The following is a 54,733-nucleotide window of genomic DNA, read 5'->3' as shown; positions in this document are numbered from 1 at the left end:
GAGCAGTTGCACCCACACCCCCGACACCCCGGCCGTCTTCCCGCCCCTGGCCTCCGACCGCCCTACTCGAGCCGCCGCGATCCGCTCCGCCCTCGATGACGCCGCCGCCCTCATCAACACCCAGCACGCACAAGTGCTCTCGGCAGTGATCGCAATGAAGGAGCAAGGCCTGCACCGCTCCGAGTTCGGCTTCTCCGCTCTGCGGGATCTGCTGTTGTCGCAGTTCGACTTCACGTTCAACACGGCAGGATCGATCGCGGCCATCGCACGCCTCTCAGGGAAGTTCCGTCTCCTGGCCAAGGCGGCAACGACAGGGACAGCCAGGATCGATCAGGTCGCCTATGCCGTCCGCCAGCTCGACCAGACCCCGGCCATGCGCCTGTTCGCCCGCACGCCCTTCAGGGCACCAGCACCCTCCCCCTTCGATCCTGCGGTGTTGTGCGCGACCCCGGAAGCCATGGTTGCCCAGTACTGCGCTCATGCTTCCTTCAGGGAACTGCGCCGCCACTTGGATGAGCTGTGGGCATCGATCGCCGAGGAGACCGAACTGTTCGATGAGTTGGGTGAGCAGTCCCTGCAGCGCCTGGAGTTGACCCCGCAGGGCAACGGCATGTGGGCCCTGGAAGGCACCCTCTCCGACACCACCGGGCGGCTGCTGGACAAGTACCTGAAGACCGCCTGCCCACCCCCACGCCAAGAAGACACCGAGGCCGATGGGGGCGGGGAAGGGCTCCTGCCCGCGCAGGCCAACCGGAACGCTGAAGCCCTCCACCAGCTCCTGGCGGGCTATGGTGCCTCTCCGCAGGCCGCGACCCGGCACGGGCACACCGCCACCCTCGACCTGACCGTCGACATCGAGACCTTGCAGGGCAAGGACACCGGCCGACTGCCGCTCCTTGAAGGCCAACCCATCAGTGTCGCCCGCGCCCGTCTCCTCGCCTGCGAAGGCGCAGTCATCCCCTCAGTGTTCAACTACGCCACCGGTGAAGCCGTCGAACTCGGTAGGGCCCTGCGGCTCCCGAATGCGGCGCTGCGCCGCAAGCTGGAGCTTGAGCAGCCCGACGGGTGTGCCTGGCACGGGTGTGACCGGCCGGTGGCTTGGGCCGAGGCACACCACATCCAGCACTGGGCCGACGGCGGGCCGACTGCCGCCGAGAACCTGATCCTGCTCTGCCGGTTCCACCACGGCCGCATCCACACCCCCGGCTGGACGATCGAGAAGACCGGCCCCGGCCAAGCCATCATCACCCACCACGACGGCCATGAAGGCCAGAGCGGCAACGACAGTGAAGGCTGCGGCTGCTCCGACTGGCGCACCGACACCGACATGGACACCGAGAACCAAGGCTCGGACTGGGATGTGTTCCCGACCGGGCTCTACCGATCGGAATGGTCCGAAGGTATGAAGGCCGATCTCGACGGCATGGCCGAGATCATCGACCGCGACCGAGCCTTCCAGGCAATGCGGGCCGCGAAGGCCAGATGCCGAGAGAAGTTCGCAACACCGCCACCATCACCAGTGCCAGTCTTAGGCTGCCCCAGTGGGCGACTGCTGGGGGAAGCGCCGCCACACCAAGCAGCGCAGCCCGATCCCCGAGGGACCGGGCCCCTCAGCATGCCCTAGGCAGGAAACGGACCCCTGCCAACACTCTCCCGTCGCTGCCCGATTGAACCGGGGGCTCGTCGGGCCCGAGGCCCGGAGTGCGACCTCGGCCCCTCCCCCACCTCGTCGTCGCTGCCTGGTTGAGCCCTGGATCGAACTGACCGAGGGCCCGAGTCAGGCCCGGCCAGTAGGTGGCCTCGTCGTCGCTGCCTGGTTGAGCCCTGGATCGAACTGACCGAGGGCCCGAGTCAGGCCCGGCCAGTAGGTGGCCCCGTCGTCGCTGCCTGGTTGAGCCCTGGATCGAACTGACCGAGGGCCCGAGTCAGGCCCGGCCAGCAGGCGGCCTTGTCGTCGCTGCCCGTCTGAACCTTGTCGCAACACCCGGCCGGGCAGTCGCAGAAGGCCCCGGGACCCCGTTCCCACCCCGGCATCGTGGTCCCTGTCTGGCGGCGATCAATCGTGGTGCTCGGTCGCCACCAGTTCGCCGTCGGCGGTGTGGAAGACCACGAATGCGCCCTTCTCCAAGGGGGCCAGCGAGGTCGGCGTGCCGAGGCGGTTGCTCACATGCGTGATCATCTCGTCGATGTGCTCGCCGTGGCCGCAGATGACCGTCGGCTTCCCCGCGGCGACGATCTCGTCCAGGCGCGCGGCGACCTCGGCCGGCTTGCTGGTGCCCAACGTGAACTCGGGCAGGCCGGTCACCGGCACCGCCTCGGCCGCGCAGTACGGCAGCAGCGTCTCCAGGCAGCGCGCGCTGGTGGAGCTGTAGGCGCTGCCGGTCGGGTAGGCGGCGAGCAGGACTTCGAGCTGTTGGGCGCGTTCGCGGCCGCGCTGGTTCAAAGGCCGCAGCTCGTCCTGGTCGAACCAGTCCGCTTTGGACATCGCAATGGCGTGGCGGATGAAGACGATCGGCACCGTCTCCCGGGCGATCTGCCGGGAGAAGTCCTCCAGGACGGGCTGGTCGCGTTCATAGGTGAGCCGCCCCGAGACATCGGCGAGCGGGACCCATTCGAGGTCGTCGACCTCGCGCGGGTCCACCGCCTCGTCGACGGCGTCGTCCGAAGTCGGTGTGGCGCACCAGTAGTCGACGCGCTTGAGCTTGCCTTCCTTGTCGTAGAAGGAGGGCGCGAGCGGGCGGCCGAGGACCGGGCGGATGCCGGTCTCCTCGAAGACCTCGCGCTGGGCGGCCGCGAGCAGGTGCTCGCCGCGCTTGAGCTTGCCCTTGGGGAAGGTCCAGTCGCCGTACTTGGGCCGGTGGATGAGGGCGAGCTCGGGGCCGTCGTCGCCTGCGCGCCAAAGGACGGCGCCGGCGGCGAAGATCTCTGGTTGGGTCAACGGTGCTCCTGCATGAGTTGTTCCTGGAGGTCGCCGCCGCTCCGCGAGCGGCTCCACAGCCCCAGCGGGCCGAGCCTCCAGGTCCGGATGTCGGCGTCCATGCCGCGGTCGAGCAGCGAGGTGAGCTGCGCGCGGTGGGCGTCCCCCTCGACCCGCACGAGCACTTCGACGCGGCGGTCGAGGTTGCGGTGCATGAGGTCCGCGCTGCCCAACCATACTTCCGGATCGCCGCCGTTCTCGAACACGTACACCCGGGAGTGTTCCAGGAAGCGCCCGAGCACGCTGCGCACGCGGATGGTCTCGGAGAGGCCGGGGACGCCGGGGCGGAGGGCGCAGATGCCGCGGATGAACAGGTCGACGGGGACGCCGGCCCGGGAGGCCCGGTACAGGGCGTCGATGATGCCCTCGTCGGTGAGCGAGTTGCACTTGAAGCGCAGCCGCGCGGGCAGCCCGTTGCGGTGGTTCTCGATCTCGCGGTCGATGCGCTCGATGAGGCCGGGGCGCAGGGAGTGCGGGGCGACGAGGAGCCGGTGGAAGTCCTCGTCGCGGGAGAAGCCGGTGAGGTGGTTGAAGACGGCGTTGACGTCCTCGCCGACCTCGGGGTCGGTGGTGAGGAGCCCGACGTCCTCGTAGAGCCGCGCGGTCGTGGGGTGGTAGTTGCCGGTGCCCACATGGCTGTAGCGCAGGAGGGTCCCGTCGGACTCCTGGCGCACGACGAGCGCGAGCTTGCAGTGGGTCTTGAGCCCCACTATCCCGTACATGACGTGGCAGCCGGCCTGCTCGAGCTTCTGGGCCCAGTCGATGTTGGCCTGCTCGTCGAAGCGGGCCTTGATCTCCACGACGACGACGACCTGCTTGCCGGCGTCGGCGGCGCTGATGAGGGCGTCGACGATGGGGGACTTGCCGCTGGTGCGGTAGAGGGTCTGCTTGATGGCGAGGACCTTCGGGTCCGCGGCGGCCTCCTCGATGAGCCGTTCGACCGAGGCGGTGAACGAGTCGTAGGGGTGGTGCACGAGGACGTCGCGGTCGCGCATGACGGCGAACAGGTCGGCGTCGGGCGGCAGGACCTTCTCGGAGGGGCGGAACCGCGGGTACTTCATCTCGGTGCGGTCGAGGTCGGCGATCGCGTCGAGCCCGGCGAGGTCGAGCGGGCCGGGCAGCTTGTACACGACCTGCTCGTCGACGCCGAGTTCGGCGATGAGCCGGTCGAGGACCTTCGTGTCGATGGTGTCCTCGACTTCGAGGCGCACGACGGGCCCGAAGCGGCGGCGCAGGAGCTCGCGCTCGAGGGTCTGGAGGAGGTTCTCGGTGATGTCCTCGTCGATCTCGAGGTCCTGGTTGCGGGTGACGCGGAACGTGTGGTGCCCGAGCACGTCCATGCCGGGGAACAGCTGCGCCAGGTGCGCCGCGATGACGTCCTCGAGCGGGGTGAACCGCCCGGGCGCGACGGCCATGAAGCGCGAGAGCAGCGGCGGGACCTTGACGCGCGCGAAGCGGGTCGTGCCGTTGCGGGGGTCGTGGACCTGGACGGCGAGGTTGAGGGACTTGCCGGAGATGTAGGGGAACGGGTGGGCGGGGTCGACGACGAGCGGGGTGAGCACGGGGTAGATGCGGGTGCGGAACAGCTCGTGCATGCGGGCCTGCTCGGCGTCCTCGAGGTCGGCCCAGCGGACGATCGCGATGTCCTCCTTGGCGAGGAGCGGCGCGATCTCGTCGCGGAAGTACTCTGCGTGCTCGATGCTGAGCTGGTGGGCGAGGCGGGCGATGCGGGTGAGGAGGGAGTGGGGCGAGCGGCCCGAGGAGGTGCGCACGGGGAGGCCGGTGGCGAGGCGGCGGATGAGCCCGGCGACGCGGACCATGAAGAACTCGTCGAGGTTGTTCGAGAAGATCGAGAGGAATCTGACCCGTTCCAGCAGCGGCAGTTCGGGGGACTGCGCCAGGCGCAGCACCCGGCCGTTGAACCGCAGCCAGCTCTCCTCCCGGTCGAGGAACCGGTCGGGCGGCAAACCGGTGTCAACGAGGGGAACAGGGTCACTAATCGTCATACATCACAAGGTTAACGAAGAAAGTGAACCCACGGTGAACGCGCTTTGAAATTCACTCGCGATCATCGGATCGCTGCCCGTGACCACTGTGGATGCGACCGTTCGGCCGCACGAGGACGCGCGCCGTCCCCGCCCCTGACCGGCCCTTTTCCATCGCGGGCGCGCGCAGCGCCGGATCGCCCGACCGGGAACCGGTGAAGGTGTCCTGCAGGTTGCCGGGCCGCCCGGCGCGAACGGCGATTACCCGGCGCCGTCTCGGGTAAACCGCGATCATGAGCGGGAAGGAGGCGGCGATGACCGACGAGAGCATGGAAGAACTGAGGGACCCCTTCGAGTTCGTCGACGACGACGAGGAGACCGACGAGGAGCTGGAGGAGGAGATCCTCGACGCGACCGACTACGCGGAGGCCGACCGCTTCGGCATGACCGCGGACGAGGAGCGCCGGGGCGCGCCGCTCTCCGCTGAACTCGCCGCGGAGGAGCCCGAGGTCTGGGAGGAGCAGTACGAGCCCGGACCGGGCGACCCGATCCCCGACGAGCCGGCCGAACCCGAGCCCGAACCCGAATCCCCGCCCCCGGACGAACCGGCCCCGCCGACGCGCCTGTGACACGCGGGGAGCGAAGGAAGCAGGCAACGAGAAAGCCCGCCGACGAATCGGCGGGCTTTTCCTCTGGCGGTCCCGACGGGATTTGAACCCGCGACCTCCACCTTGACAGGGTGGCGAGCACTCCTAGCTGCTCTACGGGACCTTGGTCGAACACTTTCGTGTCCTACAAGGCCGTAAGACCTCTTTATTTATACCAGGCGCTCACCGTGTGACCGGCGCCGCGTCTGGGCTGTACCCCCAACGGGATTCGAACCCGTGTTACCGCCTTGAAAGGGCGGCGTCCTAGGCCCCTAGACGATGGGGGCGCTCAGTGATCCTGGCACACGACCTCGAGAGTCGCATTCCGATTTCTCTGGGCTTACCACCGCGGAATTCCGCTTGGGCTCGACAAGCATACGGGACAGCGAGAAGTCCGTCCACGGCGGGGCGCCGATGAGATCGCCGTCTCATCGGCGCCGGGACGCGAACGGACCGCCGTACCCCTCAAGCTGCAGCTCGCGGCCCCTGCCCGCCCCTCTTGCTAGCGTTGGCGCATGGAGTTCGCCTATCTCGGACCGCGCGGGACCTTCACCGAGGCCGCGCTCCGGCGCCTGCCCGCCGCCAAGACCGCCACCGCCGCACCGATGTCCTCGATCTTCGAGGTCCTCGACGCCGTGCGCCGCGGCGAGGTCGACGCGGGCTTCGTGCCGATCGAGAACTCCCAGGAGGGCACCGTCACGATCACCGTGGACGAGCTCGTGGGCGGCGACCCGCTCGTCATCGTCGGCGAGGTCGTCCTCCCCGTGACCTTCGTGCTCGCCTCCGAGAAGCCCGTCGCGGAGATCACCACCGTCGCCTCGATGCCCGTCGCCCTCGCCCAGGTGCGCAAGTACCTGCGCCGCGAACTGCCGAACGCCGTCGTCCACCAGGCCCTCTCGACCGCCCAGGCCGCCCAGCGCGCCGCCGACGGCGAGTTCGACGCCGCCGTGTGCCCGCCGTTCGCCGCCGAAGCCGTCGGGCTTCCCGTGCAGGCCTTCGACATCGGCGACAACCCGAACGCCGCCACCCGTTTCGTCCACGTCGTGCGGCCCACCGCCCCGCCGGAGCCGACCGGGAACGACATCACCTCGCTCGTCGTCTACATCGACTACGACCGGGTCGGGGCGCTCCTCGGCGTGCTCACCGAGTTCGCCATCCGCGGCATCAACCTCACCCGCATCGAATCGCGCCCCACCGGCGAAGGCCTCGGCCGGTACGCGTTCTTCCTCGACTGCACCGGCCACCTCGCCGACGCGCGCATGGGCGAGGCGCTCATGGGCCTGCGCCGCATCTGCGACGACGTGCGCTACCTCGGCTCCTACCCGAGGGACCACTCCGACGCGCCCGTCCCGCCGCCCGCCGGCCTGAGTGACGCCGACTTCGCCGACGCCGCCGCCTGGCTCGACCGCCTCCGCGGCACGGGCGCGTGAACCGGGCGGAGGCCACCTAGGCTGGGGCGCATGACCACCCTCGTCGAAGAACTGCTCCTGCTCGCCTACGACGACGCCACCGGCCGCGACCGCAGCGGCGGCTACCTCGAGCTCGGGCTCGGCGGCGCGGTCGTCCTCGAACTCACGATCGCCGGGAGACTCGAGGTCGCCGACAAGAAGGTGCGCGTCCTCGACGGCGAGCCCCTGGGCGACCCGCTCCTCGACGACCGCCTCGCCGCGATCGCCGCCGACAGGCCCCGCGCGCCCAGGGCCGTGGTCGAGCGGACCGCCAAGAAGCTCAAACCGCTCGTCCTCGACGGCCTCGTCCAGGACGGCGTGCTCCGCCACGAGCACGGCAAGGCCCTCGGGATCTTCCCGCTCAACCGGTACCTGCCGAACGACCCGGCCGCCGAGGCCGACGCCAAGGCCCGGCTCGGCGCGGCCGTCGACGCGGCCCGGGCCGAGGACGCCCGCACGGCGGCCCTCGCCGCCCTCGTCTACGCCATGAAGCTCGAGCGCGTGGTCTTCCCCGACCGGAAGGCCGGACCGACCCGCAAGGCGCTCAAGGCGATCGCGGACGGCTCCTGGGCCGGGGACGCGACCCGCAAAGCCGTCGAGGCGGCCCAGGCCGCCGTCATGTCCGCCGTGACCGCCGCGGTGGCGGTCAACGCGTCGTCCTCCGGCTCGAGCTGACCGGGACGCCGTCCTCGCCGCGCCGCCCCGCACGGCGTGGTTAGCTTGGGGTATGTCTGAAACAACTGCTTCAGAGCCGGACCGGGACGGTGTCGGGGGTCCTGCGATCCCGCCTCGTCCGGTGCCACCGGTCCCACCGGCCCCTCCAGTCGTGCCGGTTCCGCCTGACCTGCCCGCCGTGCCGCCGCCTCCTGCGGCCCGCCCGCCGCTCTCCAAGATGGATCAGGAGAAGATCAGCGACCCGGAGCGGATGAAGGCGCTCGCCCACCCGGCGCGCATGGCGGTGTTCGACTTCCTCGGCACGCGCCGGATCGAGGGCGCCGACGGCGCGACCGCGACCGAGATCGCCGAGGTCGCGGGCATGACCCCGAGCGCGATGAGCTACCACCTGCGGACCCTCGCGAAGGCCGGGTTCATCGAGGAGGCCCCCAACCGCGGCGACGCGCGCGAGCGGGTGTGGCGCCTGCGGCTGCACAGCTTCGAGATCAGCGCCGAACCCGACGCGCCCGAGAGCGCCCAGATCGTCGAGCGCGAGATGGTGGAGGCCTTCGCGAACGAGCACCAGCGGGCGTTCGAACGCTGGCTCCAGGCCCGGCACCAGCTCGATCCGGGGCTCAAGGACCTTTCGACGATGGCGAGCGGGCGGTTCCGGTTGAAGCCCGACGAGCTGCTGGAGTTCCGGACCCGGTTCTTCGCCCTGATGGACGAGTACGTGGAGCGCAGCAACGAGTACACCGAGAAGGGCGACGAGGACGACGGGACGATGATCTTCCGCTACATGCTTCGCCTCTTCCCGAACGTGTGAGCGCGACCGGTCGGCGGCGGCCGGTCTCGTTGCACCGCTAGGGGAGGCCGCCCGCGCCGGGTTCTGAAAGAAAATCTTCGAAAAATCTGAAAAACCTCTTTCGCATCTCGATGTGAAAGAGTAGTTTCGAAGCATGTCTTTCACATCCTTCATCGACGGGACCCGCTGGTCCGACGTCTACACCGCCGCGACCTGCGCGTTCCTCGCCGGAACCGCCATGTTCACGGCCGACTTCGCCCTCACCCTCCAGCTCCAGAGCCAAGGCTTCGGCGGCTTCGCGATCGCCGCGCTCATCATCTGCGCCACCTTGCCGCTGGTCGTGCTCGCGCCGGTCACCGGCCGCATGGCGGACCGCTTCGACAGTCGCACCCTGATGGCCGTCTCCGGGCTCGTCCAGACCGCGGCGATCATCGCGATGGTGTTCACCGACAACCTGTACGCCCTGTACGGGCTCGTCATCGTCAACGCCGCCGGGACGGCGGTCCTGCAGCCGGTCGTGAGCGCGCTCGTCCCGGCCATGTCGCGACGCGAGGACCTGCCGCACGCGGTCGCGCTGGTCCAGACGGGGACCCTCGTCGGCCTCGCGGCCGGGCCCGCGGTGGCCGGGTTCCTCATTGGCGCCAACGGTGTCGGCGCGGCGCTGATGCTCGCGGCGGCCTGCGCGATGGCGCGGGTGCTGCTGTGCTGCGACATCCGCACCCGCCGCGGCGGCGTGCGTCGTGAACTCCCGGTGCACCAGGCGGCCAAGGGAACCGGATGGCGGCTCGGCGGCGACCGGCTGCTGACCGCGATGGTGTTCGGGCTCAGCGCGGTGATCGCGGCGATGTGCGCGGTGAACGTGCTCAGCGTGTTCCTGGTGCGCGAGGTTTACGGCGCGACCGAGAGCATGTACGGGCTCATCAAGGCCTGCTGGACGATCGGCATGGTCGGGGGTGCCTGGATCGCGGCCGCGGTGATCCGGCGGCTGGACCGCGACGTGCAGCTCGCGTGGATGCTCATGGCGTGCCTCGCCGGGGTCGGGCTGGTGTGCTTCGGGCAGGGGATGCCGCTGTTCACGGTGCTGCTTCTCGTGCCGCTCAACCTGATCGGCGGGATCTTCAACGCGGGGGAGAACTCCGCGCTCGGCATCGCAGTGGCCCGCCGGGTCCCCGAGGCCTTCCGGGGCCGCGCGAACGCGGCCGTCGGCGGGCGCGTCAACGCCGCGCAGCTGATCGGCTTCCTGCTCGGCGGCGGGCTTTCCGCGGTGATGGACGTGCAGACCGCTTTCGCCGCTGTCGGTCTGGTGTCGATCGCGATCGTGCTCGTCTGCCTGCCGGTGATCCGCCGCGCGGCTCGCGAGGACGACCCGACCTCGGCCGGCCCGGCGACGCCGGAACTCGGAAAGCCGGAGCTGGCGGGAGCGGCGGCGTTAGCGCCGTTCGGGATCTACCATCCCTAGCCCCCACCCACCCAGGGGAAAGGTAGGTCCGACGATCGCGCAAGGGTGTGACAGTTCCGGGGCTCGCGGCTTGCCGCAGGCCCCGGTTTCACTCTTTCCGGTGAGCGGGGTGAGCGGGGTGAGCGGGGTGAGCGGGGTGAGCGGGGTGAGCGGGGTGAGCGGGGTGAGCGGGGTGAGCGGGGTGAGCGGGGTGAGCGGGGTGAGCGGGGTGAGCGGGGTGAGCCCGAAGACGCGGATGCGGCGGCCGGGTCCTCCAGCGCCGGTGTGCATCGCTGCAAGCCGCGCTTCAAGGAAGCGGCCGACCGCGGCTTCGCAGCCGCCAGGAGTGCGCGAGTCGTGGGTCGATCGAAGCCACAGGTCCCGGCAGCGACCTCGGCGACGGTGCCGGGTCGGCGCGGCTGAAGGCGAAGCGGCCCTTGGGATTCAGGCGGGGTAGGTGCGGATTTCGGAGGCCTTCACGGTCGCCCAGACCTCGCGGCCGGGTTCGAGGCGGAGGTGGGCGGCGGCGGCCGGGGTCACGTCGGCGGCGGCTTTGAGGGGGCCGTCAAGTTGGACGCGGAGGTTGTCGCCGTGCCGGTGGACGCCCGAAACGGTTGCCCGCCAAGTGTTCCGCGGACTCCCGTCCGGCCGCTCCGGGTACAGCGCGACCGCGCTCGGCGGAAACGCCGCGAACGCAGGCCCTTCGAGCGGATCGGAGGCGACGAGCACGACCGGGCCTTCGGGCGAGGCTGCCGCTCCGCCTTCGCCGACCGGCTCGGCGCTTGCAGCGTCGGACCGAGATCCGCTTCCAGTAGCGCTTCCGCTTGCGGTGCGGGTACTGCTGCCGACGACGATCTGGTGGCCTTCCGCCTTGCCCCGGTAGAGGTTCAAGCCGACGAGGCGCGCGATGTAGTCCGTTCTCGGACGGGCCGTGACCGACTCGGCGTCGCCCTCCTGCACCGCCCTGCCGTTCTCGATCACCACGAGGCGGTCGGCGAGCATGAGCGCGTCCACCGGGTCGTGCGTGACCACGATCGCCGGGCCTGAGTGGCCCGCCAGATGCCGGTGAAGCTCCGCCCGGGTGTCGAGTCGGGTCCGGGCGTCAAGCGCCGCCAGCGGCTCGTCCAGGAGCAGCAGCGCCGGATCCGTCGCCAACGCCCGAGCCAGCGCCACCCGCTGCGCCTGCCCGCCGGAAAGCTGCTTGGGACGCCGCTTCCCGAACTCCGCCAAGCCGACCCGGTCGAGCCACTCGGCCGCGAGCGCCCGCGACTCGGCCCGCCCTTGCCCTCGCCGCCTCGGACCGAACGCCACATTGTCGATCGCGGTCAGATGCGGGAACAGCAGGTAGTCCTGGAAGACGACGCCGATCCGTCGTGCTTCGGGCGGCACCCAGCGGTCGCTTCGCGCGTCGCCGGTGCCTTGCCCGGGGGCGCCTTCTCGGCTCGATCCGCGTATCCCGCTCGATCCGATGCCTTCTCGGTTCGATCTGCGCTTGGCCTCGTCGTGCTTGAGCGCGCCTTGTTCGAAAGCGTCCGGTGAGGACTGTCGGACCCCTGTGTCAGGGTTGTTGACCGGGGGCCCATCGATGTGCGACTCGCTTCGCGCTGCCCTCGTCCGGCCGACCCGCGTCCCGGGCCGGTCCAGGATCTCACCGTTCAAGGCGATTTGTCCGCCCGAAAGTGCCTCGAGCCCGGCCAGGGCCCGCAATGCTGTGGTCTTTCCCGCACCGTTGGGGCCCAACAAGGCCACGGTCTCGCCCGGCGCGACGTGGAGCCGCAGATCGAGGCGGAACGAACCCGTTCCGGTCGCGCCCCTCTCGACCACCAGGTGCGCGTCCAGCCCTCGCTCGGCCATTCCATTCGGGGTGCTCATGGGGCCGCCGTCCAGCGGTCGCGCAGCGACGCCAGCACGATGACCGACACTGCCAGCAGGATCAGGCTGAGCACGATCGCGGCCTCCAGATCCGATTGCAGCGCGAGGTAGACCGCGAGCGGCATCGTCTGCGTGCGGCCCGGGAAGTTCCCCGCGAAGGTGATCGTCGCGCCGAACTCGCCGAGCGCCCGCGCCCAGCACAGCACCGCCCCGGCGAGCACGCCAGGCGCGACCATCGGCAGGGTGACGTGCGTGAACACCGTCCAGCGGCCCGCCCCGAGGGTCGCCGCGGCCTCCTCGAAGCGGAGGTCCGCCCCGCGCAGCGCGCCCTCGACCGAGACGACCAGGAACGGCATCGACATGAACGTCATCGCCAGCACGACCGCCGTGGTCGTGAACGGGATCGTGATGTCGAACCGCTCGTGCAGCCACGACCCGATGATCCCGTTGCGCCCGAACACGAGGAGCAGCGCGACGCCGCCGACCACCGGCGGCAGCACGAGCGGAACGGTCACCAGGGCGCGCAGGACGCTGCGTCCGGGGAAGTCGCCGCGCGCGAGCAGCCAGGCGATCGGGACGCCGAACAGCAGTGAGAGCGCGGTCGCGGCGGTCGCCGTGAGGAGCGAGAGCCGCAGGGCCGCGAGCATCTCGGGTTCGGCGAGGCGCGCGGGCAGTTCGGCCCAGGGAGCCCTGGCGAGCAGGCCCGCGAGGGGCAGGATGAGGAACGCCAGACCGATCGCGGCGGGGGCCAGGAGCGCGGCCGGGACTCGGCGGCGTCGAAGGGTCCGCTTGGCGGGCATGGCGTTCCGCGACCTCATGGGTGCTGGAATCCGGCGGCTTGGAGCACGGCCTGGGCGTCGTCGGCGAGGACGTACGCGGCGAACTCTGCCGCGAGGTCCGGGCTGGGGGCGTCCGTGAGCGCGGCGATCGGGTACGCGTTGACCGCGCCGGCGGACTCGGGAAACTCGACGGCGTCGACCTCGTCCTCGGCTGCAATCGCGTCCGTGCGGTAGACGAGCGCGGCGTCGACCTCGCCGAGGGTGAGCTTCTGAAGCGTGGACTTGACGTCGGCCTCGTAGGTGACCGGCGTGAGGCCGGTGTCGCCGAGCGCGGTCTGCGCGGCGGACCCGCAGGGGACTTCCTCGGCGCAGGCGGCGAAGTCGAGGCCGGCGAGGTCCGCGAGGCCGGTGACGCCGTCGGGGTTGCCTTCGGGGACGGCGATCACGAGTTGGTTGAGCGCGAACGTGTCCGGGTCGGCGGCGGCCCCGGCCTCCACTACTTTGTCCATGTTGGACTCGTCGGCGGAGGCGAAGACGTCCGCGGGCGCGCCCTCGGTGATCTGGGCGGCGAGGTCGGAGGAGCCCGCGAAGTTGAACTCGACGGTCACGCCGTCGTGCTCGGCTTCGAACCGGTCGCCGATCTCGGTGAACGCCTCCGTGAGCGACGCCGCCGCGAACACGGTCACGGTGCCGTCCGAGCCGGCCTCGGCCTCGTCGCCGGAGCCGCACGCTGCGAGGGAGGCGAGGGCGAGTGCCGCGGTCGCGGCGAGGGTTGCTCTGGCACGCATGGGACTCCGATCCGAAGGGGCTAGCGGTCCGAGCGTTCGACGACCACGTTCGTTGACTTGACGACCGCGGTGCCGAGCGAGCCGACCTCGAGCCCGAGCTCGTCCACGGCCTCGCGGCTCATGAGCGAGACGACCCGGAACGGCCCGACCTGCAAGTCGACCTGCGCCATCACCTGGTCCTTGGTGATGGCGGTGACGATGCCGCGCAAGCGGTTCCGCGCCGAAGACGAACCGGCCCCCGCGTCGGGGGCGCTGGCGCGCTCGCGTGCGAACGCGGCGAGGTCGGCGCCCGAGATCACCCGGTGGCGCTGCCCCTGCTCGTCACGGGAGGCGGCGAGGCGCCCGGAGTCGATCCAGCGCCGGACCGTGTCGGCGGAGACCCCGAGCAGTTCGGCGGCCTCCCCGATGCGAAACGTCGTCACGGCCTCAGCTTAACCTCGCGGATGCGAGTGTCGATAGCTCGTCAGGCTCGTATTTACCGGACTGTTACCTCGGATCCAGCGCAGATGCGTCCTCAGCCCCAGCCCAGTTCGTGGAGGCGGGACTCCTCGATGCCGAAGTGATGGGCGATCTCGTGCACCACCGTCACCGCGACCTCGTCGACCACTTCCTCGGGCGACGAGCACATCCGCAGCGTCGGGCCCCGGTAGATCGTGATCGTGTCCGGCAGGACCCCGCCGTACTCCCAGCCCCGGTCCGTCAGCGCCGTCCCCTGGTAGAGCCCCAGGAGTTCCTTCTCCGGGCCCTCCGGTTCGTCCTCCACCAGGATCACGACGTTGTCGAGCATCGCCATCAGCTCCTGCGGCACCGCGTCCAGCGCGTCCGACACCGCCGCCTCGAATTCCGCCTCGCCCATATCGACCGCCACACGCCCACAATATGCGCTCGGAGCGGAGGTGGCCTGGCCGGTAATCTGGTCCCGTGATTGATCTGCGTGCACTGCGAGACAACCCGGACGCCTACCGCGACAGCCAGCGGAAGAGGGGCGCCTCCGTCGAGGCCGTCGACGCCCTGCTCTCCGCGGACGCCGACCACCGCAGTGCCCTCCAGTCCTTCGAGACGCTCCGCGCCGAGCAGAAGGGCCTGGGCAAGCGGATCGCCGGCGCGGCCGCCGAGGAGAAGCAGGCGCTGCTCGAACGCACCAAGACCCTCTCGGAGGAGGTCAAGGCCGCCGAACTCAAGGTGACCGCGACCGCCGCCGCGTTCGACGCGGCCGGGAAGGCCATCCCCAACCTGGTCGCCGACGGCGCTCCCGCCGGCGGCGAGGACGACTACATCGTGCTGCGCGAGGTCGGCGAGAAGAAGCCGATCGAGGACCCGAAGGACCACCTCGAGCTCGGCACGGCCCTCGGCCTGCTCGACACCGAGCGCGGCGCCAAGACCTCCGGCGCCCGCTTCTACTACCTGACCGGCGACGGCGCGCTCCTGCAGCTCGCCATGCTCAACCTGGCGATCATGCAGGCCGTCGAGACCGGCTTCACGCCGATGATCCCGCCGGTGCTAGTGCGCCCGGAAGCCATGGAGGGCACCGGTTTCCTCGGCGAGCACGCCGACGAGATCTACTACCTCGAACGCGACGAGATGTACCTCGTGGGCACCTCGGAGGTGCCGCTCGCGGCCTACCACTCGGGCGAGAACCTCGGCGAGCTGACCGCGCCGCGCCGGTACGCGGGCTGGTCCTCGTGCTTCCGCCGCGAGGCCGGGTCGTACGGCAAGGACACGCGGGGCATCATCCGCGTGCACCAGTTCGACAAGGTCGAGATGTTCTCGTTCTGCCGGCCCGAGGACGCCGCGGCCGAGCACGAGAAGCTCTTGTCCTATGAGGAGCAGATGCTCCAGAAGATGGAGCTGCCCTACCGGGTCATCGACGTCGCCGCCGGCGACCTCGGGACCTCGGCCTCGCGCAAGTTCGACTGCGAGGCCTGGGTGCCCACCCAGGGGCGGTACAGGGAGCTGACGTCAACCTCGAACTGCACCACGTTCCAGGCCCGGCGCCTGAATGTGAAGTACCGCGACGAGCAGGGCAAGAACGCGGTGGCGGCGACCTTGAACGGGACGCTCGCGACCACGCGCTGGCTCGTGGCGATCCTCGAGAACCACCAGCAGCCGGACGGGTCGGTGGCGGTGCCGAAGGCGCTGCAGCCGTTCCTCGGCAAGGACGTGCTCGAGCCGAAGAAGTAGACGCGATACGCGAGCGGCCCGCCGGTCTGGGGACTGGCGGGCCGCTGGCTTTCGGGCGTTTCCGGTTGTTTTGGCGACCAGACCAACTCACGGGCCCCCGGTCAACCACCCTGGCATGGGGGTCTGACATTCGGGGCGGGTCGCGGTTCGGGCCGGTCGCGGTGCGCAAGGTTCGCGAGCGTTCCTCGGGTGTGAATCGGGGTGGGCCGACGTCGGGGCGGCTGCGAATGGGGCCGGGCAGCAGTTCGCCCGGTTCGCGAGCCCTCTTCGGGTGCGAACCGGGCGTTTCCGGTTGATTTGGCGTACCTACGAAATTGCGGGCCCCCGGTCGATAACCCTGACATAGGGGTCCGACAGTGGAACCTATTCGGCCAGTTGCTCTTCGAGCCAGGCCTTCAAAACGAGTGCGTGGTTCACTTCCGGGTCCTTCGCGGCGTAGAGGAGGGTGACGGGGCCCGAACGTGCCGCCTCCAGGAGGGGTTCGGCGCGTTCGGGGTGGCCCTCGAGCTCGCTGCGGTAGCGGCCGGTGAACTCTTCGAAGCGGTCGGCCATGTGGCCGAACCAGATCCGCAGGTTCGGCGACGGCGCGGCGTCCTGCGCCCAGGTGACCCCGTCCAGGTCCTCCTTGCTGACGCCGCGCGGCCAGAGCCGGTCGACGAGGAAGACCGACCCGGACCGCTGCGGGTCCCGGCGGTAGTCGTAGACGCGTTCGATCGTGATCTCGCCCATGCACGAACCGTATGCCGCTCGCCGTCCCGATGGGCCGGTTTGGGCGATTGCAGCTCGTCATGCGAGCGGCGGCGTGAGTTCAAACGCTCGGTACCCCTCCGTTCACCCGGCGGGGGTTACCGTGGAGACGTGCCACACTCCGCCCCGACACCCGAAGCCCCGACACCCGCGATCCCGGCCCCGCCCCGCCAGACGCCACCGAAGCTCGTCGCCGTCGACATCGACGGCACGGTCGTGGACTACCACGACCGGCAGGCGACCGTCCCCAGCCGCGCCGTGATCGACGCCCTCCAGGCCGTCCGGGACGCGGGCGTGCCCGTCGCGCTCGTCACCGGCCGCGCCATCTGGGGCGCCGTGCGCACCGCCGAGGACCTCGGGCTCGACGAGGGCTTCGCCTCCGCTTCGCACGGCGCCGGCGAGTACGACCTCGGGGCCCGCGCGATCTCCCACCAGCACACTGTGGACGCCGCGACCGCGGTCGAAGCGCTCGTCGCCTCGGACCCGAGCGTCGAGTTCGCGGTCGAATGGGACCTCGACGGCTGGCACCACACCAAGGGCTTCCGCCGCGACTTCCCGGCCCGCTGGGCCCGGGAGATCACCATCGACGAGCTCGTCTCGCGCCCGGCCCCGCGCCTGGTCGCCCGCGTCGACTCGACCAACCGGTACGGCGGTGCGCAGCGCTGCCCGCAGGCGATGCGCCTGGCCGCCGGCGCGGCCCTCGACGCCGCCGACTACCACGTGGAGGTCGGCTACAACGGCTGGGTCGACATCGGACCGCCCGGCATCAGCAAGGCCACCGGCATCGCCCGTATCGCGGCCCATTACGGCGTATCATCGTCCGACACCGTCGTCTTCGGCGACGCCCACAACGACCTCACGATGTTCGCGTGGGCGGGCTGGTCCGTGGCGATGGGCCAGGCGGCCCCCGAAGTGCGGGCCGCGGCGGACGAGGTCGCCCCCTCGGTGTGGGAGGACGGGGTGGCGAAGGTGCTGGCGCGATGGTTCTGAGGACAGCGGCTCCGAAGGCGACGACGGCGGCCGCGAAGGCGCCGTCGCGGCAGGAGCCCAAGCGGGCCAATGGTTCTGCATGGACCGATGTGGCAGTGTTAGCGCACAGGCAAGGGTCCAACGGCACGGCGGCCGCGGATCGCAGCGAGACGACCAAGGAGGACACATGATCCAACTGGACCGGGCACCCCGACTCGTGGCGACGGACCTCGACGGCACCGTCGTCCGCTCCGACGAGACCGTCTCCCCGCGCACCATGGCCGCGCTCAAGCGCCTCGCCGCCGCGGGCGTCATCCTCGTCGGCGCCTCCGGCCGCGGGCCGCGCCTGATCGAGCTGTGCCGCAACGACCTCCCCTCCGCGGACTTCCTCGTGCTCGGGCAGGGCGCGTTCGTCTACGAATGCCGCTACGACGACACCGTCGTCCAGCTCGCCGACCGCTCCGTCGAAGGCGCCGTGCTCCTCGAAGCGCTCCGCCTCATCGAAGACGAGGTCGGCCCCGTGCGCGCCCTCGCCGAACCGGCCGACCCCGCCAAGCACATCACCGGCGACCCGATGCCCGACTGGCCCTGGACCGCCGTCACCCTCGACACCGCGCCGCGCGAGATCGCGTTCAACGGCGCGATGGTCAAGGGCTACTTCGTGTCCGACGAGTACACCGGCCCCGAACTGCTGGTCGCCGCGAAGGACGTCATCGACCCCTCGCTCGTCACCGTCACCGAGTCCGGCGTCGGGATGCTCGAGGTCTGCCCGGTCGGCGTCACCAAGGCCGCCGGGATCCAGGTCGTGCTCGACAAGTTCGGCATCGACTGGTCCGACGTGCTCGTCTTCGGCGACGCCACCAACGACCTGAGCATGATGGAGGCCGCCGGGCACTCCGTCGCGATGCCCAACGGCCACCCGTGGGTCCAGGCCGCCGCCACCGAGATCGCCCCCGCCGGCAACAACGACGACGGCGTCGCCCAGTACATCGAGGAGCTCCTCGAACTCCTGTAGTCGCGACCGTCGGTGTCGGGTTCCTGACAGGACCGTCGGCGGCTGTTGCGCGCCATCACGTTCCGCCCTAAGCTCCGATGTGGTGGGGACCACGAGGTCTAAGTCGACGGCGTGCTCCAAGCGACCCGCGCCGCGCACTCGGGCTTCGACGACCGTGCTGCCGCACCTCTCTGGGAGTTCCCATGTCCGTCGAAGGCACCACCCGTGACGACGCCGCCGAGGCCCTGCCCTACGGCATGCCGTACCAGCGCGAGACCCGCTACGACCCGCCGACCGGCCTCATGGACCTGCAGTCGAAACCGCTGCGGCCCATCAGGTACTACCCCGACGGCACCGAAGGCTGGCTCGTCACCGGCCACGCCGAGGGCCGCAAGGTCCTCGCCGACCCGCGCTTCGCCACCGGCGAGCGGTTCACCCACTCGCCCACCGAGCTCCCGCACGTGTTCGTCTCCATCTCCGAGCAGGTGCCGCCCGGGTTCTTCCTGTTCTTCGACCCGCCCGAGCACACCCGGCTGCGCCGCAAGGTGACCGGCGTGTTCACCGTCAAGCGCATGAAGGACCTCGAGCCGCGCATCGCCGACATCGTCGACGCGCAGATCGAAGCCCTGCGCGCGGCCGGGCCCGGCGCGGACCTCGTGCGCGAGTTCGCGCTCCCGGTGCCCTCGCTCGTGATCTGCGAGATGCTCGGCGTCCCCTACGACGACCGGGCCGCGTTCCAGGCGAACTCCGCGAACATGCTCGACCTCTCACTGTCCGTCGAGGACCGCAACAAGGCCATGGCCGAACTGTTCGGCTACCTCATGCAGCTCGTCCCCGCGAAGCGCGCCGATCCGGGCGACGACATGCTCAGCGTGCTCGCCGCCGACCCGGAGATCCACGACGTCGAGGCCGCCGGGATCGGCCTGATCCTGCTGGTCGCCGGGCACGAGACCACCGCGAACATGCTCGCGCTGGGCACGTTCGCGCTCCTCGAGCACCCCGACCAGATGGCGAAGCTGCGGGACGCGCCCAAGCTGATGCCCGCCGCCGTCGAGGAGCTGCTGCGCTACCTCACGGTGGCGCACAACGGGATCATGCGCATCGCCAAGGAGGACGCCGAGATCGACGGGCAGCTCATCAAGGCCGGGCAGCACGTCACCGTGGTCCTCCAGGCCGCCAACCGCGACCCGCACAAGTACGAGCGGCCCGGGGAGCTCGACCTCGACCGGGACGCTCAGGGCCACATGGCCTTCGGGCACGGCGTGCACCAGTGCGTGGGCCAGCAGCTCGCGCGCGTGGAGATGCGCATCGGCTTCGCCAAGCTCTTCGAGGCCTTCCCCGACCTGCGGCTGGCCGTGCCGTCCGAGGAGATCCCGATGCGCAGCGACATGGCCGTCTACGGCGTCCACACGCTGCCCGTCGAGTGGTGATCCGTCCCGCCTGACCGTCCCCCCAAACCCCCTGCGACACAACGCTGCCCAGGGCATCGTCGTTCAGGGGCACAGACGCGCGGCCGGGACGCCGTTCCACCAGCGGGGTCCCGGCCGCGCCCTCAGCGCACGTCCCAGACCGGCTCGTCCGACTCGACCACTTCGCCGTCGTTCTGGAACACCACGAAGCGGTCGAAGCCGCGCGTGAACCAGCGGTCGTGCGTCACCGCGATGACGGTGCCGTCGAAGGCCTTCAGGCCCTGCTCGAGGGCTTCGGCGGAGGCCAGGTCGAGGTTGTCCGTGGGCTCATCGAGGAGCAGGCAGGTCGCGCCCGAGAGCTCCAGCATCAGCACCATGAACCGCGCCTGCTGCCCGCCCGAGAGCGTCTTGAAGTCCTGTTCGGACTGTCCGGTGAGTTCGTAGCGGTTGAGGGCGCTCATCGCCTTCGATCGGTCGAGCGAGGGCCGGTCCTCGTCGCCCTCCCACAGGATCTCGCGCAGCGTGCGTCCGTCGAACTCCGGATGCTCGTGCGTCTGCGAGAAGTGCCCGGGGTAGACGCGGGCGCCGAGCCGCGCGACCCCGCTGTGCCGCACCGGATCGAGGCGGCGCTTCGCAGCGAGCCCGGCCTCCGGGTCCGAACCGCCATGCGCGAGCAGACGCAGGAAGTGGCTCTTGCCGGTCCCGTTGGCGCCCAGGACCGCCACGCGGTCGCCGTACCAGACCTCAAGGTCGAACGGGAACGTCAGGTCCTCCAGCTCGAGCTGCTCGCAGATCACCGCCCGCTTGCCGGTGCGCCCGCCTTCGAGCTTCACGCGGATGTCCTGGTCGCGCGGCGGCGAGGGCGGCGGCCCGGCCTCCTCGAACTTGCGCAGGCGCGTCTGCGCCGCCCGGTACCGCGAGGCCATGTCCGCGTTGTACGCGGCCTTGTTCTTGTACATGAGCATGAGCTCTTTGAGCTTCTTGTGCTCCTCGTCCCAGCGGCGCCGCAGCTCCTCGAAGCGCTCGTGCCGCGAGGCGCGGGCCTCGTGCCAGGTCGCGAACCCGCCGCCGTGCGTCCAGGTCGTGCCGGCCTCGAGCGTCACGATCGCGTTCGCGGCGTTCGCCAGCACCTCGCGGTCGTGCGAGACGAACAGGATCGACTTCGCCGACTCCCGGATCGCCTGCTCCAGTTCGCGTTTGGCCGGCACGTCGAGGAAGTTGTCCGGCTCGTCGAGCACCAGCACCTCGTCGCGGCCCTGCAGCAGCAGCTGCAGCGCGAACCGCTTCTGCTCCCCGCCCGAAAGCGTCCTGAGCGGACGGTTTTTCACCGCTTCCCAAGGGCTGCCGAGGATCGCGACCGCGACCGTGTCGCACAACACGTCGAACTCGTAGCCGCCCGCCTCGCCCCAGTCGGCCAGGGCCTGGGCGTACGCGAGCTGGTCCTTCTCTGAGGTGCCGTCTTGAACAGTGCCGTCGACGGCTGTGCCGATGCGCGCTTCCGCCTTGGCGAGCCGCGCCGCGACGGCCTTCACGGGCGGTGGGGCGAGGTCGACGGCGAGGTGCCGCAGCGGCCGTTCGCCTTCGCGCATCCCGACGAGCTGGCGCATGACGCCGAGACCGCCCGAATGGGCGACGGTGCCCGCGTCCGGTGCGATTGCGCCCGTGAGGATGTTGAGGAGCGTGGTCTTCCCGGCCCCGTTCGCTCCGATGAGCGCGACTTTCGCGCCTTCGCCGACACGGAACGACACCTCGTCGAACAACGTGGTGCCGTCGTTCAGGCCGTACCGCACGCCGGAGAGGTCCACGAATCCCATGACCTGATTCTGTGCGGCCAAGCGCACGGCGTCAAAGTCATTTGCCGTGTTGGATTCACTGGGGTCCACTGCCTACGCTGGACGCATGAACGACACCCCTGACCGGAACGAGCCCGGGCGGCAGCGCAGGCGCTTCTGGCGCCCGAGCTCGGCGAGCGAATGGGTCGAGATGGCGATCTACGTCTTCTTCGCCCTCATCGCCCTGCTGGCCGCGATCGGCTGGCTCGTGGCGGAAACGTGATGAGCCTCGATGTGTTCAGACGCGCCGCGCGCGGTAGGCGCGGGGGCTCAGGCCCCGGTGGCGTTTGAACGCGGTGGAGAACGCGAAGGGGTCGCGGTAGCCGACCGCGGCGGCCGCCTCGGCCACCCCGACCGCAGGGTCCGCGAGGAGGTCGGAGGCGAGCTCCATGCGGCGCTCGGCGACGTACCGCAGGGGCGGGCGCGCCATGACTTCGGTGAACCGCTTGGCGAAGTGCGCGCGTGAGACGTGGGCGCGGGCCGCGAGCGCCTCGACGGTCCAAGGCCGTGCGGGGTGGCGGTGGATCGCCTCGAGCGCGGGGCCGGTGACGGGGTCGAGCGCGCCCAGGTACCAGTCGGGGGCGTCGGCCTCCTGGCGTTCGAACCAGCAGCCGAGGGTGCAGACGAGGCCCCAGTCGAGGATGCGGTCGAGCATCGCCTGACCGCCGGGCGTGCGGGTACGGGCGAGGGCGTCGCGCATGGAGTGCAGCCAGAGCACGTCGTCGACCTCTTCGTGGAGGACGAGCGCTTCGGGGAGCGCGCGCAGGAGCCGCTGATGGCGGGCGCTCGCGGGCCGGTAGGTCCCGGCGATGAGCACGTCCCGGTCCCCTTGCGGCACTGCCGCTGTGGGCACGGCGTCGATCGGCGGGGCCGGGATCGGGCGGTCCAGTGTGGCCCGGTCGTCGACGAGGTCGAAGGGCGCCTGGACGATCGCGGTCGAGCCCGCGGTGAGCCGGTGGGTGGTGCCGTCGCGGAGGACGAGTTCGGCGTGACCGGCGACGGCGGTGACCATGGTGAGCGGCGCGTCGCCGGTGAAGGCGAGCCGCCACGGCGGGTCGAGCGCGGCCTGATGCACCGAGGCGCCTTCGGCGCGGATGTCGGCGAGCATGTCGCTGAGCGGGTCCATGCCGCGATGGTAGACGATCGCGAAGGTTTTCCCGTCTTTCAGCCATGGGACGTCCACGAGATCGGGGCTCTACTGAAGGGGCGCCGCCGCCGTGGCTTCGCCACCAGAAGGAGAGCGGCGGCCATCGGAAGGAGACCTGCATGGAAGCCCAGCCGACCGCGCTCGTCGTGTTCGCCCACCACCGCGCCGATTCCCTCACGGCCGCGCTCGCGCGCCGCGCGGCGGACCGCCTCGCGGCCGCCGGATACCGCGTCGATCTCCTTGACCTGCAACGGGAGGGGTTCGATCCGCGCGGTCGGGTCGAGGACGAGCCGGACTACGGGAACCGCGACAAGCGGTACTCCGACGAGGTGCACGTCCACGCCGACCGGCTGCTGGCCGCCGACCGGATCGCGGTGGTGTTCCCGGTGTGGTGGTTCGGGCTGCCCGCCTTGCTGAAAGGCTGGATCGACCGGGTGTGGAACTACGGACTGACGTACGGGCGGCGCGAGAAGCCCATGGCGGGCAAGCGGATCCTGTGGCTCGGCCTGGCCGGCCTCGCCGAGGACGACCCGGACTCGGCGCTCACGCGCGCCCTGCTCGGCGGGGCGCTGCGGCGCGGGATCGCCGAGTTCTGCGACATCACGGACGTGCACACCGAGGCGCTGTTCGACAGCGAGGCCAAGGGGCTCAACGGGATCGAGCGGGACCGCCACTACGCGGCGCTGCTGGCGCGGGCCGACGGGGCGGTGGACGAACTGCTCGCGGGGTGAGGCTTGCACGGCCACGTGTATACGTATAGCCTATATATACGTAGATCGTGCCAGCCGCGACCGGACACCACCGAGGAGACCGCATGTCAACACCCGACACGGCCGAAACCGAAGCGCCCTATGGCATCCCGCTCGAACGCGACCACCCGTTCGACCCGCCCGCCGCCGTCATGGCCCTGCACCGCGGGTCCGAGATGCGGCGAATGCGCTACTACCCGGAGGGCCGCCTGGGCTGGCTCGTCACCAGCCACCGCCTGGCCCGGAAGGTCCTGGCCGACACCCGGTTCAGCTCGACGCTCGGCGGCCCGGCGCAGGTGCCCATCCCCATGCCCGGCCTGGAGGCCTACCTCGACTTCGAAGGCGACTTCCCGCTCACCCCCGGCATGTTCATCGAGATGGACCCGCCCGACCACACCCGCCTGCGCCGCAAGCTCACCGGCGTGTTCACGGTCAAGCGCATGAAGCAGCTCGAACCGCGCATCGCCGCGCACGTCCAGGACCGCCTGGACGCGCTCGCGGCCGGGCCGAAGCCCGCCGACCTCGTGGCCGAGTTCGCGGTCCCCGTGCCCGCCATGATGATCTGCGAGCTCCTCGGCGTCCCCTACGACCAGCGGGAGCGGTTCGAGGCGGACAGTCGGGCGATCTTCACGACGGACGCGACCGGCGAGGGCAAGCAGGCCGCGATGCTGAACCTGTTCGCGTTCATCGGGGAGCTGGCCGCGGCCAAGCGGGCGAATCCCACGGACGACGTGCTCTCCGACCTCGCCGCCGACCCGGAGCTGCGCGATGAGGAGGTCGCGGGCATGGCGATCCTGCTGCTGGTCGCCGGCCACGAGACGACCGCGAAGATGCTCGGCCTGGGCACCATGGCGCTCTTGGAGAACCGCGACCAGTGGGAGCTGCTGCGGGCGCGGCCCGAGCTGATGGCGGGCGGCGTCGAGGAGCTGCTGCGCTACCTCACCATCATCCACACCGGACTCATCCGGCAGGTGAAGGAGGACATGGAGTTCGAAGGGCACCAGATCAAGGCGCGCGAGTACGTCACGGTCTCGGTGCAGACCGCGAACCGGGACGAGGCGCACTTCATCGAGCCCGAGAAGCTGGACGTGACCGGGGACGCCAAGGGACACTTGACGTTCGGGCACGGCGTGCACCAGTGCCTGGGGCAGCAGCTCGCGCGCATGGAGATGCGCATCGCGTTCGCCGGGCTCATCGAGCGGTTCCCGGGCCTCCGGCTCGCCGTACCCGCCGCGGAGGTGCCGCTCGTGACCGGCGAGAGTTTCTACGGCGTCGCCGAACTGCCGGTGACCTGGTAGGTAAGGAGTCAAGGTGAGGATCATCGCCGACACGGAGGCGTGCGCGAGTTCCGGCATGTGCGCGCTGACCGCTCCCGAATACTTCGACCAGGACGACGAGGACGGCCGGGTCGTGCTCCTCGCCGAGGAGGCCGAAGACTGCGACGACGAGGTAGCAGACGCGGTGCGCCTGTGCCCGGCGAGCGCGCTGCGCCTGGAGTCCTGAGGCTGCGGCACCCGCTGCGCCGCAAGGCGACAGCGGGTGCCGTGCCGAGTCAGAGGCCCAGGAACTTCTCGAGGTGCTCCTCGGCCTGGCGGTCCATCCGCTCGTAGTGGGCGGTGCGCTCGGGGCCGGTGAGGGCCTCGCCCTTGGTGAGGTTCCCTTCGTCGTCGACGATCTGCGGCTCGCCCTCGGCGTCGAAGAGGACTTCGACGGCCGCCTCGGTGATGCCGGTGTAGAACGAGATGCCTGCGCGCAGCACGCGGTCGAGCGTCTCCTTCATCCAGGCCGCGAAGTCGTCCCCGTCGGGGGCGCCGGCGAGGCCGAGCCACAGCATCCGCTTCCCGGCGAGCCGCGGCTTGCTGCGGCCGTAGGCGAAGCCGTAGTTCCAGACGCGGTCGATCCATCCCTTGAGGAGCGCGGGCAGACTGTTCCAGTAGACGGGGAACACGGGCACGATCACGTCGGCGGCGAGCACGCGCGCCATGTGGGCCCGCGCCTCGGCGGAGTAGATCTTCTCGCGGTCGTCCCAGTCGGGCTGGTCGGCGGTGGTCATGCGCGGGTCGAAGCCCTCGGCTCGCAGGTCGAGCAGGTCGACGGCGTACCCGGCCTCCTTGAGCCGCGCGGCCACGACGTCCCCGACGTGCGCGGTGAGCGAGTCGGGGCGGTGGTGCGAGACGACGACGAGAGCGGTGCGTTCGGCCATGATGTCCTCCTGGCGTTGCGGTGTCTGGATCCAGTACAGCCGCGAACGCATGGACGCACGATGGCCAGGACGCTCCGATCCATGCGCGTGCGTCTACGATGGGGGCATGGACCCGCTCAGTGAACTCCTCAGTGGCATCCGCGCGGAAGGCGCGATCCTCAGCGACGCGATCCTCAAGGCGCCGTGGGTGGTCCGGTTCGACGACCGCGCCCCGCTGACGATGGTCACCGTGGCGCGCGGCGGCGGCGTCATCCTCCTCGCCGACGGCACCCAGGTGCCGGTGAAGGGCGGGCAGACCGCCGTGGTGAGCGGCGGGGAGCCGTTCCGGATGGCCGACGAGGCCGCGTCCGTCGACCGCCCGCACCTCGACTACTGGCTCACCTGCTTCGACCCCGAGGCGTGCGCGGAGGTCGCGCCGCCCCAGCCGCTCACCGGCGACGGCGAGGCCACGGCCCTGTTCGTGGGCGCCTACCGCGCCTCCTGCCGCCGCCACGAACGCCTCCTGCGCGCCCTCCCGCCCGTCCTCGTGATCGACGACGACGCCGAACTCTGCCTCTGGCTCGACTCCTCCGCGATCGACTTCGCCAGCCGCAAGCCCGGCACGCAGGCGTTCATCGACCGCCTCTTCGACTGGGGCCTCGTGTGCACCCTCCGCACCTGGTTCGACCAGCAGGGCCGCCAGGCGCCCGTCTGGTACCGCGGGTTCGCCGATCCTGTTGCGGGACCGGCACTCGAGGCCATCCACACCCGGCCCGGCAAGCCCTGGACGGTTGCGGACCTCGCGGGGGAAGCCGGGGTCTCGCGCGCCCTGCTCGCCAAGCGCTTCAACGAGATCATGGGCGAACCGCCGCTCACCTACCTCACCGAATGGCGCATGCAGCTCGCCGAAGACCTCCTCGCCGACCCCGATCGCACTGTGGCCCAAGTGGCCCGCGCCGTCGGCTACGCCGACCAGTTCGGCTTCAGCAACGCCTTCAAACGCCGGAAGGGCATGAGCCCCACCGAATACCGCAGGGCCGGGCCAGCCGCCATCTCCGTTTGATCACCGCCCCTTGTGATGTCGGATACCTGACACTCGACACGGTGCGTCGCTTCCAAGAATTCGGCACTGGTTTTCATAGCCTCAACATATGCCGAAGCTCCCCCATGAAGCACTGCATCAAGTGTTCCGCGAAAGCCCGAACCTGTTCGCCGACACCATCCAGCGGGTCTGCCAGGTCGACTTTCCAGAGATCGTCGAGGCTGAAGTCATCGACACCGACCTGACCGAGATCAAGCCGATCGTGCGCCATCCCGATACCGTGATCAAGGCGGAAACCTCCGACGGGCCGCAGATCCTGATCGTCGAGGCGCAGACCAAGGAAGAACCGTCGAAGATCCGAAGCTGGGCTTACTACCTCAGCTACCTCGAGAACAAGTACAAGATCCCGGCCACGCTGCTCATCACCACCCCGAGCGCGGCCACTGCGCGTTGGGCGCGCGGGCCGCTCCTCCTCGGCCCTCCAGGGTTCCCCAGCATGGAGGTGCGGCCGTTCGTGGCCGGGCCGGACAACGTCCCGTTCATCACCGATCTGGAGCAAGCGCTCGAAGACGTCGACTTCACGGTCCTCTCAACTCTCACCCACCGGCTCAATCCCGACATCGACAAAGCATTGAAGCCGCTTGCCGCCGCGATCGACACCCTCGGACCGGAGGCGAGCGCCATTTGGGCCGACCTCACCGAAGTGGGGCTCGAGGGTTGCGCACAAGATTTCTGGAGGAAGATAATGCAGACCATGCAGTACAAATTCGGCTCCCAGCTCGCCCAGCACTCCGTCGCTGAGGCCGAGGCGAGGATCATCCTGAAGTTCCTCGAGATGCGCGGCATCCCCGTCAGCGAGGGGGCGCGCCAGCGCATCGAGGACTGCACCGACCTCGAAATGCTCGAGGCCTGGGTGCTGCGGGCGCCTTCGGTGCAGACGGTAGAGGAGTTGTTCTAACTCCTGTCGGTGCGGAGCCACCAGTGCGCTCCTAGACCCGCCGGGTCCGTGAGTCGTGCCGAGGCGCTGGCTTTCGCCAGCGCCTCCGCGTACCCGACCGGGTCCACGAAGGCCAGGTGCAGGGGCGGCAGGGCCGCGTCGAGACCGAGCGCGAGCAGGGCATCCCGTTGGGGCTCAACGCGGTCGCAGGCGACCGCGTCCACGGCCACGTGCGCCGTGATGTCCGTGGTGCAGTCCGGGATCGGCGGCGTCTCTCGGCCGTCCTTGAAACCGGTCATCGTTCCCGCCTCCGGGCGGGCGTCCTTCATGTGGCCGTAGTCGATCGCCAGCGCCGTGCCCCGGCGCAAGCGCGCGGTCAGATTGCGCCACTCGGCGTCTCGGGGCCGCCCGATCTCGGCCCGCTCGCCGGGCGCCGCGATCGGCCACCACTCGGCCAGCCACGCGGCGTCCGCCGCGTCCACGGGATCGCCCAGGCGGGTCGCGCCTGCCCGGTCGACCTCCTCGTACCGGAGCCGCCCGTCCGCGTCGACCACGGCCACGTCGCACGGCACGTTGTCGAGCAGTTCGCAGGCGATCAAGAGCCCCTCGATCCCGGCGGGCGCCTCGGCGCGCCATTCGATGCGCTCGGCCAGGTGCGCGGGCTTGGGGCGCAGCTCGACCGCCACCAGTCGCACGCGCCCATCGAGCAGGCCCGCGAGGCGGTCCAAGAGCTCGCCGCCGCCCGCGCCCACGTCCACCACCGTGAAATGCTCGGGCCGGCCCAGGCGTGCGTCGACCTCGTCGGCGAGCCGCGCGATCGCCTCCGCGAACACCGGCGTCTGCGCGCTCGTCGCGAAATGGCGTCCCGGCAGCTCGCGGCGGTAGAACCCGCCCGGGCCGTACAAGGCCCGCGTCATCGCCGCCTGCCAACGCTCGAACCCCGTCATGGCCCCCGACCTTAGACCGCGAGTGAGAATTGCCACTCAGAGCCTCCCAGGCTGGCGTTGGCAATCCTGCGAAGCACAATTAACGCGTACGCAATGACCGGTACCTCTGAGGACTGGATCAGCATCATGGATCAGCAGCGCAGCGCAGCCCCGCAGCGGCCCGCCACCCGGCTCGCCGTAGGGGTCGTCTCCGCAGGCAGGGTCGGCTCCGTCGTCGGAGCGGCTCTCACCCGCGCCGGCCACCGGGTCGTCGCCGCTTCCGCTGTATCCGACGCCTCCCTCGCCCGCGCCGCCCGCCACCTGCCCGGCGCCGAGATCCTCCCCGCCCCTGACGTGGTCGCCGCCGCCGAGCTCGTGCTCATCGCCGTCCCGGACGACGCCATCGCGCCGCTCGTGGCCTCCCTGCCCGTCCGGCCCGGCCAGATCTGGGTCCACACCTCCGGCGCGCTCGGCGCGGACGTCCTGCGGCCGGTCCGCGACGCCGGCGCCCTCACCGTCGCCCTCGCGCCCGCGATGACCTTCACCGGCCGCGACGAGGACCTGGAACGCCTCGCCGGCATCTCCTGGGCGATCACGGGCGAGGCCGAGGCCCGCTTCGTCGGCGAAGCGCTCGTCCTCGAGATGGGCGGCGAACCCGAGCATGTGGACGAGGCCGACCGCGCCCGCTACCACGCCGCGCTCGTCTACGCCGCCAACCACTTGACGACCCTCGTCAACGACGCCGCCGAGCAGCTGCGCGCCATCGGCGTCGCGAACCCGCAGCGGCTGCTCTCCCCGCTCGTGTCCGCCTCGCTCGACAACGCGCTGCGCCACGGCGACGCCGGGCTCACCGGCCCCGTCTCGCGCGGCGACGCCGGCACGGTCGCCCGGCACCTCGACGCGCTGGCCGGGACGGGGATCGAAGAGGTCTACCGGACGATGGCCCGCCGCACCGCCGAGCGCGCCCTCGCGTCGGGCCGCCTCAAGAGCGAGGACGCCGAGGGGCTCCTGGAAGTCCTGGCCCACCCCTACAAGGAGGAAACGCCGTGACGGTGCTGGTCCACACCAAGGCCGACCTGGCGAAGGCCCGCGCGGCCCTGCCCGGGCGCGTCGCCGTCGTCCCGACGATGGGCGCGCTCCACGACGGGCACCGCGCGAACTTCAAGCGCGCCAAGGAGATCGCCGATTCGGTGGTCGTGACGGTGTTCGTGAACCCGCTGCAGTTCAGGCCGAACGAGGACTTGGACAAGTACCCGCGCACGCTCGACGCGGATCTGGCGATGTGCGAGGCCGAGGGCGTCGACCTCGTGTTCGCGCCCAGCGTCAACGAGATGTACCCGGACGGGCGCGACGGGCTCACCACCGTCCACGCCGGACCGGACGGCGAGATCCTCGAGGGCGCTTCGCGACCGGGGTTCTTCACCGGCGTGCTCACCGTCGTCTCGAAGCTCTTCCACCTGACCCGGCCGGACGCGGCCTGCTTCGGGGAGAAGGACTTCCAGCAGCTCGCGATGGTCCGCCGCATGGTGCGCGATCTCGACATGGGCATTGAGATCTGGGCCGTCCCCACGGACCGTGAACCCGACGGGCTCGCCCGCTCGAGCCGCAACGTGTTCCTCTCTGAGGCCGAACGCGCTGCCGCCCTTGCCATCCCGCGCGCCATCACGGCCGCGCAGGATTCACCCGACCCGCTCGCTGCGGCGCAGAGGACCCTCGCCGCCGAGCCCGGCCTGGATGTCGACTACGTCGTCGTCCGCGCCACCGACCTCGGCGAGGCCCCCGCACAGGGGCCCGCGAGGCTGCTCATCGCCGCCAAGGCGGGCACGACCCGCCTGATCGACAACGCCCATGTCTTTATTGGGCACAGTGTTATTGGAGACGCCCGATGATCCGGACCATGTTCAAGTCCAAGATCCACCGCGCCACCGTCACCCAGGCCGACCTCCACTATGTCGGCTCCGTGACCGTGGACGCGGACCTGCTCGACGCCGCCGATATCCTCGACGGCGAGATGGTCGCCATCGTCGACATCACCAACGGCGCCCGCCTCGAGACGTACACGATCGCCGGCGAGCGCGGCTCGGGCGTCATCGGCATCAACGGCGCTGCCGCCCGCCTCGTCCAACCCGGTGACCTCGTGATCCTCATCTCATACGCGCAGATGGAGGACGCCGAGGCGCGCGCGTTCACGCCCACCGTGGTCCACGTGAACGAGCGCAACGAGATCATCGAGGTCAACGCGGACAAGGCCCACCCCGCGCCCGGGACCGCGGGCAACCCTCTGGCGTCCCCACTAGCCGCGCGGTAAGTTGTGGTCTCATGAGCGACGAACCCAAGAAGGACGACGCCGACAACGGCGCCGTGAAGGACGAGGCGGGCAAGGCCGACAAGGCCGAACCCGCTGACGACCTGAAGACCACCCACCACACCCTCGGCGACCTCGCGTACTCCGCCACCACCGGGCGGGTCGTGCTCCGCGAGGAGATCACCGAGGACGACAAGTTCAACGGCCGCAAGCCCAAGGCCGAGGTCTCCATCACCTGGTACACCCTCGACGACGCCGACGTCACCGAACGCCCCGTCACGTTCGCGTTCAACGGCGGCCCCGGCTCCTCCTCGATCTGGCTGCACATGGGCCTCCTCGGCCCGCGCCGCGTCGACTCCGGCGACGCCGGGAACCTCACCCCGCCCCCGTACGGCCTCCTCGACAACGAGGAGACCCTCCTGCGCCACACCGACCTCGTGTTCATCGACCCCGTCTCGACCGGCTTCTCCCGCGCCGTCGAAGGCGAGAAGGCCAAGGACTACCACGGGTTCACCCGCGACATCGAGTCCGTCGGCGAGATCATCCGCCTCTGGACCACCCGCCACAACCGCTGGCTCTCCCCGAAGTTCCTCATCGGCGAGTCCTACGGCGGCACCCGCGGCGGCGCCCTCGCCGAATACCTCCAGAACCGCTTCGGGCTGTTCCTCAACGGCGTCATGTTCATCGCCCCCGCGTTCAACACCGAGACGCTGTACCACGCCAGCCGCTCCGAGCTGCCCGACCCGCTGTTCCTCCCCACGTACGCGGCCACCGCGCACTACCACGGGCTGCACCCGGACCGGAGCCTCGAGGAGGTCGTCGACGAGGCCCGCGCCTACGCCGACGAGTTCCGCGCCGTCCTCGCCAAGGGCCAGAACCTCGACCCCGAGGAGCGCGCCGCCGCCGTCGCCAAGGTCGCCTCGCTCGCCGGGGTGAGCGAGGACTACGTCGACCGCGCCAACCTGCGCCTCGAGCACACCCGGTACTACGCCGAGCTGCTGCGCCACAAGCGCCTGGTCACCGGCCGCCTCGACACCCGCTTCACCGGGCCCGCCGACCACTACACGCACGAGCGCATGCCGTACGACCCGTTCCTGGTCGGCACGGACGGCCCGTACACGGCCGCGCTCCAGTACTACCTGCGCTCCGAGCTCGAATACGAGAACGAGCACATCTACGAGCGGCTCTCGCGCGCCGTGCACCCGTGGTCGTACAAGGAGTTCGAGGGCGAGGCCGTCGACGTCATCGGCAAGCTCGGCAACGCCATGCGCCTCAACCCGTTCCTGCAGGTCCACATCGCGATGGGCCGCTACGACGGCGGCGTCCCGATCGAGGCGATCGAGTACACCCTCGACCACCTCGAGATCCCGCTCGCCGACCGCGAGCGTATCGAGACGAAGACCTACCCCGCCGGCCACATGATGTACGTCCACGAGGAGTCGCGCGTCCAGCAGTCCGCCGACCTCGCCGACTTCATCCGACGCGCAGCGAGGATGAACTGATGTACAGGATCCGACGCGCAGCGAGGATGAACTTATGTCCAGCATCCGACGTTCGACGAACCGGGGCTAGCGCCAGCATGCACGCGTATCCGGGCCCGGCAGGAGTCGTCAGCGACTCCGGCCGGGCCCGGCCGCGCGCGAACACCGGCGAGGCCGCGCAGCCCGCCCGCCGACCCGCCTCCACGGTCCGCCGCGACCGCCCGCTTCAGCTCCGCTTCAGGTTGGTCCCGCTAGCGTTGCAACCGGGGGCCCTTTCCCAGCGGCACGGCGGGCTACCGGTGTGCCCCGGTTTCGGAGCCGCTTCCGCTCGCATCGCGCTGCGCGAGCGCAGCCGCGCGCATGTCTCACACCGCCCCGATCGCCCGCTTCAGCTCCGCTTCAGGTTGGTCCCGCTAGCGTTGCAACCGGGGGCCCTTTCCCAGCGGCACGGCGGGCTACCGGCGTGCCCCGAGATCGGCGCCGTCCGCGTCCCAGATGCGGGACGCACGCCACACCTGGTTGGCACCCACCGTGCCTACAGGGGCACAGTTGAGCCGTCCGCCGTGCCCATCGGCGGCGCACCCATCGAACGGGCACCCGGGCGACCGGGCGCCCACCGCTAGAAGGGCAACGGCACGTGCCACCCGCGACCATGCCTCACTCAGTGCCACTGCCGGCCCTGCCGCGCCTCCCGCGCCGGCTGCGCGCCGCGGCCCCGTCCTGGACCGAGACCACCGACGTGTGCGTCATCGGCTCCGGCGTCGCCGGGCTCACCTGCGCCCTCAACCTGCGCCGGGCCGGATTCCACGTCACCGTGGTCACCAAGGTCCGCATCGACGACGGCTCCACCCGCTGGGCCCAAGGCGGCGTCGCCGCCGTGCTCGACCCCGTCGACACCCCCGCGGCCCACGCCCGCGACACCCAGATCGCCGGCGTCGGCCTCTGCGACCCGGCCGCGGTCGACATCACCGTCACCGAAGGCCCCGCCCGCATCGCCGACCTCATCCACCTCGGCACCGAGTTCGACCGCGACCCGGACGGCTCACTCCAGCTCACCCGCGAAGGCGGCCACCGCGCCCGCCGCATCGTGCACGCCGGCGGCGACGCCACCGGCGCCGAGATCCAGCGCGCACTCCACGCCGCGGTCCTGCGCGACCCGTGGATCCGCATCATCGAGCACGCCATGGTCCTCGACCTGCTCACCGACGCCAAAGGGCACGCGGCCGGCGTCAGCCTCCACATCCTCGGCGAAGGCGTCGAGCACGGTGTGGGCGGCGTCGAGGCCCGCGCGGTCGTGCTCGCCACCGGCGGCCTCGGTCAGATCTTCCAGTCCACCACCAACCCCTCCGTGTCGATCGGCGACGGTGTGGCGCTGGCCCTCAGGGCCGGGGCGACCGTGACCGACCTCGAGTTCGTCCAGTTCCACCCCACCGCGTTGTACCTCGAAGGTATCGGGGGGGACCGACAACCCCTGATCACCGAGGCCATCCGCGGCGAGGGCGCCTACCTCCGCGACTACTCGGGGGACCGGTTCATGGTCGGCAGGCACGAGCTCGCCGAGCTCGCGCCCCGCGACGTCGTCGCCAAGGCCGCCACCGCCCGCATGAGCGCCGAAGGCAAGCCGCACGTCTGGCTCGACGCCCGCCACCTCGGCAAAGAGATGCTGGAGACGCGCTTCCCGACGGTCACCGCGTCCTGCCGCTCCCTCGGCATCGACCCGGTCGTCGACATGATCCCGGTCGCGCCCGCCGCCCACTTCTCCTCCGGCGGCGTGCGCACGGACCTGTTCGGCCGCACCAGCGTCCCCGGCCTGTACGCGGCCGGCGAGGCCGCCTGCACGGGCCTCCACGGCGCGAACCGCCTCGCCTCCAACTCGCTCCTCGAAGCGCTCGTGTTCGCCCAGCGCATCGCCGACGACCTCGCCGAGCACAAGCCCAGCCCCGGCGTCGCCGAGACGCCCGAGGGCGAAGGCGACGTCTGCTCCACGACCTCCCGCGCGCCGATCCAGGAGGCGATGACCGCCGGGGCCGGCGTACTGCGCTCCGAAGCGTCACTGGAGGGCACCGCTGCGTCGCTGACAGCTTTGGGGGACAATGTGTCTGGTCGTCCTCGACCGGCCACATGGGAGGCCACGAACCTCCTCACGGTCGCCACCGCCGTCACCGCCGCCGCCCACCGCCGGCGCGAGACCCGGGGCAGCCACTGGCGCGAGGACCACCCCGAGGCCGAAGCCGACTGGCTCGGCCACCTCAGCCTCTCCATCAGCTCCGACGGGGAGCTCGACACCACTTGGGAGCCCATCGCATGAGCCGATTCGCCGAAGCGCCCGGCGGGGCCGGACTGGACGAGCGCCTGCTCGCCCTCCGCCTCGACCCTGAAGACGTGTACGTCGCCGTCCAGGACTACCTCGACGAGGACCTCTCGCACGCCCGCCGCGACGTCACCTCCGAATCGATCTTCGGACCCGAGCACAAGTCCACTGTGGCCGTCACGGCGCGCGCCGACGGGCTCCTCGCGGGCCTCCCGGTCGCGCACGCGGTCTTCCACGCCATGCCCGGCGACATCGAGTTCACCTACCTCGCCAAAGAAGGCGCGCGCATCCGCGCCGGCCAGGTCCTCGCCCGCGTCTCCGGCCCGACCCGCTCGCTCCTCGCGGCCGAGCGCACCGCGCTGAACCTGCTGTGCCGCATGTGCGGCATCGCCACCCACACCCGCCGCTTCGCGGACGCGCTCGCCGACTGGCACACGACCGTCCTCGACACCCGCAAGACCACTCCGGGCCTGCGCGCCCTGGAGAAGTACGCGGTGCGCGCCGGCGGCGGCGACAACAAGCGCATGGGCCTGTACGACGTGGCGATGATCAAGGACAACCACAAGGAGGCCGCCGGCTCGATCTCCGAGGCCTTCGCCGCCGTCCGCTCCGCCGAGCCCGAGATCGACATCCAGGTCGAGGTCGAGACCCTCGACGAGGCGCTGGAGGCCGTCGCCGCCGGGGCCGTGTTCCTCCTGTGCGACAACATGAGCCCGAAGGAACTGGCCGAAGTGGTCGAGTCGGTGGGGGACCGGGCCGAGCTGGAGGCCACCGGGCGGATCAACCTCGACTCCGTGGTCGACTACGCCGCCACCGGCGTCGACTACATCTCGGTCGGCGCGCTCACCCACTCCTCGCCCATTCTGGACATCGGACTGGACTTCGAGGAGTAGTCGTGCTGCTGTGCGTCGACATCGGTAACACCAACACGGTGCTCGCCGTGTTCGAGGGCGAGACCCTGAAGCACTCGTGGCGGATCCGCACCGATCCGCACGCCACCGCCGACGAGCTGGGGCTCACCTTCCGGGCCCTCCTCGACGGCGACGGCGTCGACCTCACCGGGATCGCGCTGTCCTCCACCGTGCCCCAGCAGGGCGCGGAGGTCGCGAAGATGGTGCAGCGGTACTACCCGCACGCGCACCTCGTGCAGATCGCGCCGGGCATCAAGACCGGTGTGCGCCTGAGCATCGACAACCCGCGCGAGGCCGGCCCCGACCGCATCGCGAACACGCACGCGGCCTTCCACCTCTACGGCGGGCCGTGCATCACCGTGGACTTCGGGACCTCGACGAACATCGACGTCATCTCCGCCACGGGCGACTTCCTCGGCGGCGCCTTCGCTCCGGGCATCGAGATCTCCATCGACGCCCTCGCCTCACGCGCCGCGAACCTCCTCAAGATCCCGCTCGTCAAGCCGCGCAGCGTGATCGGCAAGAACACCGTCGAGTGCCTCCAGTCCGGCATGGTCTACGGCACCGCCGCCCAGGTCGACGGCCTCGTCCGCCGCATCACCGAGGAGCTCGGCACCACCCCGACCGCCGTGGTCGCCACCGGCGGCCTCGCCCCGGTCGTGATCGAGCAGTGCGAGACGGTCACCCACTACGAACCGAACCTCACCCTGCACGGCCTCAGAATGATCTGGGACCGCAACGTCTAGACCTCAGCGCAGGTCGGCCACCAGGCGGAACCGCTGCAGCACCGCCAAGGTCGCGTCGTCCACAGTGAACGACGGGTCGTCCATCGCCTCGCGCATCTCCGCGCTGTGCCAGAACGACTCGTGGTCCTCGCGCCACGCGGCGATGGTGCGGTGGCCCTCGCCCTCGTCGACGGCATGGGCGAGATCGACCATTGCCAGCGGCACGACGCGCACCTCCGTGGTCTCGATGACGGCGACGGGCCGGTCGTCGGAGTCGACGACGACCGCCCGCTCGCCGGCCTCGGGCAGCGCCTCGCCCTCGTGCTCGTAGTCGGCCACCAAGCCGGTCGTGGAGGTCTTGGCGCCGTTCAGGATCGCCGCCACCAACTGGTCGCGCAGCGGGCCCGGGAACGCGAACTCCGACTTCGGCAGTGCGGCGATCTCGGCGGCGGTGGGACGGTCGTTCGACATGCCGCCCACCGTAACCCGTTCCGTCAGGCGGCCGGTCCCGGCACCGGGCCATGGGCGAGGTGGACGCTGCGCGCGCCGCCCCTCATGCGGATGCGCCGGGCGAGGGCGACCGCGTGCTTCACGTCCGTGGCCAGGAACAGGACCGTGGGACCCGAGCCGGACACGTGCGCGGCGAGGGCGCCCTCTTCGAGGCCGCCGTGCATGAGCGAGGCCAGTTGCGGGCGGAGGCTCACCGCGGCGGCCTCCATGTCGTTGATGAGGAGCCGCGCGAGGTTGTCGGCGCTCGCGCCGCCCTCGAAGGCCCGCACGATCGGGTCCACATCGGAGGAGTAGCGGCCGATGCCGTCCTCGCGGAGCCGGTCGACCTCTTTGTAGCACTCGGGCGTCGAGATCTGCGTGTCCGTCGTGGCCACGATCCAGTGCCAGGTCCCCTTGGCCTCCACCGGGGTCACCTCCTCGCCGCGGCCCCTGCCGATGGCCGTGCCGCCCTTGAGGCAGAACGGGACGTCGGAGCCGAGGCCCGCCGCGAGGCGGTGGAGTTCGGCGTCGCCGATCTCGACCTCCCACAGGCGCGAGCAGGCGATGAGCGCCCCGGCCGCGTCGGCCGAGCCGCCGGCGAGGCCGCCGGCGACGGGGATGCGCTTGTTCAAGTGCAGCTTGACGTCCGGTTCGATCCCGGCGTACAGGGCCACGAGCTTCGCGGCCTTGTGGGCGAGGTTCGACTCGTCGGTGGGCAGCGTCCCCGCGCCCTCCCCGGAGACGGTGATCTCGATGCCCGGCTCACCGCGCCGCTCGGCGGTCACGGTGTCGTGCAGGCTGATCGCCTGGTACACGGTGGACAGTGCGTGGTAGCCGTCCGCCCGGGCGTCCCCCACGCCGAGGTGCGGGTTGATCTTGGCGGGCACGTCGACGCTGATCTGGGCGCCGGGTTGGGCGGGCGCGGTCTGTCCGGACATTAGGCCTCCTGCGGTCGCGGGTCGCTCGCGCCTACGGCCTCTCTGGCGTCGGCGAGGGCGATGAACTCCGCTATGTCCAACGATTCACCCCGCCGGGTGGGTTCGATCCCCGCCCGATCGAGCACGGCGTCCACGTCGGCCCCGGCCCAGGCCTTGAGCGACTGGCGCAGCATCTTGCGCCGCTGCCCGAACGCGGCGTCCACCGCGCCGAAGACCTCGACCCGGTTCGCCTGCGGGCTCTCGATGCGCTCGAACGCGACGAGGCCGCTCGCGACGTTCGGGACCGGCCAGAACACGTTGGGCGACACCGAGCCGGCGCGACGCGCCTTCGCGTACCAGGCCATCTTGACGCTCGGGGCGCCGTAGATCTTCGAGCCCGGCCCGGCCGTGAGCCGGTCGCCGACCTCGGCCTGGACCATCACGAGGCCCTTCTGGAGGCTCGGGAACGTCTCCAGGGCGTGCAGGACCACCGGCACGGCCACGTTGTACGGCAGGTTCGCCACGAGCGCCGTGGGCGGCTCGGGCATCTGCTCGGGCTTGATGCGGGCGGCGTCCGTCTCGACCACGGTGAGCCGCTCGTGCTCCTGCGGCGCGCGGTGCTCCACCGTGGTCGGCAGGGCGAGCGCCAGCTTCGGGTCGATCTCGACGGCGATCACGCGCTTCGCGATCTCGATGAGCGCCAGCGTGAGCGAGCCGAGCCCGGGGCCGACCTCCATCACGACGTCCTCGGCGTCGAGCTTCGCGACGTTCGCGATGCGCCGCACCGTGTTCGCGTCGACGACGAAGTTCTGGCCCCACTTCTTCGTCGGCGTGATCTGCAGGCCGCGCGAGAGCGACCGGATGTCGCCCGAGGTCAGCAGACGCGCCATCAGCCCTGGCCCCCGGCCAGCAGCGGCTCGAGGACGAGCCCGGGGTAGTCGTTCACGATCGTCTGGATCCGGTACTTGTTCGGCAGCGCCACCAGGTGCGCGCCGTCCCGCGGCCGCGTGAACACCTCCACGCCCGGCGCGGTGCGCAGGCGCTGCGCGCCTTCGGCATCGGTGAGCCGCGCGAGCTGGAACGGCAGGTGGTCGATCGTCGCCGGCACGTCGAACTCGGCCTGCAGCCGCGCCACCGTCACCTCGAACTGCAGCGGGCCCACGGCCGCGAGCACCGGCGTCGCCTCGCCACGCCGCTCGGAGTAGAGCACCTGGACGACGCCCTCGGCGTCGAGCTGCGCGATGCCGCGCCGGAACCGCTTCGCCTTCGACGTGTCGTGCATCTGCAGCGCCCCGAAGTGCTCGGGCGCGAACGCCGGCAGCGGCGGGTACTCGACGGCCCTGCCCGTGTAGATCGTGTCGCCCACCGACAGTCCGGTGGCGTTCACCAGGCCCACGATGTCGCCCGGCCAGGCCTCGTCCACGGTGTCCCGGGCCGAGCCGAACAGCGTCTGCGCGTACTTGGTGGACATGGTGCGCTTGCCCTGCGCCTGCGTGACCTGCATGCCGCGCTCGAAGCGGCCGGAGCAGACGCGGATGAACGCGAGCTGGTCGCGGTGCGAGGCGTTCATGTTCGCCTGCGACTTGAAGACGAACCCGGAGAAGCCGTCCTCCAGGTCACGCGGCTGGCCCTTGGCGTCGTCGCGCGAGAACGGCGACGGCGCGATGTCCACCAGCAGGTCGAGCAGCTGGCCCACACCGAAGTGGACGAGCGCCGCGCCGAACAGGGTCGGCGTGGTCTGCCCGGACTCGAACGTCTTCGGGTCGAAATCGGCCTCGACCTCCGACAGGAGCTCGGACTCCTCCTGGGCGCGTTCGTAATCGGGCCCGAACTGGGCGATCGCAGAGGCCTCGTCCAGGAACTCCGCCGTCGCGAGCTGCTGCCCGCCGGGCGAACGCTCATAGCGGACCATGCCCGGCACCTGCGGACCCGTGACCCGGCGGCCGTCCGCTTCCTCGCCGAACCCCACACGCTCGATGACGCCGCGGAACTCGCCGCCCACGCCCACCGGCCACGTCACGGGCGTCGGCTTGATGCCGATCCGCGTCTCGATCTCCTCGATCAGCTCGAGGGCGTCCTTCGCCGGGCGGTCCCACTTGTTGATGAACGTGATCACCGGGATGCGCCGGGCCCGGCACACCTCGAAGAGCTTGAGGGTCTGCGGCTCGAGGCCCTTCGCGGCGTCCAGCAGCATCACGGCCGCGTCCACGGCGGTGAGCACCCGGTACGTGTCCTCGGAGAAGTCGGCGTGACCCGGAGTGTCGAGGAGGTTCACGACGCAGCCGCGGTACTCGAACTGCAGCGCCGCCGAGGTGATCGAGATCCCGCGGTCCTGCTCCATCGACATCCAGTCGGAGACCACGCCCTTGCGGTCGCCCTTGCCGTGAACGGCGCCGGCCGACGAGATCGCCCGCCCGTACAGGGCCAGGGCCTCGGTGATCGTCGACTTGCCGGCGTCGGGGTGGGAGATCACCGCGAAGGTGCGGCGGCGCGCGGCCTCGGCCGCGATGTGGCTGGACATGGATTCCTCAAGATTTCGTAAGCGGGCCCGACCCTCAACGATAGCCGTGAAGGGCGACACGGCCCGGCTGCGCTACCCCGCGAGCTCCGCCTTCACGATCCCGGCGACGACCTTGCCGTCCGCGCGGCCCGCCGTCTTCGGCCCGATCGCCTTCATGACCTTGCCCATGTCCTTCGGACCGGCGAAACCGCCCTCACTGATCGCGTCCCGCACCAGTTGCGTGACTTCGGCCTCAGAGAGCTCGGTCGGGAGGTACCGCTTGATCACGGCCTCCTCCGCGAGCTCGGTTTCCGCCGACTCCTCGCGCCCGCCCGCACGGAATCCCTCAGCCGCTTCCCGGCGCTGCTTGGCCTGCTTGACCAGGACCTTCACGACCTCTGCGTCGTCCAGCTCGCGCGGCGTCCTGCCCGCGATCTCCTCGTTCCTGACCGCGGTGAGGACCATGCGCAGGGTGCCTAGCGTCACCTTGTCCTGCGCCTTGAGGGCAGCTCGCATATCGGTTTCCAACTGGGTCTTTAGCTCGCTCATATCTCGACAATCTACCGTTGGGGTATGAAGATCAGCCGTGGACTAGCCGCAGCAGCCGGGATCGGGGTCGGCGCCGGGGCGCTGGCACTCGCCTACGCCTCTCTTTACGAGCGCGTCCAGTACACGCTCCGCCACTTCGCGGTGCCCGCACTGCCCGAAGGCGCCGAGCCGATCCGGGTGCTGCACATCTCCGACCTGCACATGACGCCCGGACAGGTGCGCAAGGCCCACTGGGTCGCGTCCCTCTCCGCCCTCGATCCGGACCTGGTGCTGCTCACCGGCGACAACCTCGCCCACCCGGACGCGATCGACCTCGTGACCAAGACGCTCCGGCCGCTGTTCCGCGCGCCGGGCGCGTTCGTGTTCGGCTCCAACGACTACTACGCGCCGGTGTTCAAGAACCCGCTGCAGTACTTCAACCCGAACCACGAGCACAAGTACGGCGCGCCGCTGCCCACCGAGGAGCTGCGCAAGGTGCTCGTCGACGGCGGCTGGCTCGACCTGAACAACGCCGCCGCCGACAAGGTCGTCTCCGGGCTCAACGTCCACTTCGCGGGCGTCGACGACCCCCACTTCGACCTCGACGACTACGAGCTCGTCTCCGGGCCCGTCCCGGCGAGCGCCGACCTGTCGATCGGCCTCACCCACTCGCCCGAGCCGCGCGTGCTCGACGAGTTCGCCCGCGACGGCTACGACTTCGTGGCCGCCGGCCACACCCACGGCGGCCAGGTCTGCGTGCCCGGCTACGGCGCGCTCGTCACCAACTGCGGCATCGACCGCGAGCGGGTGAAAGGCCTCCACCCGTGGGAGGACACCTGGCTGCACGTCTCGGCCGGCCTCGGCACGAGCCCGTACGCGCCGGTGCGCTTCGCGTGCGCCCCGGAGGCCAGCCTCCTGACCTTCGTCCCGAAGGCCTTCTAAGGCCTCTCTGGACCGCGCGCTCCGGGCCCGAATGTGACCGGGCCCGGAGCGCCCCACCCCGTTCGACGGGTGGCGGCACCCTCAGGTAACATTTCCAATCGACGCGAACGCCCAGCGTGCGCGGAAAACAGAACATCGGGTTGTGGCGCAGCTTGGTAGCGCACCTCGTTCGGGACGAGGGGGTCGCAGGTTCAAATCCTGTCAACCCGACAGATGAAAATACAGCTCAGGCTCCGTCTACGACGGGGCCTGACTGGTTTCCAGCCCCGGCTGGCTAGCAGCTGGCTAGTGAAACGCAACGTCAGCTCGTGATCCTAGCCGCGCTTCACTAACGCCTTCAAGTGACATAGCTCACTAATCTGGCTGGGAGGTAGTTGTTCGCTGCTGCAAGGAAAGACGTTCGGTGAAGGCCTCCCATGCGTGTCTACTTCGACGGGCGGCCTTCGCGCTGGCCTGGGCGAAGCGATGAAGCCTGAGTGGGTTGGCCTTGTGTTGGGCGCGGACCCCGCCACGTCGTGAATGAGATGTCGGACCCATCAGATAGAACTTCGAGATGCCATATGACCAGTTTTACGACCTTGTAGTTGGTGAAACCACCCATGAGAAGGTCCGCGTGATCGTGGACTACGCCACGGGTAAGGGGCGCTCGAAAGCTCTTGGACGTGATGCGTTCATTGAGCTTCCCGTAGTTGTTCAGCTCCTCCAAGCATTGAAGGAGGGAACGGTCTCTGCTGCGGAAGCGAGTGGGGTTCTGGAGGAGCTAGCCCGGGAAGTTGCGCCGGAGCCTGGATTGTTTGATGGCTGCTGCTCCTCATGTGCCCACGGCTATGAGGGTTATCTTCGTGCTTGGGATGATTTCGACCGTTATTTTGCTAATCAGGAGCTTCTCGAGCAATCACGCATGGATTATGACATCGTGGTGACAAAGAATCGAATCCATGCGGCAGATTGCGGAGCGGCTAGAATCCACCTTCCTAGCCCTCCGTCCAGGCTCGCGGACTATACGCACGGTGGGTATCTCGGAGATCGTCCCGGTCCATATGTGCTCCTGATGTTCGGGGAACTTGACGGTTGGATCATTCGAAACACTGCAAAGAGCGGTCGACGCAAATTCTGCAAACTCTGTATTGCTCGAGTCCCTGGGGCACTTGCTCGAGAGGCGAATGCCACTCCAGCTTGCTGGGAATGGCCAGGTCAATCTCTTGGAAATCTCGAGCCTGATTCTTATGAGGCATTCAAGACGATAGCGACGTGGCAGGACGGCAGATGTGCAGTCTGTGGAGTGTATGCCGACCTTGTGCTCGATCATAATCACGGAAATGGTCTGGTGAGAGGCTGGATATGCCGAAGTTGCAACTCTCGCGAGGGAAGTCCTCATGATAATAGTGAAGTGATGAAAAATTTTAGGACAAGGAACCCTGCATCAATTTTGGGAATTAGAATATCCTTCTTCCTCGTGAAGGATCATCAGCTTCGCGAATCAAAGAAAATTCATCGAAATCGAGAAGATTCTTGATTTTGAATCGTGAGGCACAGGAAATTTGGATTCAGAAAGTCTCTGACTTTAGCTAGGCAAATAAATGAGATTTGAGCCTAGGAAACTAATCCTGAAACCACTCTAAGTAGGGCGCGCGAGGACTGGGATGGTGAACTTCTTTGGCCGCCACCTTCGATCGCAAGCGAACCAGACCCTGAATATATTCCTGAACTTCCATCGGCTTCAGCTTAATTTCGGAAGCGACTGATGAGAGGGGGTCCGTTCTTGGCGGAGCTGTTGAAGGACCTTGGTAAGAAGAAGTGAATCTTCAGACACCTTCATGCCTTCGGGTTCGCCTCTCTTGTAACCGAGCTGCGAGAAGCAGGCCGTGGCCGGATACGACCTTGTGTTCGCGCCAGTGAAGTCGGCGGCGATGCTGTGGGGCCTCCACTCCTCGCGAGACGTGCGGGCGCAGGTGAAGTGGGCGCACGACGCCGCTGTCGCCGAGGCGATGAAGTACCTGGAGCAGCATGCGGCGTTCACGCGGGTCGGGGCCGGCGGCCCCGCCCAAGTCGATTCCCGGGGTCTGGCGGCTCTGGCCGGACGGATCGGAACGCTCCTGATGACTGAATACGTGCTCAGAGCCGAACTGGCTCTCCCCGAAGGGCACCCGGACCTGAACCCGTTGGAGAACGTAGGCGCGACCACTCTGATCGACACGACCCTGGACCGTGTCGGTGGAGCCGAGACCGAGGACGGCGAATCGATCGACCTGGTCCGGCACTGGGTCGGCGGCCACCCTCAAGGAGCACTGCTGCTCTTCGTGATCGACGCTCCGACCCCGGAAGACGCCGAGGGCGGAGCTGAAGCGATCCTCTATGAGGTCCTTGAGGAGAACGAGCCGCTGGAAGACTGGCAGGTGACCAAGTGCGAGGTCAACCTGAACGAGGAAGAGTTCAAGCAGAAGCTTGCGAACCCAGGCACAGACCCTGAACGCTCCGAGTCGCGGCCGCAACCGCCGAGTGACGACAGCCAGGACATGGCATCGGAACGTGACCGGTGGGTTGAGCAGTTCCGGACCGACGCGAAGCAGTTGCGTGCCTTCAATATCGCTAAACTTTCAGACGACACGATCACTGCTGAGTCTGCTGCTGGGGCCCTGATCTGGTGCACCAGCCTCGTCCTAGAAGATCTGTTCCAGGGCCTTGAGGAGCTGAGCGAATCAGGCGGTACTGCAGAGGACGCTGATGACACGGTCCTTTGGCAGTTGCCTGAGCGATTCCGCGAGCACTACACCGCGCTGTTCGTGAAGCACATGATCACCGCGGCGGTCACCGTCTCGAACCGACTCGCCCAAGATGAGTGGCAGCCTCCCTCTGCGTCGGCGAGGCGCTGGCGCTCCACATGATCATCGAGACCGCAGAGGGGATGCTCGAGGACAACGCGGGCATCGAGACCGAGGACATCTACGGAGAACTCAAGGAACGGGCCTTCAGCAACCTCGATCACGAGTGGCTGTACGCTGCCCCTGGCGACGTCGAGAACGAAGCATCCCTACGGAACTGGCTGAGCATCCACGGCCTGGACGTCGAAAAGTGGTTCGACAAGGGGGCGGGTACCGTCGTCCACCCGCATCCCTTTCTCCTGGACGGTTGATGGAAGGGCTCGCCTGCGGATGTCTACTCGGCTTACAAGCCGAGCTTGTGTTAGTAGGTCTGTCAGACGCGATGGGCTGCACTACTATCAACCCGGCTAGACTGTAAACCGCAGGCGTAGCTAGAAGGAGGCGAGATGGAAGTTGACGAGCCGGTCACCTCCTTGCGCCTCGATGCTGTCTCCATCTCCGGAATGATCCAGGCTGCAAGCCGTATCAACCGAGATACCGCCGCTGATCTTGATTTTGTTCTTTACGCCCCGACTGGGTCGGGCAAGTCGCGGGTGTTCGTAGAACTTGTCGACGAGTGGAACCAAATCTTCCGCTTGCCTTCCGGGGACGACAAGCGTTCGCGGGTCAGGACAGCCTTTGAGGCGATTCAATCCGCGTCCACGGTAGAATCCCGCCGATCAGCAGCTAGAGCATTTCTTGCGGCGCTGTCCGACTTGATTTGTGATCTTCGGATCCTTCTAGCGCGAATTCTGATGATTCTCCTTTCCCTGTTGATGGGGAGACAAGGTAGCGCGAGTAGCGCGCCCGTCTGGAAGATTCATCCGCTTAAGATATATCCTCAGGTCACTCCCAGAGGGTCGAACTATTCCTTCCCCGTGCTCGTTCGCCGGGGTAGCCATGAAGGCAGTTCGCTAGGGGCGTCGTTTTAGCTGCCTAATTGGCTCCCGATCGTTCTAGGTCGGAAGGTACATTGGCCGTGCTTACATTGCCGGATTCGGTTCCGTGGGGCGTTGCCGTGCTAGTCATTATCATTCTGCTGCTTCGGGGTCTTCTTGTGGCACTGGTACGTGCCATATGGCCGCAGGAATCGCAGCATCGTAAGGAGTTGTTGCAGGAGAGGCAGCGTGCCCGCGAGCGCGGGCGAAAAGGTCGGTGAAGGAAAGACCTGCGGTGAGAATGTCGGAGTAGGCCTGTTTGACCAAGAGCTTGTCTCAGTTGGCGAGTTCGAGTTTCTTGTAGCAGGTGATGGCTGCTGCGAGGGCGAGGAATGCGGCGAAGAGGTGGGCGTGGCGTTCGTATCGCAAGGTGAGACGGCAGTAGCCGCCGAGCCAGGCGATGGTGCGTTCAACGGCCCAGCGGTGTCGACCCAGCCGGGCTGAGGACTCGATGCCGCGGCGCGCGATGCGATCGCCGATCCGCTGCTCGCGCAGTGCCCGGTGGCAGTCGGGGACGTCATAGGCCTTGTCAGCGTGGAGCTTCGCAGGTTTGCGGCAGCGCGGCCCGCGACGGGACCGGATCTTCGGGATGCCCTGAACAAGCGGCTCCAGGGCCTGCGAGTCATGAAGGTTCGCCGCTGACACGGCCAGAGCCAATGGCAGTCCGTTCGGTGAGGACGTGGATCTTGCTGCCCGCCTTACCGCGATCGACCGGGTTTGGGCCGGTCAGTGATCCCCCTTTTTAGCGCGCAAGCTCGCCGGTTCAACGATCGCCCGAGACCAGTCGATGTCGCCGTTGGTGCCAAGTCGGTCGAGGACCGCCCGGTGGACCTTGGCCCACAGACCGGCCTCGGACCACTCGGTGAAGCGTCGGTGCGCGGGGGCAGATACCGCCAAGCGCAACCCGTGGTCAGCACGAAAACGATCGCGCAGAGCACCGCTCGGTCATCAGCTCGGGCGATCCCACCGCCCTGGACACGCTTCGGTGCGACCAGGATCAGCGGTTCGACGATCTCCCACAGTCCATCGGGCACAAGGCGCTTGGCGAACTCATCCACAGCCGAGTGATATCACACCCATTGCAAAGTGAGCCCGAATCTCCGCGGCGGCACTGAGCCTGGCTCTGAGAGGCACCCTTGCAATCAGAACATACGCCGTCAACCGGCGATCTCGTTCGCGTCCAAGCGGACACGGATGACGATGAACGGCGGTAGTCCGGCACGTCGGGGCTGCTCGGCGACCACGCTCGCATCGGGGACGGGCTCTGCCATCGCCTCAAGGGCGAAGCCGTGTCCGATGAAGGCGGTGACATAGGTGCTCAGCATCCGATGCTGGTTCCCGGCACGACGCACTCCCTGCGGGTTGGGTGAACGCCAGAAGCCTTCGGTCGCATAGTCACCGACCACGCGACGGGGTGAGCTCGCCTGGGCCGTCCAGCTCGCGCCGGGCGCTTCGAAGCACGGATGCGGGATGGTGAAGACGACCTGCCTCCGACCACCAGCACCCGACGGATTGCCTGGATCGCGGCGCTCAGATCGGGAACGTTGTTCAGCGACAGGCCTGCGATCACCCAGTCGGTGGATCCTGGCGGAACCGTAGCGAGGGTGCAGCCGTCGTCTACGGCGTACTCCGCACCAGCCTGGTGCGCGGCCTCGGCGGCCAGTGCATGCTCGATCATGCGCTGGGCCGGATCGATACCCAGGGCCTTCGCTCCCCGCTCGGCGGCCGCGCGCGTCAGCAGGCCCTCACCGCAGCCCACGTCGACTACCCGCTTGCCGTCCAGGTTCGCTGGAAGATGTTTGAGGAGTATGTCTCGGGCGAATTCATGCATTGCCGAGCCGGCATGCAGCCGCTCGGCGTACCAGTCAGCGATCTCGTCCCAGGCGTCAACCATCGGGCCGAGCCTACTGGTTCAGGATCAGCGACGCAGTACCGGCGTATGCCCGCAGCAACGGCCAGCACTAACTCCGCCGTGGAACTCACCAACTGAGACAAGCTCTAAAGATCACTGATTTCACGAATTAGATCTTCGTGCAGCTCATCCAATATCCCAAGAGGTACGACCTCGCGCAAGCAAGCAAGTAGAGCAGTAGCTGCCCTAGAGGCATTATCCACTGAAACGGCAAGCAATATGCTCATTACATGGATAATGTTCCTCACGGCTTCATTCTCTATACGTTCAGGTCCTGAGTTGAATGGGTATCGTCGATCAAATTTGACATTGTTAATTGTTGCAAATGGGCCGGAATGAATTCCGTAGTTTCCTGTCAAGTAGATCCCCTTGATGGAGAAATTAGTGATAAGCTCATCTAGGTCAGAGAAGTGTATTCGCCCCTTCTTCTCCGGAAGCAACGGCTTTGCCCATTCATATGGGCGCTTGATGCTATCGCCATATTTTTGAATTCCCCAGCGAACCTGCTCTTCGGTTTCTTGTCGGTCGCTCTCTGAATAATCGTGAATCAAGATTGATTCTGGATGATCCAACGCATTCAGCTCCGCAAGGTGTTCAAAGGCCGCGTACGCCTGATAACGTTCGGCGATCTCGGGACCACCTCTGCCAATTACTGCAAGGATTACCACGGTCTCGTACATTGTGCGTTGTCGCGCAAACGTACCCTCAAGGAAGCCACTCTTCAGAAGAGTGACTGTTTCCGAAGATAGTGTACAAATGCGGCCCTGCATAGAAAGTAGCATGAGCAACTTTAGTGTATTTCCTTGCACCATGTTGCTTCCGTCATCAGAGCGAACATATTTGATCACTTCATCACTCGTGCTGAAGGCATCCAAGAGCCGCCTATTAATGAGTTCGGCGCACGCTATAAGCGACTCCGCACGTTCAAATACTATTGCGTTCTCTTGAAGGGTTGCTTTGGAAATTCTGGCGGAGTCCTCGGTCCTTGAGATCCGGATGGATTTCACCCCGGCATCGATCTCTTTGGAAAGCTCGGGGCAAATACTGCGAACCTCGGGTAGCAACTGTTTGAAGATTTCGTCTCTTATTTCGTCAATAGGACGATCTGGATCTTCTTCCGCCAATTTGGAGATTCCATCGTTAATGAAATCGAGAATCCGATCGTCATCACTTCGCATTAGGCACCTCCATCGCCGATCGGGTAATGATAGTTTGAAGGGCTTGCGCAAGCAACACCTTAAGATGCCATCGGTTAAGTCTGTGATATATGAGGCATGAGAGTCTATTGTTGATATTGTCATATTTTGTGACAGGAGTGACCGGATCTATGTCTGAATATGAACCCTTGATCGGATCAAATATCGGTCATGTTCATGCGCCATGCTCTGCAAAATAGGGGCGCCTTCTGCTGTATTTTGCTGCAGTACAACGGATTCAGCAGGAGGCATCGCCAGGTCTCAAAGCGGCCTACCCGACGATCTTCGCGAGTTTTGACTGGATTTCAGTTAGTTGAGCGAGGAGTTGCTGGGCGCCCTCTTCGCTGCTGGTCGACGTGTCAGCTCTCTTCACATCGTTTCCACTGGGTTGCTTGGGGATGCTTCGATAGCGGACGGCTTCGAAGGCGTCCAGGGCAGTTTGGTCGGCGTTGTCGAGGGTGTGGAGGTAGCGCTCCGTGGTTGTAATGCTGGCGTGGCCGAGGCGGGTCTTCACCACCATGAGGTCGGCGCCGCCGTTGAGCAGCCATGAGGCGTGGGCGTGGCGGAGCATGTGCATGCGGATGTCGATGTCGAGTTCTGCCTTTGCCAGGGCGGGCTTGATGACGTTCTCGCGGAACCAGCGTCGAGGGATGTGGCCGTCCGTCTCCCAGTTGCGGGCCTGGCGGGGGTCGTCCTTGCCCTGTTCTCGGCGGGAGGCTCGGTAGTCTGCCATTGTGCGGCGGCAGTGCTCACAGCGGCACTTCCCGGCCGTGTACGCGCTCATGGTGCCGTGTTGGTAGGTGCGACCCTTGTCGTTCGGTTCGGTGGAGCCGAGTTCGGTAGGCGTTGGTGTCGCCATCTTCTGGGGTCGGGCTTCATCTTGAAAGGCGAACAGCAAGTCGCTCTTGGCGATCCGCTGGTCGGTTACAAATGCGTTGATCCTGTCGCACAGGCGCGGGCCGATCTTGAACGCCCGCCACTCGCCGTTCTTCGGGTAGTCCTTGACATGGAAGCGCCAGCCGGTCGGGTGGAACTTCTTGTTGATCTGGACCACCGCTCGCGCGACGGTGAGCGTGCGGGTCTTCGAGTCAATGTCCTTGGGGCGCAGTTCGGTCAGCTCTCCCCAGCGCACGCCGGTCTCGATCGCGACCTCGACAAGTAGCCGGGACTGCTCGTCAGGGAGGGCGTCGTGGAACTGCTGGTACTGCTCGGGGGTAATGATCGGCAGCGGCTTCGGCGCGACCTTCTCCATCTTCACTGAAGCGCACGGGTTCACAGCGATGACCTCGTCTGCGACCGCGCAGTTGAAGATGGTCGAGAGCAGGATCTTGCAGTACTTCCGGCTGTGTGCGCTCATGCCGGCGTCCTTGAGGCCCCGGAGCCAGGCGCGGACGTCGTCGGCGTAGACGTCGAGCATCCGCTTGTGCTCGAAGAAGCCCATGAGGTGGGCGTAGAGGGCGTAGGTGTAGTTCTCCCTGGTGGTCACCTCGACCGCGAGGTTCGGGAGCCAGCGCTCCTCCGTGTACTTCCGGAACGTCTGGCGGCCCCGGACGAGGTGGCTGCCGCGGGACTCGGCGACCTTCGTCTCGGCGGCCTTCCACTCCTGGTCGGCGCGCTTCTTGGTGGGGAAGGCTCCGGCGGAGCGGTAGACTCCGCCGGGGTCTTTGTACATGGCGGTGTAGCGGTAGCTGTCGCGCCGCTTGCGCTTGATCGAATAGCCCACTGGGGGTGGCCCTTCTCGTGTTGGTTAGTAGATGGCTAGCAGACGAGACATCACTAACCGGTACGGTTCAGCACTCCAGGACACTCGAAAATACCTCATGACCTGGACGTTAACCGGGTTCCCAGGCTCAGCCAAGCTTTCTGCAAATACGACAGAACGCGGTTCGGGACGAGGGGGTCGCAGGTTCAAATCCTGTCAACCCGACAGATGGAAATACAGCTCAGGGCCGGTCTCCCAACTTCGGGATTCCGGCCCTGACTGTGTCCACCCTGGACTCCCAGGCCACTGGCCTGCGGCGCCGGGTCGGATGTTCCGGCGGCGCGCGGCCGATGTGGCGTGGCCTACCAGGCGTGGGAACGATCTCAGCCTTTCGGGTGAGGATGACCTGACCCAGCGTGCATTCCGGTCCTGAAAGGGGCCCAAATGAGGTGTAGTATCAACCGGTTTTTGGTGAAATGCACAAATTGCCCCATGTAGGTTTCCATCGCTATGGGGACACCTGACGAAACCACTGAATCCGGGGCCGGCGCACTGGCGGCCCGCCGCATTCGAGCACTGATCCGGCGGGCCGGCGCACTGGCGGCCCACCGCACCCGAGCACTGATCCGGCGCGCCCGGATGAGTCGCGAGCGCTACAGCTGGCGTTTCGTGAACATCGGCCTCGCCACCGCCATTCTCGTCGGCTCGGGGCTCGCCGCGATTTCCGGCCAGAACGCCACCGCGCAGGCCGCGGAGAAGCAGAACGACACCGTCGTCCAGGCGGACTGGCGGGTCGACACCGTGCTCGCCGACATGTCCGCAGCCGCCGAGAAGGCAGCCGCCGACCAGGCCGCAGCCAAAGCCGCCGCAGCCGCCGCCGCGGCCGAAAAGGCACGACTCGCGGCCCTGCCGTGGACACTGCCCTCGGACGCGCGCATCACCTCGTACTTCGGGATGCGCGACGGCCGCCTGCACGGGGGCACCGACTTCGGTGAATTCGAAGGCGAGGACATCTGGGCGGCCGGAGACGGCACCGTGTCCTACGTCGGCTACGAAGAGGGCGGCTACGGCAACGTTGTCTACATCGACCACGGCGACGGCATCCAGACCCGCTACGGCCACGCCTCCAAGATCCTCGTCGACGAGGGCGACAAGGTCTCCAAGGGCGACACCATCATGCTCGCCGGCGACACCGGCCGCTCGAACGGCCCGCACCTGCACTTCGAAGTCCTGATCGACGGCGAGAAGGTCGACTCCCTCAAGTGGCTCGAGGAGCAGGGCCTCAACCCGGGCTGATGCGCCACTCCAGACAACTGCAATCCCCATAAAAGAAAAGCGGCGGCCCCGGGGTTCATTCTCCCCGGGGCCGCCGTCCTGCCGTGCGCGGAACCGCTTGGGGCGGAGGAAAAGTCGCGCGAGAGGATCGCGTCGCTCACCGGTGTCTCACCCGATGCCGCAGGGATGCAAGCCGAGAACGAGACGGTCGAAGGCCGGGAACGCGCGGCGATCGAGCATGACGGCTGCTTCCAGTGGCTGTTGTCGACCTTGACGGCAATCGGGTTGACCTTCAACGGTGAAGACGGCCTGATCGAACAGATCAAGCAGGTCTACGACTCACTGAGCATCGCTTGATGCAGGCCCCTGGGCGGGGTGGAGAAAAGTTCACCGTGAAGTCGGGCGCCAGGGGCAATGTGGTGCCGTGGCCGCGAATCTACTGTTCAAGGCATGGATATTTCAGCGGCGCCGATCCCCTGGCGCAGAGCTCCGCGGGACGCGGTGCGGGTCTTGTGGGCGGGGGAGACCTGGCGGTCTCTCATGCATCTGGTCACCGGGGCGGTGGTCGGCGTCGTCGGCGGGACCGCGATCGCCGCGCTCGTGGCGACCGGGATCGGCGGGCTGTTCACGATCGTGCTGCCGGTCATCGCGGCGGGGACGCTGCTGGTGGTGAACGGCCTGCTGACGGCGGTGCAGCGCAGCCGGCACAGTGCGTTCCTCGACGCCGAGTGGCCGGAGGGGGCGTTCACGCCGCCGGTGACGTTCGCGCCGCGGGCACTGCTGGCGATCGTGAAGAGCCCGCGGACGTGGCGGCAGTTCTCGTACCACGTGATCGCGGGGTTCTACGGGTTCTTCGCGGCGGCGCTGGCGGTCTCGGCGTGGACGATGGGGCCGGCGATGATCTTCGCGCCGCTGTTGGGCCGCGCGGCCGGCTTGGAGCCGCGGCACTGGATCCTGTGCGGTGCAGGCGTGGTCGTGACGTTCGCGGCACCGTGGATCACGAGGGGTCTGGCCGCGCTCGACGCGCTGCTGGCGCGGCTCCTCTTGGGCACCAGCCGGACTGAGGCCCTCGAGATGCGGGTGACCGATCTCGCCGCGAGCCGTGACTCTACTGTGGATGCTGCTGACGCGGAGCGCCGGCGGATCGAGCGGGACCTCCATGACGGTGCGCAGCAGCGGCTCACCTCGCTCGCGATGAACCTCGGGATCGCCCGGGCCACCCTCAACGACCTGCCGGAGGAGGGCGCCCGCGCCATCGCGGAGGCGCATGAGGAGGCCAAGCAGGTCCTCACCGACCTGCGCGACCTCGTACGCGGTCTCCACCCGGCCGTGCTCGAGGACCGGGGTCTGGACGCGGCGCTGTCCGCGGTCGCCGCCCGCTCGCCGATCCCGGTGCGGCTGCGGGTCGGCATGGGCCGGCGCGTCGCCCGCGACGTGGAGGCTGTGGCGTACTTCGTGGTCTCCGAGGCACTGACCAATGTGGCCCGTCACGCCGAGGCCGCGAACGCCGCCGTGGAAGTCGATCTCGAAGGGGACGAGCTCCGCCTGCGCATCGCCGACAACGGCCGCGGCGGCGCGGATCCCCAGGGCGGCACGGGACTCCAGGGCCTGGCCGACCGGGTCCGCTCGGTCGACGGGACCTTCCGCATCACCAGCCCCCTCGGGGGCCCCACGGTTATCGAAGTGGAGCTGCCATGCGCGTCGTGATCGCCGAGGACTCGGTCCTGCTGCGGGAGGGCCTGGCCCGCCTCATGGAGGTCGGCGGCATCGAGGTCGTCGACACCGTGGGTGACGCCGAGGCGCTGCTGCGCTCGGTCGAGCGCGACCTCCCCGACCTGGTGGTGGCGGACGTTCGGATGCCGCCCGACCAGAGCGACGAGGGCGTGCGCGCCGCGCTGGTGCTGCGCCGCCGCTACCCCGACCTCGCGATCCTCATGCTCTCCCAGTACGTCGAGGAGCGGTACGCGGTCGAGCTCCTCACCGGGCAGATGCGCGGCATCGGCTACCTCCTCAAGGACCGCGTCGCCGATGTGGCCGAGTTCCTGGACTCGCTGCGCCGCGTCGCCGACCGCGGCACCGCGCTCGACCCGGAAGTGGTCTCACAGCTCCTGGTGCGCCGCAACGGCAGCGAGCTCGACCGTCTCACCCCGCGGGAACGGGAGGTGTTGTCGCACATGGCGGAAGGCCGCTCGAACGCCGGCATCGCCCAGGTCCTCGTCTTGAGCGAGGGCGCGGTCAGCAAGCACATCAACTCGATCTTCACCAAGCTCGGGCTTCCGCCCACCGACAGCGGCAACCGCCGCGTGCTCGCCATTCTCAAGTTCCTGCAAGGCAACACGAAGGACCGGTCATGATCGACACCCCCGAGAAGCAGACCACCGCCCCGCAGCCCTCCGAACCCCGCCCCGCCCGCACCGCCTGGTGGATCGTCGGCATCGCCACCACCGGCGTCGTGCTCCTGTTCGCCTTGGCCGTCACCGGCGTCTGGATCTGGTCCATCGCCTCGCCCGAGAAGACCGAGACGCACACCGAGACGTTCACGCAGTCCACCGCGGGCGTCGACGTCGCCGTCGAGATCGGCCTCATCGAACTGAACGCCTCCACCGACGGCTCGCTCGTCGTCGACCGCGAGACCCGTTGGCGCGGCCAGAAGCCCGAGTCCCACGAGTCGTGGAACGACGACACGTTCACGGTCGACGGCGAATGCGACGACCGCCTTTTCGTCTTCTCGGGCGACGACTGCGAGATCGACTACACGATCGCCTTGCCCAGCGGCGCCGCCGCGAGGGCCGAGAACTCGGTCGGCGACGTGGTCATGAACGGCATCGACGGCGCGATCGACGTCCAGACCAGCATCGGCGGCATCGAGGGCGAGAACCTGCGGGCCAGTGAGACCAGGGTCGAGTCCAGTGTCGGCTCGATCGACCTGGAGTACGCGGAGGTACGCGGCGACATCACCGTCATCGCTAGCACGGGCGACGTCGAGATCGCCGTCCCCGACGACGGCACCACCTATGACGTGGTGTTCCAGTCGGACGTCGGCAGCGAGGACATCGACATCGCCACCGACCCGTCCATCCGCGCCGACTACACCATCCGGGTGGAGAGCAGCGTCGGCGACCTGACCGTCCGCTACGTCGACTGACCCCGCTCCCGCCGTCCGCGACCGGTCTCCGGTCGCGGACGGTTCCGGGGCCGGGGGCGGCGCCCCCGCGAAGAGGCGCGGCAGCCC

The 54,733-nt window shown here is 68.6% G+C and carries 55 protein-coding genes, 3 tRNA genes and 2 pseudogenes; 34 read left to right on the top strand and 26 right to left on the bottom strand.

All coding sequences use genetic code 11. The annotated features are described in order from the left end of the window. Positions 1-154 precede the first annotated feature (154 nt). A complete protein-coding gene (locus O2L01_RS05300; RefSeq protein WP_333490286.1) occupies positions 155-1,624 on the top strand; it encodes an HNH endonuclease signature motif containing protein in 1,470 nt (489 codons plus the stop codon). A 432-nt stretch (positions 1,625-2,056) separates the two neighbouring features. On the opposite strand, the gene O2L01_RS05295 is transcribed toward O2L01_RS05300, so the two are convergent. Genes O2L01_RS05295 through O2L01_RS05285 form a run of 3 tightly spaced genes read right to left on the bottom strand, consistent with a single transcriptional unit; the run spans position 2,057 to position 5,293 of the window. Next, positions 2,057-2,938: an NUDIX hydrolase gene (locus O2L01_RS05295; protein ID WP_270120835.1), complete on the bottom strand. Its 882-nt coding sequence runs from the start codon at positions 2,936-2,938 to the stop codon at positions 2,057-2,059. Continuing rightward, positions 2,935-4,983, bottom strand: coding sequence for an RNA degradosome polyphosphate kinase (locus tag O2L01_RS05290; RefSeq protein WP_270120834.1), 2,049 nt, complete (start codon positions 4,981-4,983; stop codon positions 2,935-2,937). Before O2L01_RS05290 ends, O2L01_RS05295 begins: the two co-directional genes overlap by 4 nt. Before the next feature lie 52 nt (positions 4,984-5,035). Further along, positions 5,036-5,293: a hypothetical protein gene (locus O2L01_RS05285; RefSeq protein ID WP_270120833.1), complete on the bottom strand. Its 258-nt coding sequence runs from the start codon at positions 5,291-5,293 to the stop codon at positions 5,036-5,038. Here O2L01_RS05285 and O2L01_RS05280 point away from each other — a divergent pair. After that, positions 5,277-5,591, top strand: a complete 315-nt coding sequence (locus O2L01_RS05280; RefSeq protein WP_270120832.1) for a hypothetical protein — start codon at positions 5,277-5,279, stop codon at positions 5,589-5,591. The genes O2L01_RS05285 and O2L01_RS05280 overlap by 17 nt on opposite strands. A gap of 64 nt (positions 5,592-5,655) precedes the next feature. Here O2L01_RS05280 and O2L01_RS05275 read toward each other — a convergent pair. Together O2L01_RS05275 and O2L01_RS05270 are read right to left on the bottom strand one after the other, a co-directional pair. After that, positions 5,656-5,733 (bottom strand) — tRNA-Asp (locus tag O2L01_RS05275). A gap of 90 nt (positions 5,734-5,823) precedes the next feature. Further along, positions 5,824-5,896, bottom strand: a tRNA-Glu gene (locus O2L01_RS05270). A gap of 228 nt (positions 5,897-6,124) precedes the next feature. On the opposite strand from O2L01_RS05270, the gene pheA reads away from it, so the two are divergent. The 4 genes from pheA to O2L01_RS05250 all read left to right on the top strand — a co-directional run bounded on the left by pheA (position 6,125) and on the right by O2L01_RS05250 (position 9,975). Continuing rightward, positions 6,125-7,039, top strand: coding sequence for a prephenate dehydratase (pheA, locus tag O2L01_RS05265; protein WP_270120831.1), 915 nt, complete (start codon positions 6,125-6,127; stop codon positions 7,037-7,039). 30 nt (positions 7,040-7,069) lie between these two features. Next, complete coding sequence (locus O2L01_RS05260) at positions 7,070-7,732, top strand: GOLPH3/VPS74 family protein (protein WP_270120830.1); 663 nt, start codon at positions 7,070-7,072, stop codon at positions 7,730-7,732. Between the two features lie 151 nt (positions 7,733-7,883). Continuing rightward, positions 7,884-8,537: a helix-turn-helix domain-containing protein gene (locus O2L01_RS05255; protein WP_270120828.1), complete on the top strand. Its 654-nt coding sequence runs from the start codon at positions 7,884-7,886 to the stop codon at positions 8,535-8,537. A 133-nt stretch (positions 8,538-8,670) separates the two neighbouring features. After that, positions 8,671-9,975 carry an MFS transporter gene (locus O2L01_RS05250; RefSeq protein WP_270120827.1) on the top strand — a complete coding sequence of 435 codons (1,305 nt, stop codon included), beginning with the start codon at positions 8,671-8,673 and terminating at the stop codon, positions 9,973-9,975. 423 nt (positions 9,976-10,398) lie between these two features. Here O2L01_RS05250 and O2L01_RS05245 read toward each other — a convergent pair whose 3' ends face one another. The 6 genes and pseudogenes from O2L01_RS05245 to O2L01_RS05225 form a co-directional block, all read right to left on the bottom strand. Next, positions 10,399-11,343, bottom strand: a complete 945-nt coding sequence (locus tag O2L01_RS05245; RefSeq protein ID WP_333490285.1) for an ABC transporter ATP-binding protein — start codon at positions 11,341-11,343, stop codon at positions 10,399-10,401. Positions 11,344-11,574: 231 nt separating this feature from the next. After that, positions 11,575-11,808, bottom strand: a pseudogene (locus tag O2L01_RS25555) (ATP-binding cassette domain-containing protein); the annotation flags it as partial. 14 nt (positions 11,809-11,822) lie between these two features. After that, the gene (locus tag O2L01_RS05240; protein ID WP_270120826.1) at positions 11,823-12,626 is read right to left on the bottom strand and encodes an ABC transporter permease; all 804 of its coding nucleotides are present in this window, start codon (positions 12,624-12,626) and stop codon (positions 11,823-11,825) included. Positions 12,627-12,640: 14 nt separating this feature from the next. Then, the gene (gene modA, locus O2L01_RS05235; protein ID WP_270120825.1) at positions 12,641-13,393 is read right to left on the bottom strand and encodes a molybdate ABC transporter substrate-binding protein; all 753 of its coding nucleotides are present in this window, start codon (positions 13,391-13,393) and stop codon (positions 12,641-12,643) included. Between the two features lie 20 nt (positions 13,394-13,413). After that, positions 13,414-13,815: a TOBE domain-containing protein gene (locus tag O2L01_RS05230; protein WP_270120823.1), complete on the bottom strand. Its 402-nt coding sequence runs from the start codon at positions 13,813-13,815 to the stop codon at positions 13,414-13,416. Between the two features lie 92 nt (positions 13,816-13,907). Then, a complete protein-coding gene (locus O2L01_RS05225) occupies positions 13,908-14,261 on the bottom strand; it encodes a metallopeptidase family protein (RefSeq protein ID WP_270120822.1) in 354 nt (117 codons plus the stop codon). Between the two features lie 53 nt (positions 14,262-14,314). Between O2L01_RS05225 and serS the strand changes: the two genes are divergently transcribed. Next, the gene (serS, locus tag O2L01_RS05220) at positions 14,315-15,574 is read left to right on the top strand and encodes a serine--tRNA ligase (RefSeq protein ID WP_270120821.1); all 1,260 of its coding nucleotides are present in this window, start codon (positions 14,315-14,317) and stop codon (positions 15,572-15,574) included. A 363-nt stretch (positions 15,575-15,937) separates the two neighbouring features. Here the strand turns inward: serS and O2L01_RS05215 are convergent, their stop codons facing one another. Further along, positions 15,938-16,303: a DUF488 domain-containing protein gene (locus tag O2L01_RS05215; protein WP_270120819.1), complete on the bottom strand. Its 366-nt coding sequence runs from the start codon at positions 16,301-16,303 to the stop codon at positions 15,938-15,940. Positions 16,304-16,432: 129 nt separating this feature from the next. On the opposite strand from O2L01_RS05215, the gene O2L01_RS05210 reads away from it, so the two are divergent. The 3 genes from O2L01_RS05210 (at position 16,433) to O2L01_RS05200 (ending at position 19,714) form a co-directional block, all read left to right on the top strand. Then, complete coding sequence (locus tag O2L01_RS05210) at positions 16,433-17,311, top strand: HAD family hydrolase (protein WP_270120818.1); 879 nt, start codon at positions 16,433-16,435, stop codon at positions 17,309-17,311. A 166-nt stretch (positions 17,312-17,477) separates the two neighbouring features. After that, positions 17,478-18,305 carry an HAD family hydrolase gene (locus tag O2L01_RS05205; protein WP_270120817.1) on the top strand — a complete coding sequence of 276 codons (828 nt, stop codon included), beginning with the start codon at positions 17,478-17,480 and terminating at the stop codon, positions 18,303-18,305. A gap of 182 nt (positions 18,306-18,487) precedes the next feature. Beyond that, complete coding sequence (locus O2L01_RS05200; RefSeq protein ID WP_270120816.1) at positions 18,488-19,714, top strand: cytochrome P450; 1,227 nt, start codon at positions 18,488-18,490, stop codon at positions 19,712-19,714. Between the two features lie 122 nt (positions 19,715-19,836). On the opposite strand, the gene O2L01_RS05195 is transcribed toward O2L01_RS05200, so the two are convergent. Then, positions 19,837-21,507 carry an ABC-F family ATP-binding cassette domain-containing protein gene (locus tag O2L01_RS05195; RefSeq protein WP_270120815.1) on the bottom strand — a complete coding sequence of 557 codons (1,671 nt, stop codon included), beginning with the start codon at positions 21,505-21,507 and terminating at the stop codon, positions 19,837-19,839. 85 nt (positions 21,508-21,592) lie between these two features. On the opposite strand from O2L01_RS05195, the gene O2L01_RS05190 reads away from it, so the two are divergent. After that, positions 21,593-21,748, top strand: a complete 156-nt coding sequence (locus O2L01_RS05190; protein ID WP_270120814.1) for a hypothetical protein — start codon at positions 21,593-21,595, stop codon at positions 21,746-21,748. Between the two features lie 15 nt (positions 21,749-21,763). Here the strand turns inward: O2L01_RS05190 and O2L01_RS05185 are convergent, their stop codons facing one another. Beyond that, positions 21,764-22,651, bottom strand: coding sequence for an AraC family transcriptional regulator (locus O2L01_RS05185; RefSeq protein WP_270120813.1), 888 nt, complete (start codon positions 22,649-22,651; stop codon positions 21,764-21,766). 140 nt (positions 22,652-22,791) lie between these two features. Here O2L01_RS05185 and O2L01_RS05180 point away from each other — a divergent pair, with 140 nt between their 5' ends. From O2L01_RS05180 to O2L01_RS05170, 3 genes are all read left to right on the top strand, one after another. Next, positions 22,792-23,403, top strand: coding sequence for an NAD(P)H oxidoreductase (locus tag O2L01_RS05180; RefSeq protein WP_270120811.1), 612 nt, complete (start codon positions 22,792-22,794; stop codon positions 23,401-23,403). Between the two features lie 83 nt (positions 23,404-23,486). Then, complete coding sequence (locus tag O2L01_RS05175) at positions 23,487-24,719, top strand: cytochrome P450 (protein WP_270120810.1); 1,233 nt, start codon at positions 23,487-23,489, stop codon at positions 24,717-24,719. Between the two features lie 13 nt (positions 24,720-24,732). Then, entirely contained in the window at positions 24,733-24,924 is a 192-nt protein-coding gene (locus tag O2L01_RS05170; protein WP_270120809.1) for a ferredoxin, read from the top strand. Between the two features lie 49 nt (positions 24,925-24,973). On the opposite strand, the gene O2L01_RS05165 is transcribed toward O2L01_RS05170, so the two are convergent. Continuing rightward, positions 24,974-25,675, bottom strand: a complete 702-nt coding sequence (locus O2L01_RS05165) for an NAD(P)H oxidoreductase (RefSeq protein WP_270120808.1) — start codon at positions 25,673-25,675, stop codon at positions 24,974-24,976. A gap of 55 nt (positions 25,676-25,730) precedes the next feature. On the opposite strand from O2L01_RS05165, the gene O2L01_RS05160 reads away from it, so the two are divergent. Then, positions 25,731-26,666: an AraC family transcriptional regulator gene (locus O2L01_RS05160; protein WP_270120807.1), complete on the top strand. Its 936-nt coding sequence runs from the start codon at positions 25,731-25,733 to the stop codon at positions 26,664-26,666. Between the two features lie 88 nt (positions 26,667-26,754). Next, positions 26,755-27,603 carry a hypothetical protein gene (locus O2L01_RS05155; RefSeq protein WP_270120806.1) on the top strand — a complete coding sequence of 283 codons (849 nt, stop codon included), beginning with the start codon at positions 26,755-26,757 and terminating at the stop codon, positions 27,601-27,603. On the opposite strand, the gene O2L01_RS05150 is transcribed toward O2L01_RS05155, so the two are convergent. Beyond that, positions 27,600-28,529, bottom strand: coding sequence for an SAM-dependent methyltransferase (locus tag O2L01_RS05150; protein ID WP_270120805.1), 930 nt, complete (start codon positions 28,527-28,529; stop codon positions 27,600-27,602). The genes O2L01_RS05155 and O2L01_RS05150 overlap by 4 nt on opposite strands. Before the next feature lie 126 nt (positions 28,530-28,655). On the opposite strand from O2L01_RS05150, the gene O2L01_RS05145 reads away from it, so the two are divergent. From O2L01_RS05145 to O2L01_RS05115, 7 genes are all read left to right on the top strand, one after another. Beyond that, positions 28,656-29,558, top strand: coding sequence for a Rossmann-like and DUF2520 domain-containing protein (locus tag O2L01_RS05145; protein ID WP_344469305.1), 903 nt, complete (start codon positions 28,656-28,658; stop codon positions 29,556-29,558). Then, positions 29,555-30,397 (top strand): pantoate--beta-alanine ligase, encoded by an 843-nt coding sequence (gene panC / locus O2L01_RS05140; protein WP_270120803.1) that lies wholly within the window; start codon positions 29,555-29,557, stop codon positions 30,395-30,397. The genes O2L01_RS05145 and panC overlap by 4 nt, the downstream gene beginning before the upstream one ends. Then, on the top strand, positions 30,394-30,816 hold the full coding sequence (panD, locus tag O2L01_RS05135; RefSeq protein WP_270120802.1) for an aspartate 1-decarboxylase: 423 nt from the start codon (positions 30,394-30,396) through the stop codon (positions 30,814-30,816). Before panC ends, panD begins: the two co-directional genes overlap by 4 nt. Before the next feature lie 11 nt (positions 30,817-30,827). Beyond that, a complete protein-coding gene (locus tag O2L01_RS05130) occupies positions 30,828-32,315 on the top strand; it encodes a S10 family peptidase (RefSeq protein ID WP_270120801.1) in 1,488 nt (495 codons plus the stop codon). Positions 32,316-32,946: 631 nt separating this feature from the next. Then, the gene (locus O2L01_RS05125) at positions 32,947-34,602 is read left to right on the top strand and encodes an L-aspartate oxidase (RefSeq protein ID WP_344469257.1); all 1,656 of its coding nucleotides are present in this window, start codon (positions 32,947-32,949) and stop codon (positions 34,600-34,602) included. Next, positions 34,599-35,498, top strand: a complete 900-nt coding sequence (nadC, locus tag O2L01_RS05120) for a carboxylating nicotinate-nucleotide diphosphorylase (RefSeq protein ID WP_270120797.1) — start codon at positions 34,599-34,601, stop codon at positions 35,496-35,498. Before O2L01_RS05125 ends, nadC begins: the two co-directional genes overlap by 4 nt. Positions 35,499-35,500: 2 nt before the next feature. Next, positions 35,501-36,262 carry a type III pantothenate kinase gene (locus O2L01_RS05115; protein ID WP_270120796.1) on the top strand — a complete coding sequence of 254 codons (762 nt, stop codon included), beginning with the start codon at positions 35,501-35,503 and terminating at the stop codon, positions 36,260-36,262. Between the two features lie 3 nt (positions 36,263-36,265). Here the strand turns inward: O2L01_RS05115 and O2L01_RS05110 are convergent, their stop codons facing one another. From O2L01_RS05110 to O2L01_RS05090, 5 genes are all read right to left on the bottom strand, one after another. Next, a complete protein-coding gene (locus O2L01_RS05110; protein ID WP_270120794.1) occupies positions 36,266-36,712 on the bottom strand; it encodes an ASCH domain-containing protein in 447 nt (148 codons plus the stop codon). Positions 36,713-36,735: 23 nt separating this feature from the next. After that, a complete protein-coding gene (locus O2L01_RS05105; protein ID WP_270120793.1) occupies positions 36,736-37,668 on the bottom strand; it encodes a 4-(cytidine 5'-diphospho)-2-C-methyl-D-erythritol kinase in 933 nt (310 codons plus the stop codon). Beyond that, positions 37,668-38,537 carry a 16S rRNA (adenine(1518)-N(6)/adenine(1519)-N(6))-dimethyltransferase RsmA gene (gene rsmA, locus O2L01_RS05100; protein WP_270120792.1) on the bottom strand — a complete coding sequence of 290 codons (870 nt, stop codon included), beginning with the start codon at positions 38,535-38,537 and terminating at the stop codon, positions 37,668-37,670. The genes O2L01_RS05105 and rsmA overlap by 1 nt, the downstream gene beginning before the upstream one ends. After that, complete coding sequence (locus O2L01_RS05095; protein WP_270120791.1) at positions 38,537-40,168, bottom strand: peptide chain release factor 3; 1,632 nt, start codon at positions 40,166-40,168, stop codon at positions 38,537-38,539. The genes rsmA and O2L01_RS05095 overlap by 1 nt, the downstream gene beginning before the upstream one ends. 72 nt (positions 40,169-40,240) lie before the next feature. Beyond that, positions 40,241-40,696, bottom strand: coding sequence for a GatB/YqeY domain-containing protein (locus tag O2L01_RS05090; protein WP_270120790.1), 456 nt, complete (start codon positions 40,694-40,696; stop codon positions 40,241-40,243). A 24-nt stretch (positions 40,697-40,720) separates the two neighbouring features. Between O2L01_RS05090 and O2L01_RS05085 the strand changes: the two genes are divergently transcribed. From O2L01_RS05085 to O2L01_RS05060, 6 genes are all read left to right on the top strand, one after another. Continuing rightward, positions 40,721-41,617: a metallophosphoesterase gene (locus O2L01_RS05085; RefSeq protein WP_270120789.1), complete on the top strand. Its 897-nt coding sequence runs from the start codon at positions 40,721-40,723 to the stop codon at positions 41,615-41,617. Between the two features lie 136 nt (positions 41,618-41,753). Next, positions 41,754-41,827, top strand: a tRNA-Pro gene (locus O2L01_RS05080). A 343-nt stretch (positions 41,828-42,170) separates the two neighbouring features. Next, positions 42,171-43,133: an endonuclease domain-containing protein gene (locus tag O2L01_RS05075; RefSeq protein WP_270120788.1), complete on the top strand. Its 963-nt coding sequence runs from the start codon at positions 42,171-42,173 to the stop codon at positions 43,131-43,133. 349 nt (positions 43,134-43,482) lie between these two features. Next, entirely contained in the window at positions 43,483-44,502 is a 1,020-nt protein-coding gene (locus O2L01_RS05070; RefSeq protein WP_270120787.1) for a relaxase domain-containing protein, read from the top strand. Further along, on the top strand, positions 44,499-44,750 hold the full coding sequence (locus O2L01_RS05065) for a hypothetical protein (RefSeq protein ID WP_270120786.1): 252 nt from the start codon (positions 44,499-44,501) through the stop codon (positions 44,748-44,750). The genes O2L01_RS05070 and O2L01_RS05065 overlap by 4 nt, the downstream gene beginning before the upstream one ends. Positions 44,751-44,885: 135 nt before the next feature. Next, positions 44,886-45,410 carry a hypothetical protein gene (locus O2L01_RS05060; RefSeq protein ID WP_270120785.1) on the top strand — a complete coding sequence of 175 codons (525 nt, stop codon included), beginning with the start codon at positions 44,886-44,888 and terminating at the stop codon, positions 45,408-45,410. Positions 45,411-45,692: 282 nt separating this feature from the next. Here O2L01_RS05060 and O2L01_RS05055 read toward each other — a convergent pair. From O2L01_RS05055 to O2L01_RS05035, 5 genes and pseudogenes are all read right to left on the bottom strand, one after another. Further along, positions 45,693-46,474 (bottom strand): annotated as a pseudogene (locus O2L01_RS05055) (IS5 family transposase). Positions 46,475-46,573: 99 nt separating this feature from the next. Beyond that, positions 46,574-46,741: a hypothetical protein gene (locus O2L01_RS05050; RefSeq protein WP_270120784.1), complete on the bottom strand. Its 168-nt coding sequence runs from the start codon at positions 46,739-46,741 to the stop codon at positions 46,574-46,576. Next, the gene (locus O2L01_RS05045) at positions 46,735-47,310 is read right to left on the bottom strand and encodes a class I SAM-dependent methyltransferase (protein WP_270120783.1); all 576 of its coding nucleotides are present in this window, start codon (positions 47,308-47,310) and stop codon (positions 46,735-46,737) included. Before O2L01_RS05045 ends, O2L01_RS05050 begins: the two co-directional genes overlap by 7 nt. Positions 47,311-47,414: 104 nt before the next feature. Next, entirely contained in the window at positions 47,415-48,506 is a 1,092-nt protein-coding gene (locus tag O2L01_RS05040; protein WP_270120782.1) for a DUF5677 domain-containing protein, read from the bottom strand. A gap of 289 nt (positions 48,507-48,795) precedes the next feature. Next, entirely contained in the window at positions 48,796-50,247 is a 1,452-nt protein-coding gene (locus O2L01_RS05035; RefSeq protein WP_270120781.1) for a tyrosine-type recombinase/integrase, read from the bottom strand. A gap of 489 nt (positions 50,248-50,736) precedes the next feature. Between O2L01_RS05035 and O2L01_RS05030 the strand changes: the two genes are divergently transcribed. The 5 genes from O2L01_RS05030 (at position 50,737) to O2L01_RS05010 (ending at position 54,646) form a co-directional block, all read left to right on the top strand. After that, the gene (locus O2L01_RS05030) at positions 50,737-51,522 is read left to right on the top strand and encodes a M23 family metallopeptidase (protein ID WP_270120780.1); all 786 of its coding nucleotides are present in this window, start codon (positions 50,737-50,739) and stop codon (positions 51,520-51,522) included. Positions 51,523-51,687: 165 nt separating this feature from the next. Next, positions 51,688-51,858 (top strand): hypothetical protein, encoded by a 171-nt coding sequence (locus tag O2L01_RS05025; RefSeq protein WP_270120779.1) that lies wholly within the window; start codon positions 51,688-51,690, stop codon positions 51,856-51,858. A gap of 93 nt (positions 51,859-51,951) precedes the next feature. After that, positions 51,952-53,208 carry a sensor histidine kinase gene (locus tag O2L01_RS05020; protein WP_270120778.1) on the top strand — a complete coding sequence of 419 codons (1,257 nt, stop codon included), beginning with the start codon at positions 51,952-51,954 and terminating at the stop codon, positions 53,206-53,208. Further along, positions 53,196-53,855 carry a response regulator transcription factor gene (locus O2L01_RS05015; protein ID WP_270120777.1) on the top strand — a complete coding sequence of 220 codons (660 nt, stop codon included), beginning with the start codon at positions 53,196-53,198 and terminating at the stop codon, positions 53,853-53,855. Before O2L01_RS05020 ends, O2L01_RS05015 begins: the two co-directional genes overlap by 13 nt. Further along, on the top strand, positions 53,852-54,646 hold the full coding sequence (locus O2L01_RS05010) for a DUF4097 family beta strand repeat-containing protein (protein WP_270120776.1): 795 nt from the start codon (positions 53,852-53,854) through the stop codon (positions 54,644-54,646). Before O2L01_RS05015 ends, O2L01_RS05010 begins: the two co-directional genes overlap by 4 nt. Positions 54,647-54,733 lie beyond the last annotated feature (87 nt).

The organism is Glycomyces lechevalierae (assembly GCF_027622945.1).
Classification (GTDB): domain Bacteria; phylum Actinomycetota; class Actinomycetes; order Mycobacteriales; family Micromonosporaceae; genus Glycomyces; species Glycomyces rutgersensis.
The sequence above is the reverse complement of the archived record's forward strand: the minus strand, read 5'-3'. Positions and strand labels throughout refer to the sequence as shown.

Excerpts from the sequence above, each read along its gene's own strand:
- O2L01_RS05165 (WP_270120808.1), bottom strand. The coding sequence starts at position 25,675 with ATGCGTTCGCGGCTGTACTGGATCCAGACACCGCAACGCCAGGAGGAC.
- O2L01_RS05250 (WP_270120827.1), top strand. The coding sequence starts at position 8,671 with ATGTCTTTCACATCCTTCATCGACGGGACCCGCTGGTCCGACGTCTAC.
- pheA (WP_270120831.1), top strand. The coding sequence starts at position 6,125 with ATGGAGTTCGCCTATCTCGGACCGCGCGGGACCTTCACCGAGGCCGCG.
- O2L01_RS05185 (WP_270120813.1), bottom strand. The coding sequence starts at position 22,651 with ATGGACCCGCTCAGCGACATGCTCGCCGACATCCGCGCCGAAGGCGCC.
- O2L01_RS05160 (WP_270120807.1), top strand. The coding sequence starts at position 25,731 with ATGGACCCGCTCAGTGAACTCCTCAGTGGCATCCGCGCGGAAGGCGCG.
- O2L01_RS05205 (WP_270120817.1), top strand. The coding sequence starts at position 17,478 with ATGATCCAACTGGACCGGGCACCCCGACTCGTGGCGACGGACCTCGAC.
- O2L01_RS05025 (WP_270120779.1), top strand. The coding sequence starts at position 51,688 with ATGCAAGCCGAGAACGAGACGGTCGAAGGCCGGGAACGCGCGGCGATC.
- modA (WP_270120825.1), bottom strand. The coding sequence starts at position 13,393 with ATGCGTGCCAGAGCAACCCTCGCCGCGACCGCGGCACTCGCCCTCGCC.
- O2L01_RS05085 (WP_270120789.1), top strand. The coding sequence starts at position 40,721 with ATGAAGATCAGCCGTGGACTAGCCGCAGCAGCCGGGATCGGGGTCGGC.
- O2L01_RS05280 (WP_270120832.1), top strand. The coding sequence starts at position 5,277 with ATGACCGACGAGAGCATGGAAGAACTGAGGGACCCCTTCGAGTTCGTC.
- O2L01_RS05215 (WP_270120819.1), bottom strand. The coding sequence starts at position 16,303 with ATGGGCGAGATCACGATCGAACGCGTCTACGACTACCGCCGGGACCCG.
- O2L01_RS05010 (WP_270120776.1), top strand. The coding sequence starts at position 53,852 with ATGATCGACACCCCCGAGAAGCAGACCACCGCCCCGCAGCCCTCCGAA.
- O2L01_RS05285 (WP_270120833.1), bottom strand. The coding sequence starts at position 5,293 with ATGCTCTCGTCGGTCATCGCCGCCTCCTTCCCGCTCATGATCGCGGTT.
- O2L01_RS05260 (WP_270120830.1), top strand. The coding sequence starts at position 7,070 with ATGACCACCCTCGTCGAAGAACTGCTCCTGCTCGCCTACGACGACGCC.
- O2L01_RS05040 (WP_270120782.1), bottom strand. The coding sequence starts at position 48,506 with ATGCGAAGTGATGACGATCGGATTCTCGATTTCATTAACGATGGAATC.
- panD (WP_270120802.1), top strand. The coding sequence starts at position 30,394 with ATGATCCGGACCATGTTCAAGTCCAAGATCCACCGCGCCACCGTCACC.
- O2L01_RS05125 (WP_344469257.1), top strand. The coding sequence starts at position 32,947 with ATGCCTCACTCAGTGCCACTGCCGGCCCTGCCGCGCCTCCCGCGCCGG.
- O2L01_RS05065 (WP_270120786.1), top strand. The coding sequence starts at position 44,499 with ATGATCATCGAGACCGCAGAGGGGATGCTCGAGGACAACGCGGGCATC.
- O2L01_RS05030 (WP_270120780.1), top strand. The coding sequence starts at position 50,737 with ATGGGGACACCTGACGAAACCACTGAATCCGGGGCCGGCGCACTGGCG.
- O2L01_RS05105 (WP_270120793.1), bottom strand. The coding sequence starts at position 37,668 with ATGTCCGGACAGACCGCGCCCGCCCAACCCGGCGCCCAGATCAGCGTC.
- O2L01_RS05145 (WP_344469305.1), top strand. The coding sequence starts at position 28,656 with ATGGATCAGCAGCGCAGCGCAGCCCCGCAGCGGCCCGCCACCCGGCTC.
- O2L01_RS05300 (WP_333490286.1), top strand. The coding sequence starts at position 155 with ATGAAGGAGCAAGGCCTGCACCGCTCCGAGTTCGGCTTCTCCGCTCTG.
- rsmA (WP_270120792.1), bottom strand. The coding sequence starts at position 38,537 with ATGGCGCGTCTGCTGACCTCGGGCGACATCCGGTCGCTCTCGCGCGGC.
- O2L01_RS05075 (WP_270120788.1), top strand. The coding sequence starts at position 42,171 with ATGCCATATGACCAGTTTTACGACCTTGTAGTTGGTGAAACCACCCAT.
- O2L01_RS05090 (WP_270120790.1), bottom strand. The coding sequence starts at position 40,696 with ATGAGCGAGCTAAAGACCCAGTTGGAAACCGATATGCGAGCTGCCCTC.
- nadC (WP_270120797.1), top strand. The coding sequence starts at position 34,599 with ATGAGCCGATTCGCCGAAGCGCCCGGCGGGGCCGGACTGGACGAGCGC.
- O2L01_RS05150 (WP_270120805.1), bottom strand. The coding sequence starts at position 28,529 with ATGACGGGGTTCGAGCGTTGGCAGGCGGCGATGACGCGGGCCTTGTAC.
- O2L01_RS05240 (WP_270120826.1), bottom strand. The coding sequence starts at position 12,626 with ATGCCCGCCAAGCGGACCCTTCGACGCCGCCGAGTCCCGGCCGCGCTC.
- O2L01_RS05020 (WP_270120778.1), top strand. The coding sequence starts at position 51,952 with ATGGATATTTCAGCGGCGCCGATCCCCTGGCGCAGAGCTCCGCGGGAC.
- O2L01_RS05290 (WP_270120834.1), bottom strand. The coding sequence starts at position 4,983 with ATGACGATTAGTGACCCTGTTCCCCTCGTTGACACCGGTTTGCCGCCC.
- O2L01_RS05015 (WP_270120777.1), top strand. The coding sequence starts at position 53,196 with ATGCGCGTCGTGATCGCCGAGGACTCGGTCCTGCTGCGGGAGGGCCTG.
- O2L01_RS05200 (WP_270120816.1), top strand. The coding sequence starts at position 18,488 with ATGTCCGTCGAAGGCACCACCCGTGACGACGCCGCCGAGGCCCTGCCC.
- O2L01_RS05060 (WP_270120785.1), top strand. The coding sequence starts at position 44,886 with ATGGAAGTTGACGAGCCGGTCACCTCCTTGCGCCTCGATGCTGTCTCC.
- O2L01_RS05050 (WP_270120784.1), bottom strand. The coding sequence starts at position 46,741 with ATGCTGAGCACCTATGTCACCGCCTTCATCGGACACGGCTTCGCCCTT.
- O2L01_RS05155 (WP_270120806.1), top strand. The coding sequence starts at position 26,755 with ATGCCGAAGCTCCCCCATGAAGCACTGCATCAAGTGTTCCGCGAAAGC.
- O2L01_RS05190 (WP_270120814.1), top strand. The coding sequence starts at position 21,593 with ATGAACGACACCCCTGACCGGAACGAGCCCGGGCGGCAGCGCAGGCGC.
- O2L01_RS05045 (WP_270120783.1), bottom strand. The coding sequence starts at position 47,310 with ATGGTTGACGCCTGGGACGAGATCGCTGACTGGTACGCCGAGCGGCTG.
- O2L01_RS05195 (WP_270120815.1), bottom strand. The coding sequence starts at position 21,507 with ATGGGATTCGTGGACCTCTCCGGCGTGCGGTACGGCCTGAACGACGGC.
- O2L01_RS05110 (WP_270120794.1), bottom strand. The coding sequence starts at position 36,712 with ATGTCGAACGACCGTCCCACCGCCGCCGAGATCGCCGCACTGCCGAAG.
- O2L01_RS05130 (WP_270120801.1), top strand. The coding sequence starts at position 30,828 with ATGAGCGACGAACCCAAGAAGGACGACGCCGACAACGGCGCCGTGAAG.
- O2L01_RS05175 (WP_270120810.1), top strand. The coding sequence starts at position 23,487 with ATGTCAACACCCGACACGGCCGAAACCGAAGCGCCCTATGGCATCCCG.
- O2L01_RS05180 (WP_270120811.1), top strand. The coding sequence starts at position 22,792 with ATGGAAGCCCAGCCGACCGCGCTCGTCGTGTTCGCCCACCACCGCGCC.
- O2L01_RS05095 (WP_270120791.1), bottom strand. The coding sequence starts at position 40,168 with ATGTCCAGCCACATCGCGGCCGAGGCCGCGCGCCGCCGCACCTTCGCG.